Origin of the sequence: Streptococcus sp. 20925_1_44, assembly GCF_041432435.1 — a bacterium.
Classification (GTDB): Bacteria; Bacillota; Bacilli; order Lactobacillales; family Streptococcaceae; genus Streptococcus; species Streptococcus infantis.
In genome coordinates, this window is the sequence record NZ_JAPVZQ010000003.1 from 173,015 (window position 1) to 229,286 (window position 56,272).

A 56,272-nucleotide genomic window follows, 5' to 3' on the forward strand; every position below is an offset into this window, starting at 1 on the left:
TTTGCTTAAGGCTGATGAAACCTTTGGTATCCGCTTGACAAGTTACCATAATCTGTATTTCTTGCTCAATCTGATGAAGCAGGTTCGCCAGGCTATCATGGATGATAATCTCCTGGAATTTCGTGAACATTTTGTTGAAAAATATGGTTATAACAAGTCAGGGCGAAATTTCTAAATTTAGCTTGAGATCCACTAAAAATCCTAAGTTTTATCTTAGGATTTTTCTGTTTTTTTTGATAAAATAAAGGTACTATGAATGAAAGTTAGATGGCTTTTTTGCCAATCTAATGAATGGAGAATAGACTCGTATGCGTATTAAATGGTTTTCCTTGATTAGGATTACAGGTTTGCTTTTGGTACTCTTGTATCATTTCTTTCAAACGACTTTTCCAGGAGGTTTCTTCGGGGTTGACGTCTTCTTTACCTTCTCAGGTTTTCTGATCACATCACTTTTATTAGAAGAATTTGGACAAAAAGGGAAGATTGATATCTTAGGATTTTTTAGAAGACGTTTCTATCGAATTTTTCCACCAGTTGTTTTAATGATTCTTGTCATCATGCCATTCACCTTCTTGGTTCGCCAAGATTATGTGGCAGGAATTGGTGGGCAGATTGCTGGTGTTCTAGGATTTATGACTAACTTCTATGAAATGCTGACAGGAGGAAGTTATGAATCTCAGTTTATCCCTCACCTCTTTGTTCACAACTGGAGCTTAGCTGTTGAAGTTCATTATTATATCTTGTGGGGCTTGGCAGTCTGGTTCCTATCTAAGCGAGCGAAATCAAGCGGACAACTACGAGGAACAATCTTTCTACTTTCATCAGCGGCCTTTATCGTCAGTTTCCTTTCGATGTTTATTGGTAGCTTTATCGTTAGCTCCTACTCAACACTCTACTTCTCAACTTTGACTCATGTCTTTCCATTCTTCTTAGGAAGTGTACTTGCGACCTTGGTAGGTGTTCGCCATGTAACGCCTCTTCTCAAACGTTTGAATAGAAGCTTGGATTTGAAGCAGACTTTGCTAGCCTTTGGAGCTGGGCTCGGAATCTTGCTCTTACTGACCTTCTTTGTGAAATTTACGTATCTCTTTGCCTATTTACTCGGCTTCTTGTTTGCAAGTTTAGCAGCGCTTCTGATGATTGTTGCGGCACGCGTTTTGCATGAGAAAACTCCGACGATCAAAGAGCCAAAGATTATCAGCTTTTTAGCGGATACCAGCTATGCTGTCTATCTTTTCCACTGGCCGTTCTATATTATTTTCTCACAGTTAATGGGAAATATTCCGGCAGTGATTTTAACCACCATCTTCTCTTATATCTTCGCAACCCTTTCTTTCTATGTTATCGAACCTTTAGTAGCAGGAAAATCTACTGATCTCTTGCAAAAGGCAAAAGAAATTCCGCACATTAAACCAATTTTTGCTGGTAGTGCAGGAGTGCTTAGTTTGATTACTTTAATCGTGATACTGATAGCCCCTCAAGTCGGTGCATTTGAAACGGATTTGATGGTTAATGGTCTCAATCAGGCGCAAACCAATATGAACCGAACAAAAACCATGGCAGATCAAGCAGAAGCCAGTCGCTATAATATAGCTGACGGTGTATCCATCATTGGAGATTCGGTAACCTTGCGTGCTTCAGAGGGACTTAAAGAAGTCTTGCCAGATGCGCAGATTGATGGTCAGGTCAGTCGAACTACCAAACAGGCAAATGAATTAATGCTGAATTACAGTCAGAATAAAGCCTTGCCTAAAATTGTAGTCATTGCGACTGGCGTTAATAATCCTGAAAATTATAAAGCTGATCTGGATTTGCTGATAACAAATCTTCCAAAAGGACATCAACTTGTTTTAGTTACTCCATACGAGGGAGATACAACGCAGGAAACGCAACCTTATGTTGAGCAGTATGCAAGCTATGCGCGTGAATTGGCACAAAAGTATCCATATATAGCACTAGCAGATTGGAACCAAGTCGCCAAAGATCATCCAGATATTTGGAAGGGAACAGACCAGGTTCACTTCGGTAGTGATACGACTAAGCAGGATGAAGGAGCAAAACTTTACGCAGAAACCATTAATGCTGCCGTTAAAGCTCTCGCAGACAAACCTGTCAAATCAAAATAATCACTAAAAAGTAGAGATTTTATCTCTACTTTTTAGCTTTAAACAGGATTGGGAAAAACTTGCCAAATTGTCAGAATTATGAGAAAATAGGAACAATCAAAAAATGGAGGGAATGCAATGAGAGAAGACATCAAGATTAATGACCGTGCTCTAGCATTGGAAGATCAAATCATTGAAGTACTCGAAAAAATTTATGATACAGATGTAGAGTTAGATGTATACAATCTTGGATTGATTTATGAGATTCATTTAGATGAGGCTGGCCTTTGTACAGTTGTTATGACCTTCACTGATACTGCCTGTGACTGTGCAGAAAGTCTGCCAATCGAGATTGTGGCAGGTTTAAAACAAATTACTGGGATTGAGGATGTCAAGGTTGAGGTTACCTGGTCTCCAGCATGGAAGATTACACGCATCAGTCGTTATGGGCGTATAGCTCTAGGGTTACCTCCACGATAATGATTTATTTTGAAAATACAAAAAAGCAAGCCAGTTGAGGCTTGCTTTTGATTTGCTTATTTTTTACCAGATTGTTCCATATTCCAGAAATCTGTAACGGCACCACGTGATGCAGAAGATACGGTATGGGCATATTTACCGAGGACACCACGGCTATAAAGTGGTGGCAAGGTTGTTTCTGCCTTGCGTTTTTCAAGTTCTTCATCGGAAACGGCCATGGAAATTTCTTTGGTATCTTGGTCGACAGTGACGATATCGCCTGTACGGAGATAGGCAATTGGTCCACCATCCTGAGCTTCAGGAGCGATATGTCCAACAACCAGACCATAAGTACCACCAGAGAAGCGTCCGTCTGTCAAGAGGGCAACTTTGTCTCCTTGGCCTTTACCAACGATCATTGATGAAAGTGATAGCATCTCAGGCATACCAGGACCACCCTTAGGACCAACGAAACGAACAACGACAACATCGCCATCAACGATTTCATCTGACAAGACAGCTTGGATAGCATCTTCTTCTGAGTCAAAGACCTTAGCTGGACCAACGTGACGACGAACCTTAACACCTGACACCTTGGCAACGGCACCGTCAGGAGCAAGATTACCGTTCAAGATAATAAGCGGACCGTCCGCACGTTTAGGATTTTCAAGTGGCATGATGACTTTTTGACCTGGAGTAAGATCTGCAAAGTCAGCTAAGTTTTCAGCGACAGTCTTACCAGTACATGTGATGCGGTCTCCGTGAAGGAATCCATTTGCCAACAAGTACTTCATAACTGCAGGTACACCACCAACCTCGTAAAGATCTTGGAAGACATATTGACCAGAAGGTTTCAAGTCAGCTAAGTGAGGCACACGTTCTTGGATTGTATTGAAGTCCTCAAGTGACAAGTCAACGTTAGCTGCGTGGGCAATGGCGAGCAAGTGAAGAGTAGCATTTGTAGAACCACCTAGAGCCATTGTCACTGTAATGGCATCTTCAAAGGCTTCACGAGTCAAGATATCTGAAGGTTTGATACCAAGTTCAAGCATTTTGACAACTGCACGACCGGCTGTTTCGATGTCTTCTTTCTTCTCAGCAGATTCAGCTGGGTGAGAAGAAGAACCTGGCAAACTCAACCCCAAAACTTCGATAGCAGTAGCCATAGTATTGGCAGTATACATACCACCACAACCACCAGGGCCAGGGCAGGCATTACATTCCAGACGTTTCACGTCCTCGGCTGTCATATCACCGTGGTTCCACTTACCGATTCCTTCAAATACAGAAACCAAGTCGATGTCTTTGCCATCCAGTTTTCCAGGGGCGATAGTACCACCGTAAGCGAAAATAGCTGGGATATCCATGTTGGCAATGGCAATCATGGAACCAGGCATGTTCTTGTCACAACCCCCGATAGCTACAAATGCATCGACGTTGTGACCACCCATAGCTGCTTCGATAGAGTCCGCAATGATATCACGAGACGTTAGGGAGAAGCGCATACCCGGCGTTCCCATGGCAATACCGTCGGCTACGGTAATGGTCCCAAACTGCACAGGCCAAGCACCAGCAGATTTAACACCTTCTTTAGCCAATTTTCCAAAGTCATGCAAGTGAATATTACACGGTGTGTTTTCTGCCCAAGTCGAAATGACCCCAACAATCGGTGTTTCAAAGTCCTTATCTGTCATACCAGTCGCACGAAGCATGGCACGGTTAGGTGATTTTACCATGCTGTCATAGATGCTGCTGCGGTGACGTTTATCTAATTCTGTCATTTGTTCCCTCCCATTTCAGTTTGTTCCATTATAGCACAATTTTCACATGAATAACAGAAGAAAATTTTTAAATTTTCAGACAATTCAGCAGTGTACGATAAAAAAATACAACTTTTTTTGTCAAGTAACTTTACTTTACAAAAAAGTTTTGATATACTATTAAAGTTGATGAAAATCAAACCTAATTGAATTTATATCTTAAAAGGAGAAAAACGAAATGGCAGTACCTGCACGTCGCACATCAAAAGCGAAGAAAAACAAACGTCGTACGCACTACAAAGTAACAGCTCCATCTGTAAACTTTGACGAAACTACTGGAGATTACTCACGTTCTCACCGTGTATCACTTAAAGGATACTACAAAGGACGTAAGATCGCTAAAGCTGCATCAGCTGAATAATAGAAGGGAGATACCATGCGCGTAAATATTACACTTGAACACAAAGAATCTGGTGAACGCTTGTACCTTACTTCTAAAAACAAACGTAACACTCCAGACCGTCTTCAATTGAAGAAATACTCACCAAAACTTCGCAAACACGTTGTGTTTACAGAAGTGAAGTAAGCATTCAATACGAATCAATATATAAGAAAAACGCTGATTTCAAGCGTTTTTTCTTTTTTCAATTTCAATACATTTCACTATATTTCAGTCCAAACTCTACTTTTTTAGATAAATATATCATCTGGATATTGAAGTTAAGCCCTGCTATCATTTCGATGGCAGGGCTTTTTAATGTTTAGTACACTACCTTCTTATCTATATTTTGATGGAGCTGAAGTTGACATCTACAAAGTTTAATGTTAAAATACATTCAAAAATATATTTGAATGAGGTGTTTTATGGTTCAAAATGTTGTTACTTCAATAATCCTGTATTCTGGGACAGCCGTAGACTTACTTATTATCCTAATGTTATTTTTTGCCAAAAGAAAAAGCAGAAAAGACATCATTAACATCTATTTAGGACAATTTCTAGGCTCTGTTAGTCTAATATTGCTAAGTTTACTTTTTGCATTTGTCTTAAATTATATTCCTAGTAAAGAGATTTTAGGTTTGCTCGGTTTGATTCCAATTTTCCTAGGACTCAAAGTTTTGCTTTTAGGAGATTCTGATGGAGAAGCTATTGCAAAAGATGGTTTGCGCAAAGATGATAAAAACCTGATTTTTCTAGTCGCTATGATTACTTTTGCAAGTTGTGGTGCTGACAATATTGGTGTTTTTGTCCCATATTTTATTACCTTAAATTTAGCGAATTTGATAGTGGCTTTACTTACTTTTCTAGTCATGATTTATCTCCTGGTTTTTTCTGCCCAAAAATTGGCACAAGTCCCTTCTGTTGGAGAAACTTTGGAAAAATATAGCAGATGGTTTATTGCCGTTGTTTATTTAGGATTGGGGATGTATATCCTGATTGAAAACAACAGCTTTGACATGCTAAGGACTTTATTAAGCTAGGAGAAAAAATTATGAAAAAAGATAGTATCTGCCAAGTGAATGTTATAAATCAACAAAATGTTACAACCGCAACGAACTACCTTGAAAAGGAAAAAGTCCAAAAATCACTTCGCATTTTATCAAAGTTTACCGATAGTAAACAGATAAATATCATCTTTTATCTCCTTGCTGTTGAAGAACTCTGTGTCTGTGATATAGCCTTTTTACTAGATCTCAGTATGGCATCTGCATCCCATCATCTTCGTAAACTAGCCAATCAAAACATCTTGGATACTAGAAGAGAGGGGAAAATTATATATTATTTTATAAAAGATGAGGAAATCAAAGACTTTTTTAATCAACTAGGATAACAACTATTTTTACTACTCTACCATTCACTCTACCTTTTATTATGTAGCATTCTAAAAACATTGATGTACCAACGTTTCTAACAGCTAAAATAGAAATTATTTAATCTTTTTATAGAAGTGAAGTAAGCATTCAATACGAATCAATACATAAGAAAAACGCTTATTTTAAGCGTTTTTTCTTTTTTCCAATTTCAATGTATTGCAAAAAAATCAACCGAATGACTACATTTTTTGTGAAATAAAATAGATGTTCGGATATATAGAAAAGGCTCTAGTCACAATGACTAGAGCGTTTTTGTATTGTTTTAAAATTTATTTAAGCATATATTCGTGAGCATATAATTTGAGTGCGCTCTCATATTTTGATATACTATACTTAACCCAGATATATTGGGGCTATGAAAGGAGGCGCATATTATGTTGTGGTCCATTATTGTAGGAGGCTTTATCGGCCTTGCAGCAGGAGCAATCACTAAAAAAGGTGGCTCAATGGGAGTAATTGCTAATATTTTTGCCGGTTTAATCGGTTCATCAGTAGGTCAATCACTCCTTGGTACTTGGGGACCTTCACTAGCTGGTATGGCTATCATTCCATCTATTGTTGGTGCAGTGATTGTAGTTTCTGTGGTATCGTTCTTTTTGGGTAAAAAAGGTTAATTTTTTACTCGAAAGCAGACTATAGCTTTTAATTTATAATGACGGGTAAAGCTATGGTTTGTTGCACTAATTGAAAGGATTTTATATGTCAAAATCAAAGAAAATATTATTGTTTATTTTCTGTATTTTAATCTTGACAATTTTCCTTCCTATTTTGATAGATTACCACCAGGTTAGTGATTTAGGGATTCAATTGACTAGCTGGCGACAGACATCATTTGAATATTATCTCGCTAGATATGTATTTTGGGGGCTTCTAGGCCTGTCTATCTTAGTTTTATTATGGATGTTAGTAATCCTGTTTTATCCTAGACAATATCTGGAAATAAAACTTGGAACTAAAGACGATAAATTAAAACTAAAAAATTCAGCTATTGAAGGGTTTGTTCGATGTTTATTGGATGAACACAAGATGGTCAAAAATCCCAAAATTCAGGTACATACTCGGAAAAAGAAATGTTTCGTTTATGTAGAAGGTACAGCTGTTCTTTCAGATAACATTGCTAACAAATTTGAAGTAGTTCAAAACGAAATCACTCAAGGATTGAAAGAATTCTTTGGTATTGATCGAGAGGTTAAACTGGAAGTTTCAGTGAAAGAATATGACCCTCAAAAAGCAGCTAAGAAAATTGTTAGTCGTGTAAAGTAAGGAAGTAAAAAATGGAATGGTTTAAAAAATATCAATACCCAATTCTATGTGGTGTAGTAGGTATTATTCTAGCCTGCTTCATCCTATCCTTCGGTTTCTTTAAAACATTGTTTGTTTTAATCTGTGGAGCCTTAGGAATTTGGTTGGGATACTATGTACAGAAGAATTATTTAAATAAATAAAGGAGTTTCATATGTCAAACGTAGAAAAAAATGTAAATGTAAATACTGAAAAAAAAGATGTTGTTGTTTCTAAAGATGTTCGCGGAGAATTAACTTACGAAGATAAAGTTATTCAAAAAATCATCGGTCTTTCACTAGATAGAGTCCCAGGACTATTACATGTGGATGGTGGGTTCTTCTCAAATCTTACAGAAAAACTTGTTAACACTAACGATGTAACACACGGTGTTAACGTTGAAGTTGGTAAAGAACAAGTAGCAGTTGACTTGAACGTTATCGTAGAGTACAGAAAAAACGTTCCAACTCTATACAAGGAAATCAAAGACGTTATCGTATCAGAAGTTGCGAAAATGACTGATCTAGAAGTAGTTGAAGTTAACGTTAATGTTGTTGACATCAAAACTAAAGAACAATATGAAGCAGACTCAGTTAGCCTTCAAGATCGTGTAACTGACGTGGCAGAATCAACAGGTGAGTTCGCGTCAGAACAATTGTCTAGAGTGAAATCTGGTATCGGTTCAGGTGTCGCAGCAGCACAAGAAAAGCTTGGTGAAGGCGCTGAATTCGTTCAAGAAAAAGTTGGCCAAGGCGTTGACAATGTTAAAGATGCTGCAGCCAAAGCAGAACCACGTGTTCAATAATTACTAATTTAGAAAAAATAAAAGGAGGACATACTTATGTCTACAGAAGAAAAATTCAACCAAGCAGCAGGAGCTGTTAAAGAAGGCGTTGGTAAATTGGTAGGTGACAAAGGACTTGAAAGCGAAGGAGCTGCTGAAAAAGTTGCTTCTAAAGTGAAAGAAGTTGCTGAAGATGCAAAAGACGCAATTGAAGGCGCTGTTGAAGGTGTTAAAAACATCTTTAAAAAAGACGATGCTAAATAATAAAATTTAGGTAATCTTACTATTTTCCTTGAAAACACTCCCTAACTGGGGGTGTTTTTGTTATTCGTTTTTATCAATGCACGTTTTATAGAGAAAAAAAGAATACAGGACAAACAAATTCCTGTATTCTTAAAATAACTTAGAGCAGCATTAACAAAACAGCGACTAATATGATTATAGTGCAAATTATTTTTCCGATTTTTTCATGTTGCTTGAACAATTTTTCAGAGAAAAGAGTCAATATAAGCGCAACACACATCAACACAGTGCTTAAAGTTTGAGTAGTCATGGTACATACTCCTTTCGTTATTTTGTTGAACCAGTAAATAAGTTGAATAGTAATTATCTAATTTTCAAACATATCCATCTGCCCTGGTAAAGCCTTTGTTCTTTGATTATTAATCGGTATCTCTTTCTATCTTTATTATAGCACAAACATCATTGTTAAACCAATAAATGTAATTTTTTATAGTTTGGTGTTTGTACACTTTTAATAAGGATGGCCCCTACTCCAAGCTTACTTCTAAAAAAGTAATGAGTTAAATTCTCTTGCCTTTTTTACTGCTCCTATTTTTGAGAGCGCTTGAAATATGTTATAATAAAACTAGATTAATGTATAGGAGGCAAACCGTGGGAAATTTCATTGAGCTAGTCTTTCATCGTTTCTTTTTGGGGATGATTGCGACGGCTTATTTTTGGTTATTGACACTAGCAGGAGGAGTGGTCTTTGGTATAGCACCCGCTAGTGCAACTCTCATGAGTTTATTTGCTGAAAACGGCTATTCTTACCGTGCTTATCGTTTCAAGGAAGCATGGGCTTTATTTAAGAGCAATTTTGTCAAAAGTAATCTCAGTTTCTACACTTTTATAGGGATTGACTTGATCTTGATTTATGGCTTGTATCTGATGATTCAGTTGCCAAACCAGACCATTATCCACTTGGCAGCAACATTTTTAAATATCTTTTTAGTAGCCTTGGTATTTTTGGCCTACACAGTATCTTTAAAGTTACAGGTTTACTTTGAATTGTCCTATAAAAACACCTTAAAGCTTGCCTTTATCGGAATTTTTATGAGTTTATCGGCAGTGGCCAAAGTTCTCCTTGGTAGCGTCTTGTTAGCCATTATTGGCTTCTATATGCCAGCCCTCATCGCTTTTGTAGGTATTGGGATGTGGCATTTCTTTATTAGTGATTTATTGGAGCCTGTTTATGAAAGTATTCATGAAAAATTGGCAACCAAATAAGACCAAACAATTCCGCCTCCACTCACTCTTAAGAATCTATAGTCTGGTGATGATTATCATCATTTCCTGCTTTGCTCTCTTGATTTCTTATGCAGACTGGGATATGCGTGAAAGGGAAGCCAATCGTGTCGGCCAGCGTGTTCTCGCTCGAACAGTTGATGAGGTTGAATACTATTATCGAGAGTCAACCCGTCTAGCCCAGAGTTTAGTGGATAATCAAGCTAGGATTGAAGGGATTTACAAATATTTTAGCCTTAGTACGCCGGATTATTTTTACTGGCAGTTAGAACGCAAGGCGTCACCCTATGTTTCCGTTTCTATTTATGAAAATATCGATGATATATACGTGCGAAACGATTTTGTAACAGGTATTTCGATTGTTCTACAGGATTCAACAGATGTATTTGTTTCCAAAAGAGGAAACAGAGGTGGACAGAAAATTCCAGCTGAGAGCTTTAAACCGGATGCTAATAGTTTCGCTGTTCCAGTGTCTGATCCCATCTCGGATCAGGCTCTTGGAGTCATTTATATTTCCGTAGAACCAGAAGTCCTCTATAAAGCGATTGACAATACTAGGGGAACAATTCCTGTTGCAGTAACGGTCATTGCACCATATGAAACAGATATGTTCTATATTGGAGCGAAGGGAACGAATGAGTCTTGGTTGGTAGGAACAACTGCCCATGGTTATCAAGTTCGAGTAGCTGTACCAAAGGATTATGTTTGGAGTGGGACTTTAGCGAGTTCGGCACTTATTTTAGGTTTGAGCGCCCTCTTTATCATCATTTTATATATGACCTTAAGAAGGACTTTTTCTGACTATCAAAGTCAGGTTGTGGACTTGGTGGACTCTATCCAAGCTATTACTAAGGGAGAGCAGACCAAGAGAATCGACACAGATAAAAAGGACCAGGAATTGCTACTAATTGCTGAGTCGACAAATGATATGTTGGATCGACTAGAAAGTAATATTCACGATATTTATCAACTGGAACTCAATCAAAAAGATGCCAACATGCGAGCCTTACAAGCTCAAATTAATCCGCATTTCATGTACAATACTCTGGAATTTTTGCGGATGTACGCGGTGATGGAAAATCAAAATGAACTAGCAGATATCATCTATGAGTTCAGTAGCCTCCTACGCAATAATATCTCTGACGAGCGAGAAACGACCCTCAAACAAGAAGTGGAGTTTTGTCGGAAGTACAGTTATCTCTGTATGGTTCGCTATCCAAAATCCATTGCCTATGGATTTAAGATTGACCCTGAATTGGAAGAAATGCGTATTCCAAAGTTCACCCTCCAACCGTTAGTGGAAAATTATTTTGCCCACGGAGTTGATCACAGAAGAACAGATAATGTTATCAGTATCAAGGCTTTGAAAAAAGATGGCTATGTCGAAATCTTAGTAACCGATAATGGCCGTGGGATGTCTGCTGAAAAACTAGCAGAAATTCAAGCTAAACTGGCTCAAAGAACCTTTGAACACACAGCAGATTATAAGGGGCAACGACAGTCTATTGGGATTGTTAATATCCACGAACGCTTTGTGCTCTACTTTGGAGACCGCTATAACATCAGCGTAGAATCAGCTGAACAAAAAGGTGTTCAATATAGAATCACCATTCAGGATGAAGAGAAAGGATAAACATGTATAAAGTACTATTAGTTGACGATGAGTACATGATTACAGAAGGACTTAAGCGTTTGATCCCTTTTGAAAAATGGGATATGGAAGTCGTTGCAACAGCCAATCATGCTGACGACGCTTTGGACTATGTTCGAGAACATCCCGTAGATATCGTCATTTCTGATGTCAACATGCCTGGCAAGACAGGACTTGAAATGATTGGGGAAATGAAGGAACTCTTGCCAGAGGCTTACTATATCCTTCTTTCTGGCTATCAAGAATTTGACTATGTCAAGAAAGCCATGAACCTCAATGTTGTAGACTATCTTGTCAAACCAGTTGATAAGGTTGAACTGGAGCATTTACTTGAGAAAATCCTTGGTCAACTTTCTGAGAAAGTGCATGAGCCAGAAATGTTAAGTCAAAAGTTAGACGACGAAGCATTTAAAGCACACCTGTCTCAAAAAGAAAACTGGTGGATTGGACTCTCCCAAGAGAAACAAGGGGATTTTGTCATTCCTTACTATGTTTTAGGTCAGGACTGGCAGATTGTGATTGCAGCTCAGAAATTCGATGGTTTACTCGTTATGCCTTTTGAGTCACCTTATCAGGCAAACTTTGAAAAATGGAAATTTGACGTTGAAAAAGCACTCTTCTATGGAACTGTAAACCTCGATCAATCTGAAAGTCTCTTTTCTTATTATGAACCCATCTATCGAGTTATTATTCAGGGCAATCTTCAACAGATTATCGAGGAGTTGAACCTACTTGAGAAGATTGTGTTAGAAAATACACCGAGGGTGTCCATTACCAAGCAACTCTTTACTCAGTTTGTGATGGACGTCTTCCATCTCTTTGAGCATTTGAAAGCAGATGATATGACAGATATTGTCAAAAGAATTCATGCCATTACAAACTTTGAAGATTTAGTGGCTTATACCAAGGAAACCTTGACGTCCTTCTTTGGTCAATATCGTATGAATGAAAATGTCGTCAGTGTACTTGAAGTTATTGGTAGAGACTATAAAAAAGAACTTTCTCTCAAGGATATCAGCAAGGATCTCTTTATCAATCCTGTGTATTTAGGTCAGTTAATCAAGAAGGAAACCAATTCAACCTTTGCTGAGCTTCTCAATAAGCAACGGATTAAAGCAGCCCAGCAACTTTTGCTATCAACCAATGATAGTATTGAGGATATTTGCTATACGGTTGGTTATAGTAATGTAGGGTATTTCTACAAGGTCTTTCGAAAACTATGTGGAAAGTCTCCGAAAGCCTACCGCAAGCAGGTGGAAGTAAACTTGTAGGATTTGTTTTACTTGTTAAAATATGCTATAATAAATTCAAAAATATGAGGAGGTTACTTTTATGAAAAAGAAACCAATCTATCTATGGGTTTTATTGGTCTTATCAGCGATTAATTCAGCCTTGGCAATAGTTGGAATATTCACTCCAGTACCTAGTAAGGACGCCCTTCGTGCTAGCCAAGAAAATGTTGGGACACTTAGTGCTCAACAAATAGAAGATGCTGTTAACTATGCCCACCAAGTGTCAGAGTCATCTCACTCTATTTTTAACACGATACTCATTATTCTATCTGCTATCCTAGTTGTAGTAGCCTTTGTTTTCTTAATTCGTAAGAACCTGCAGTTGGCAAACTACACTTATGTTGGATATGCCTTGCTAGCTATTGTTGGACTAGTCCATGACAATATGAATCTACAAGATGCTATGCAATTGATTAAAGATGACACCCTACGTTTAGGAATGGAAGTCATGTCAAAAGTAACCACTATCATATTCATCGTCATCAATGTTATCTTTTTGGGAATCGTCTTCTATAAAATATGGCGTCAGCAAAAAGAATTAACAGAATCTCAAGAGGAAGAACTCGCCTAAGAGTTGACAAAGGATAACTATCAAGATACAATCTTGGTAGTTATTTTTTTGGATTCGAGAAAGAGGGAGGAAAAGATGAAAAAAATTTCCTTAGTTTATATCAGTCTAAGCGGCAACACGGAGAGTTTCGTAACACGTTTGAAAGCTTATTTGTTAGAGCAATATGCGAATATTGATGTGGAAAAAATTCATATTAAAGACTTGGTCAAGGAAGGTGAAGACTTCTTTGAGATGACCAACCCATATGTGGCTTTTCTACCGACTTACCTAGAAGGTGGCAATGGGGTTGACAATGGAGATGTGGAAATCTTAACCACTCCAGTAGGAGACTTTATCGCATATGGTGATAATGCTAGTAAGTGTTTTGGTGTCGTAGGATCGGGTAACCGTAATTTCAATAACCAATACTGTTTGACCGCCAAGCAATATAGTCAACGTTTTGGTTTCCCTGTTTTAGCTGACTTTGAGATGCGTGGTATGTTGGGAGACATCAAGAAGGTTGCTGGGATTATTGCAGAGCTTTATGAACTTGAATCCTTGTAAGGGGTTAGAGTTGCTGGGCTAAATTTTTATCTCCTGGATCATAGAATTATTTCAAAAGAGAACAGTTCAAATGAGTAAATTACAGAGATCATTTTTAAAGTATATAAAACGCAAACCAAGCTTCAAGGATATTATGCTATGCAGTGCCTTGCTACTATTAGCGATTGCTCTGCTACTGTTCTCTGAGAAAATTTTTGATGAAAATTTAGCACCAGTTGGAACCATGGTATCCTTAGGGATTGTTATCCTGGTAGGAATCTTAGTTGTCAGAAATAAATAAAAAGACTCGAGAAATGTCATCTCGAGTCTTTTTGTTAGTTGCGAATTTCGTCAACGATTTCTTTTGAAATGGGAATCCCTAAACGGTAGCCTTTGTTGATGTAGTCAATGACATCATTGATATTTTCTATCGTTTGGATTTTTTCTTTGATAGTTGCACGAAAAGCTGGATCTTTCAATAGTTGGTCCTGAAGCAGTCTTTGAAGTTTCTCTTTTTCATATTTGTTGACAAGAAAGAGAAAAAGAAGACTGATAACAACTAGAATATAAGCATACTGGCTCATAAAAATTCTCCCTAGGTAATAAAGAAGTAAGTGGTTAGAGAAAAACGAATATCCTTCGCCTTTTGAGTGATAGTATTGTAAGCGCCTGGCTACTTGTTATTAATTAGTAAGACGTTTAGGCAAATCGCCTCATTTACGACGTCGTGGCCCCTAAATCGATTATATTTAGGGAGTATGACTAGTGAAGCAGTTAGCTAGTCCGCATAAAAGCGACTAGCGTCTAACAATTAGGAATTTTAGTTACAGTCACTTGAAGATTACGACGTCTTTCGGTAGAAATCGATAATATTTCTATCGAAAGACTAGTGAGGCGCCTAGCCAAAGTCCGAATAGGATTTGGCGTTAGTTACTTAGATTGCTTTGCAATCAAGTAACTTTGGCGAGTTACATCTTCTCTGGCGCCTCTACACCCAACAGACGAAGCGCTTCTTTGAGGACAACCGCGGTTGCATAGCTAAGGGCTAGACGACTATCACGTTCTGGACTTTCATCTAAGATACGAGTGTGGGCATAGTATTTGTTAAAGGCTTGCGCTAAGCTGATTGCAAATTTAGCGATGATAGAAGGTTCGTAATTATCAGCTGCACGTTTAATAATACGTGGGAAGTCTTGGATTAGCTTGATGATTTCCCAGCTTTCAGCCTCGTTCAAGCTATAGTTGGCATCTGCTTCAGGTTTGAAATCGGCTTTACGCAAGATTGATTGGATACGAGCGTAGGCATATTGAACATAAGGGCCAGTCTCCCCTTCGAAGGATACCATAGCTTCAAGGTCAAAGTCATATCCATTTGTACGGTCAGTTTTAAGGTCATAGAATTTAATGGCACCAACCCCAACAGCATGAGCGACCTGCCCTTTGTTTTCAAGTTCTGGATTTTTGGCTTCGATCTGCGCTTTAGCACGGCTGATGGCTTCTGCAACAGTTGGTTCTAGCAAGATAACATTCCCTTTACGAGTAGAAAGTTTTTTCCCTTCTTTTGTAACCAAGCCAAACGGAACATGGACAATATCTTGGCTCCAATCGTAACCCATCTCTTGTAAGACAGCCTTGAGTTGCTTAAAGTGAGCTGATTGCTCTTGACCAACGACATAGATAGATTTGGCAAATTGGTATTCGTTTTTACGGTAGAGGGCCGCAGCCAAGTCACGTGTGATGTATAGAGTTGCGCCGTCAGATTTCTTGATAAGAGCTGGGTGTTCAATTCCATATTTTTCGAGATTAACAACTTGAGCCCCTTCTGATTCGACTAATAGTCCTTTTTCAGAAAGGATGTCTACAACTGCATCCATTTTATCATTGTAGAAAGCTTCTCCGTTATAGCTGTCGAATTCAACTTGTAACTCATTGTAGAGACGGTTAAATTCTACCAAGCTTTCATCGCGGAACCATTGCCAAAGAGCGAGAGCTTCCTCATCGCCGTTTTCAAGCTTGCGGAACCATTCGCGTGCTTCTTCATCCAAACTTGGGTCGTTCTCAGCTTCAGCATTGATGCGGACATAGAGTTTGAGAAGTTCATCAATTGGATGAGCTTTGACAGCTTCTTCGTTACCCCATTTCTTGTAGGCAACAATCAACATCCCAAACTGTTTGCCCCAGTCTCCCAAGTGGTTGACTTTGACAGTTTGATACCCAATTTTTTGGAAGATATGTGACAAGCTGTCTCCGATAACTGTTGAACGAAGGTGACCGATTGAAAATGGTTTAGCGATATTAGGGCTAGACATGTCAATAACGACATTTTCTTGATTGCCAATCTCTTGGTCAGCGTAGTGCTCTTTTTCAGTGATAACGTTTTGTAGAACTTGACCAGAAATGGCAGCCTTATCAAGGAAGAAGTTTACGTAAGGACCTGTTGCTACAACCTTTTCAAAAGCTTGGCTATTGATCTTTTCAGCGATGTCAGCAGCAATCATTTGAGGAGCTTTACGTTCAACCTTTGCCAATGAGAAGGCAGGGAAGGCGATATCTCCCATATCTGAGTTTTTAGGTGTTTCTAGTAAATTTAAAATAGCCTCTTGGTCCAGGCTATCGATGACGCCAGCTAATTCACTAGCAATCAATTCTTTTGTATTCATTTAAGGCTCCTTTAGGGCTTTTCTACTATTTTATCATAATTTACAACATTTTTTTTGAAAGAAGAGATATTTTTTGAAATATCCAGTTTTTTTGATATAATGTTCTTACTAAAAAAATGTAAAATGTTATAAATATGCACTTGAAAGGATCTTATGAGAAAAAGAGAACGTCATCAGCTCATCAAGCGAATGATTACAGAAGAAAAATTAGGAACTCAAAAGGAAATTCAAGATCGTTTGGAAGCCTGTGATGTCTTTGTGACACAAACGACCTTATCTCGTGATTTGCGAGAGCTTGGCTTAACCAAAGTTAAGAAAAACGATGTTGTTTACTATGTGCTAGCAAATGAGACAGAGAAGATTGATCTGGTCGAATTCCTTTCACATCACTTAGAGGGTGTTGCGAGAGCCGAATTCACCTTGGTTCTCCACACTAAACTTGGAGAAGCATCCGTTTTAGCCAATGTAGTAGATTCAAATAAAGATGGGTGGATCTTAGGTACTGTTGCCGGAGCGAATACCTTGTTGGTTATCTGTAAAGATCAACATGCAGCTAAAGTCATGGCAGAACGCTTGCTAGAGTTAATGGAAGATAGATAAGGTCTTGAGAGCTTCTCTCAGGACTGTTTTTACAAGGAGAGAGTAAATGACTACTGAAAAATTATCACCTGGTATGCAACAGTATGTGGATATCAAAAAACAATATCCAGATGCTTTTTTGCTTTTTCGTATGGGTGATTTTTATGAGTTGTTTTATGAAGATGCAGTCAATGCTGCACAGATACTAGAAATCTCACTAACCAGTCGCAATAAAAATGCTGAAAATCCGATTCCCATGGCTGGAGTTCCTTATCATTCTGCCCAACAGTACATCGATGTCCTCGTTGAGCGTGGCTACAAGGTTGCCATCGCCGAGCAGATGGAAGATCCTAAGCAGGCTGTTGGTGTTGTTAAGCGCGAGGTTGTTCAGGTCATTACACCAGGAACAGTGGTTGATAGTAGTAAGCCAGATAGTCACAATAACTTTTTAGTGGCTATTGATCGTGAAGGTTCCCAGTATGGACTAGCCTATATGGACCTAGTGACAGGTGATTTCTATGTAACGGGATTATCAGATTTCTCTCTAGTCTGTGGTGAAATCCGTAACCTAAAGGCCAGAGAAGTGGTGATTGGTTACAACTTGTCTGAAGCAGAAGAACAGATTCTCAGTTGTCAAATGAATCTAGTGCTTTCCTATGAACAAGAAACATATGAAGACGTTCATCTGTTGGATTCAAGATTGGCAACTGTTGAAGGAGCAGCTAGTGGGAAACTTCTTCAGTATGTTCATCGGACGCAGATGCGAGAGTTGAATCACTTAAAACCTGTTATTCGTTATGAAATCAAAGATTTCTTGCAGATGGATTTTGCGACCAAGGCTAGTCTTGATTTGGTTGAAAATGCTCGCTCAGGTAAGAAACAAGGCAGTCTGTTCTGGTTGCTAGATGAAACTAAAACTGCTATGGGTATGCGTCTTCTACGTTCTTGGATTCAACGCCCTTTGATTGATAAGGACCGTATCCTTGAACGTCAGGAGGTTGTGCAAGTCTTTCTGGATTATTTCTTTGAGCGCAGTGATTTAACAGAAAGCCTTAAGGGAGTCTACGATATCGAACGTCTGGCTAGCCGAGTATCTTTTGGGAAAAGTAATCCTAAAGACCTCTTGCAATTAGCGACTACCTTGGGAAGTGTTCCGCGAATTCGCGCCATTTTAGAAGGAATGGAGCAACCAGCTCTAGCTTATCTGATTGAACAACTAGATGCTATCCCAGAGTTGGAAAATCTCATTAGTGCAGCCATTGCTCCTGAGGCACCTCACGTGATTACCGAAGGTGGTATTATCCGAACAGGCTTTGATGATACCTTGGATAAATACCGTCGTGTGCTGAGAGAAGGGACCAGCTGGATTGCTGAGATTGAAGCCAAGGAAAGAGAAAACTCTGGCATCAATACTCTCAAGATTGACTACAATAAAAAAGATGGCTACTATTTCCATGTAACCAACTCGCAGCTAGGTAACGTACCAGCTCACTTTTTCCGCAAGGCTACGCTGAAAAACTCTGAGCGATTTGGGACAGAGGAATTGGCGCGTATCGAGGGAGAAATGTTAGAGGCGCGTGAGAAATCAGCAAACCTAGAGTACGAAATCTTTATGCGTATTCGTGAGGAGGTTGGCAAGTATATCCAACGCCTACAGGCTCTGGCTCAAGGAATCGCTACTGTCGATGTCTTGCAAGGCTTGGCAGTAGTTGCAGAAAAACAACATCTCATTCGACCAGAGTTTGGACAAGAGTCGCGGATTGATATCCAGAATGGTCGTCACGCAGTTGTTGAAAAGGTCATGGGAGCTCAGACCTATATTCCCAATAGTATCCAGATGGATGAAGATACTAGCATTCAACTAATTACAGGTCCGAACATGAGCGGGAAGTCAACCTACATGCGTCAACTAGCCATTACGGCGGTTATGGCTCAGATGGGTTCTTATGTCCCTGCAGAAAGTGCTCGTTTGCCAATTTTTGATTCAATTTTTACCCGTATCGGGGCGGCAGATGACTTGGTTTCAGGTCAATCTACCTTTATGGTAGAGATGATGGAAGCTAACAATGCCATTAGTCATGCGACAAAGGATTCATTGATTCTTTTTGATGAGCTTGGTCGAGGAACCGCAACTTATGATGGTATGGCTCTAGCTCAGTCTATTATCGAGTACATCCATGAGCATATTGGTGCCAAGACTCTTTTTGCCACGCACTACCATGAATTAACCAGTCTGGAAGCTAGTCTTGAACATCTAGTAAATGTACACGTGGCTACGCTTGAGCAAAATGGTCAGGTCACTTTCCTTCATAAGATTGAACCAGGTCCAGCAGACAAATCGTACGGTATTCACGTTGCTAAGATTGCAGGATTGCCAGCAGACTTGCTAAAAAGAGCGGATGCGATTCTAACTCAACTAGAGAGCCAAGGCCAGGAAAATCCAATTTCTATCAATCAAAGGAATGTTGTCAATGAGCAAATGTCTCTCTTTGATGAAAAAGAAGAAAATCCTATCCTAGCAGAGTTGGCCCAAGTAGATGTGTACAATATGACACCGATGCAAGCCATGAATCTCTTATTAGAGCTAAAACAAAAATTATAAGCAAAAACCCACTCCGTTTTGTGAGTGGGTTTTTAGGTCTTATTTTTTCTGAGCTAATAGTTGGTTGATGTGGGCAACCTTCTTTGATTCTCTTTTGTAGAGAATCGTCCAGATGATGAGGTAGACGATGGCAAACTCTGGGATGAGTTGAAGGATGAAAGTCCAGTGAAGAGGGAACCAGCCTGCTAGGATTGCTAGAGGTACAAAACCTAGCAACATAAGGAAGAAATGAGTGACAGTCGCACGAAGAAGGCTCCAATCTTGAGCGAATAGACGGCTACCAAAACTAAAGAGGATTCCAATCGCTGCCCAGATAAGTGTACAGTAGAGCAAAACTAGAGCACCGTGAACCTGATGACTAGTCATGAGTTGACCAATCAAAGAGTTGGGGCTGAGAGGTTCGTAGCTACTTGGTGAGTAGATAAAAGAAAAGATAATAGATAGGATGAGGCCGATGAGGATACCGGTTGTGGCATCGTGAAATACTTGTTTTTTCATAGTTCTAATTTCTCCTTAATAGTTTTGAGGTAACGGCGAGATGAGTAGGTAAAACTTTCGTTTTTAAGATAAATTTCAATCAAGCCGTTAGAGGTTAGTTTTAGATGACTAATTGCATCAATGTTGACAATTTCCGATTGGGAAATTTGGATAAAGGAAGCAGGTAGAATTTCACTTGCTTGGTAGAGACGAATGTCAAGTGCATAGGTTTGGCTATCCGTTTCGGCCAGAACCTTACGATTTTCAATGTATACACGCTGAATCTTGCTAATCTGAATCAAGTAGACCTGGTCTTGGTATTTTCCTTTAAGAGTTTCTTTTTGTTCAAGATTTTGTACAAAGTCCTGAACCTTTTGAATTTTTGAAGACAAGGCAGGTGCTTCTATGATGATTTGCTCTTCGGTGTATTGCTGATCAATATCAAGTCTGAGTTTCATAATTTCTCCTTTATAAAGTTGTAATAGAGATCTCTTACTTACAAATCTATTAAACACCATTTTGTCGACAAATACAAGAAGGTCTGTCTATGTGGTCGGTTGAAGAGTCTATCTGGTAGGTGACCGTTTTCAAAGAGATTTTAGAGCAAAGAAGTCAAAAAATAAGAAGAAATATATTGACAAAAATAGAAAAAACGTGGTACAATGTTAGACGGTACTTTTTACTTTTGGTCTCTCAAGAGTGTACAGGGACGTGCTGACAAATGTTGCAAAAGTACACACAGATGATAGCTGTCACCAAGTGTATCATCACCAAAAATAAAAAAACACAGGAGAATGTAGATGCCTACAATTAACCAATTGGTTCGCAAACCGCGTAAATCAAAAGTAGAAAAATCTAAATCACCAGCTTTGAACGTTGGTTACAACAGTCATAAAAAAGTTCAAACAAACGTTTCTTCACCACAAAAACGTGGTGTAGCAACTCGTGTTGGAACTATGACACCTAAAAAACCTAACTCTGCCCTTCGTAAATTTGCTCGTGTACGTTTGAGCAACCTTATCGAAGTTACTGCTTACATCCCAGGTATCGGACACAACTTGCAAGAGCACAGCGTGGTGCTTCTTCGTGGTGGACGTGTAAAAGACCTTCCAGGGGTACGTTACCATATCGTCCGTGGTGCACTTGATACTGCAGGTGTTAACGATCGTAAACAAGGCCGTTCTAAATACGGTACTAAACGTCCAAAAGCATAAGGAAAGGGGATAAAGAGAAATGAGTCGTAAAAATAGAGCTCCAAAACGTGAAGTATTGCCAGATCCGCTTTACAATTCACAATTAGTTACTCGTCTTATCAACCGCGTTATGCTTGATGGTAAACGTGGTACAGCTGCTTCAATCGTTTACGGTGCTTTTGAGCAAATCAAAGAAGCTACTGGTAACGATGCACTTGAAGTATTTGAAACAGCTATGGAAAACATCATGCCTGTACTTGAAGTACGTGCACGTCGTGTTGGTGGATCTAACTACCAAGTCCCAGTTGAAGTTCGTCCAGAACGTCGTACAACACTTGGACTTCGTTGGTTGGTAACAATCGCTCGCCTTCGTGGTGAACACACAATGCAAGACCGTCTTGCAAAAGAAATCTTGGATGCTGCTAACAACACTGGTGCAGCAGTTAAGAAACGTGAAGACACTCACCGTATGGCTGAAGCTAACCGTGCCTTCGCACACTTCCGTTGGTAATAAAATGATACCAAGAGCGGCAAAGGCCCAAGGCAAAAATAGGAAACTGATGCAGTGTTCCGTGAACACAAAGCAGTTTATCTTTTTTGCACCGGGCCTCGCTCGGGTTCAAATCAGTTAACTTGAGCTTTTAGCCCGGGTTCAATTGATCTCAAATCGGCTAATTAACTTTAGCCCGAGTACAATTCAACTTCCCATCTCACAAGTTGAAACCAACTAAACAAGATAAACATTGAGAACGGGTGGGTCCTGCCTATCCGTTTTTATTGAAATCGTGTTATAATAGAATAGAAATAAAAAATATAGGAGAAACAAACCTCATGGCACGCGAATTTTCACTTGAAAAAACTCGTAATATCGGTATCATGGCCCACGTCGATGCTGGTAAAACAACTACAACTGAGCGTATTCTTTACTACACTGGTAAAATCCACAAAATCGGTGAAACTCACGAAGGTGCGTCTCAAATGGACTGGATGGAGCAAGAGCAAGAACGTGGTATCACTATCACATCTGCTGCTACAACAGCTCAATGGAACAACCACCGCGTAAACATCATCGACACACCAGGACACGTGGACTTCACAATCGAAGTACAACGTTCTCTTCGTGTATTGGACGGTGCGGTTACAGTTCTTGACTCACAATCAGGTGTTGAGCCTCAAACTGAAACAGTTTGGCGTCAAGCAACTGAGTACGGAGTTCCACGTATCGTATTTGCCAACAAAATGGACAAAATCGGTGCTGACTTCCTTTACTCAGTAAGCACACTTCACGATCGTCTTCAAGCAAATGCACACCCAATTCAATTGCCAATCGGTGCTGAAGATGACTTCCGCGGAATCATCGACTTGATCAAGATGAAAGCTGAAATCTATACTAACGACCTTGGTACAGATATCCTTGAAGAAGATATTCCAGCTGAATACCTTGACCAAGCTCAAGAATACCGTGAAAAATTGATCGAAGCAGTTGCTGAAACTGACGAAGAATTGATGATGAAATACCTCGAAGGTGAAGAAATCACTAACGAAGAATTGAAAGCTGGTATCCGTAAAGCGACTATCAACGTTGAATTCTACCCAGTACTTTGTGGTTCTGCCTTCAAGAACAAGGGTGTTCAATTGATGCTTGATGCGGTTATCGACTACCTTCCAAGCCCACTTGATATCCCTGCAATCAAAGGTATCAACCCAGATACTGAAGAAGAAGAAACTCGTCCTGCATCTGATGAAGAGCCATTTGCAGCTCTTGCCTTCAAGATCATGACTGACCCATTCGTAGGTCGTTTGACATTCTTCCGTGTTTACTCAGGTGTTCTTCAATCAGGTTCATACGTATTGAACACTTCTAAAGGTAAACGTGAACGTATCGGACGTATCCTTCAAATGCACGCTAACAGCCGTCAAGAAATCGACACTGTTTACTCAGGTGATATCGCTGCTGCCGTTGGTTTGAAAGACACTACAACTGGTGACTCATTGACAGATGAAAAAGCTAAGATCATCCTTGAGTCAATCAACGTTCCAGAACCAGTTATCCAATTGATGGTTGAACCAAAATCTAAAGCAGACCAAGACAAGATGGGTATCGCCCTTCAAAAATTGGCTGAAGAAGATCCAACATTCCGCGTTGAAACTAACGTTGAAACTGGTGAAACAGTTATCTCTGGTATGGGTGAGCTTCACCTTGACGTCCTTGTTGACCGTATGCGTCGTGAGTTCAAAGTTGAAGCGAACGTAGGTGCTCCTCAAGTATCTTACCGTGAAACATTCCGCGCTTCTACTCAAGCACGTGGATTCTTCAAACGTCAGTCTGGTGGTAAAGGTCAATTCGGTGATGTATGGATTGAATTTACTCCAAACGAAGAAGGTAAAGGATTCGAATTCGAAAACGCAATCGTCGGTGGTGTGGTTCCTCGTGAATTTATCCCAGCGGTTGAAAAAGGTTTGGTAGAATCTATGGCTAACGGTGTTCTTGCTGGTTACCCAATGGTTGACGTTAAAGCTAAGCTTTACGATGGTTCATACCACGATGTCGACTCATCTGAAACTGCCTTCAAGATCGCTGCATCTCTTGCACTTAAAGAAGCTGCTAAGACTGCACAACCAGCTATCCTTGAGCCAATGATGCTTGTAACAATCACTGTTCCAGAAGAAAACCTTGGTGATGTTATGGGTCACGTAACTGCTCGTCGTGGACGTGTAGATGGTATGGAAGCTCACGGTAACAGTCAAATCGTTCGTGCTTACGTTCCACTTGCTGAAATGTTTGGTTACGCAACAGTTCTTCGTTCTGCATCACAAGGACGTGGTACATTCATGATGGTATTCGACCACTACGAAGATGTACCTAAGTCAGTACAAGAAGAAATCATTAAGAAAAACAAAGGTGAAGAATAATTCACCGTCACTTTAAAAGAAGTCACTTTGTGGCTTCTTTTTCTGTTTGGTAGAAATAGCTAAAATTGCCTCAAATATGGTAAAATATAAGGAGTATATTGTGAGGAAAATGGATGTCAACCACTTTTGAAATTTTAATGAATCAGTTGGGAATTCCCGCTGAGATAAGAAATCATGAGGCCTTCTCCCAGGCTGAAATTGAACAAGTTATTGTACACAAGCAAAGTAACATTTGGGAGTTTCGTTTTGTCTTTGAGAATATTCTGCCCTTTGAACTCTTTTTAGCATTGAAGAAGGGATTGAAAGAAGAATTTTCAAAAACAGGAAATCAAGCGACTTTCGAGATTAAAACGAAAAATCAAGATTTTTCAAGAGAGCTTTTACAGGCCTACTATCGGGAGGCTTTTTCAGCTGGCCCTTGTTCTAGTCAAGGCTTTCGAACCATGTATCAGGATTTTCAGGTTCGATTTGAAAATGATCAGTTGATTATTGAGGCCTCTGAAGCAGCAGATACAGAGCATTTCAGAAAAAACCATTTGCCAAATCTTAGCAAACAACTTGAGCTCTTTGGTTTTCCTAAGTTTAAATGCCATTTAGAGAAAAATGAAGATTTGACAAAGGAAGAGCAGGAAGCTTTCCATTCTGAAAATCAAATGATTGTTCAGGCTGCCAATGATGAGACCCTTCGAGCTATGGAACAGTTAGAACAGATGGCACCGCCTCCTCCAGTTGAGGACAAGTCTGTCTTTGATTTCCAAGCCAAGAAGGCAGCTGCTAAGCCTAAACTCGATAAGGCAGAGGTAACTCCAATGATTGAGGTCAATACCGAAGAAAATCGACTGGTTTTTGAAGGGGTTGTCTTTGATGTGGAGCATAAAGTGACTAGAACGGGTCGTGTCTTGATTAATTTTAAGATGACGGACTATACGTCTAGTTTCTCCATGCAAAAATGGGTCCGAAACGAAGAAGAAGCTCAGAAGTTTGATATCATTAAGAAAAATTCTTGGCTTCGTGTTCGTGGAAATGTCGAGGTCAATAATTTCACACGAGACTTGACCATGAATGTGCAAGATGTACAGGAAGTTGTCCACTATGAACGGAAGGACTTGATGCCAGAAGGTGAGCGTCGCGTTGAGTTTCATGCCCATACCAACATGTCGACTATGGATGCTCTTCCTGAGGTTGAGGAAATCGTTGGAACAGCAGCAAAATGGGGCCACAAAGCAGTGGCAATCACAGACCACGGCAATGTTCAGTCTTTCCCTCATGGTTATAAGGCCGCCAAGAAAGCTGGTATTCAGCTCATTTATGGGATGGAAGCCAATATCGTAGAAGACCGTGTTCCTATCGTCTACAACGAAGTGGAGATGGATCTTTCTGAAGCTACCTATGTAGTCTTTGACGTGGAAACGACTGGTCTATCTGCTATCTATAATGATTTGATTCAGGTAGCGGCTTCCAAGATGTATAAGGGCAATATCATTGCTGAATTTGATGAATTTATCAATCCAGGGCATCCCTTGTCAGCCTTTACTACGGAATTAACAGGGATTACGGATGATCATGTAAAAAATGCCAAACCCTTGGTTCAAGTTCTGAAAGAATTCCAAGAATTCTGTAAGGATACCGTTCTTGTAGCCCATAATGCAAGCTTTGACGTTGGTTTTATGAATGCCAACTATGAGCGTCACGGTCTTCCAAAAATTACTCAACCTGTCATCGATACGCTAGAGTTCGCTAGAAATCTCTATCCAGAGTACAAACGCCATGGTTTGGGCCCCTTGACCAAACGTTTTGGTGTAGCTTTAGAACACCACCATATGGCCAACTATGATGCGGAAGCAACTGGCCGTCTGCTCTTTATCTTTATCAAAGAAGTTGCAGAAAAGCATGGTGTGACGGACTTAGCACGATTAAATCTTGATTTAATCAGTCCGGATTCTTATAAGAAAGCTCGTGTCAAGCATGCGACAATCTATGTGAAAAATCAAGTGGGCTTGAAAAATATTTTTAAGCTGGTTTCTCTCTCAAATACCCAGTATTTTGAAGGAGTTCCACGGATTCCACGTACGGTACTAGATGCCCATCGAGAAGGTTTGATCTTAGGTTCAGCCTGTACGGAAGGGGAAGTCTTTGATGCAGTCGTATCACAAGGTGTAGATGCGGCAGTCGAAGTAGCCAAATACTATGACTTTATCGAGGTTATGCCTCCGGCTATCTATGCACCTCTGATTGCCAAAGAGCAGGTCAAGGATATGGAGGAGCTTCAGACCATTATCAAGAGCTTGATTGAGGTCGGAGACCGTCTCGGTAAGCCAGTTCTTGCGACAGGAAATGTCCACTATATCGAATCTGAGGATGAAATTTATCGGGAAATCATCGTGCGAAGTCTCGGTCAGGGTGCCATGATTAACCGAACGATCGGTCATGGAGAAGCTGCTCAACCAGCTCCGCTACCAAAGGCACATTTTAGAACAACCAATGAAATGTTGGATGAGTTTGCCTTTCTAGGGGAAGACTTGGCTCGCAAGATTGTCATTGAAAATACCAATGCCTTGGCAGAGATCTTTGAGCCTGTTGAGGTCGTTAAAGGTGATTTGTATACACCTTTCATTGACAAGGCTGAGGAAACGGTCGCCGAGTTAACCTATAAAAAAGCTTTTGAAATCTATGGAAATCCACTCCCTGATATCGTTGATTTACGGATTGAAAAGGAACTAACCTCTATCTTGGGGAATGGGTTCGCCGTGATTTATCTGGCTTCGCAAATGCTAGTGCAGCGCTCCAATGAACGAGGCTATTTGGTCGGTTCCCGTGGGTCTGTTGGATCCAGTTTCGTTGCGACCATGATTGGAATTACCGAGGTCAATCCTCTCTCTCCTCACTATGTCTGTGGTCAGTGTCAGTACAGTGAATTTATCACGGATGGTTCCTACGGTTCAGGCTTTGATATGCCAGATAAAGACTGTCCAAACTGTGGCCACAAGCTCAGCAAGAATGGACAGGATATTCCTTTCGAGACCTTCCTTGGTTTTGATGGGGATAAGGTACCTGATATCGATTTGAACTTCTCTGGTGAGGATCAACCAAGCGCCCACTTGGATGTTCGTGATATCTTTGGTGAGGAATATGCCTTCCGTGCAGGGACGGTTGGTACGGTGGCTGCCAAGACAGCCTATGGATTTGTCAAGGGTTACGAGCGTGACTATGGCAAATTCTACCGAGAAGCCGAAGTTGAGCGCCTAGCCCAAGGAGCTGCTGGTGTTAAACGTACGACCGGTCAGCACCCAGGAGGAATCGTTGTTATCCCTAATTATATGGATGTCTATGACTTCACTCCAGTACAGTATCCTGCAGATGATGTCACTGCTGAATGGCAGACCACTCACTTTAACTTCCACGATATCGATGAGAACGTCCTCAAACTCGATGTCCTGGGTCATGATGATCCGACCATGATTCGGAAACTTCAGGACTTATCAGGCATTGATCCAAATGATATTCCGATGGATGATCCTGATGTCATGGCTCTCTTTTCGGGCACAGATATCCTTGGAGTGACACCTGAACAAATCGGTACCTCAACTGGTATGCTTGGTATTCCAGAGTTTGGAACTAACTTTGTTCGAGGGATGGTTGATGAAACTCATCCGACGACCTTTGCGGAGTTGCTTCAGCTTTCTGGTTTGTCTCACGGGACAGACGTTTGGTTAGGAAATGCTCAGGACTTGATTAAGGCAGAGATTGCGGACCTTTCAACCGTTATCGGATGTCGGGATGACATCATGGTTTACCTCATGCACGCTGGTCTAGATCCAAAGATGGCCTTTACCATCATGGAGCGAGTGCGTAAGGGCTTGTGGCTTAAAATCTCAGAAGAAGAGCGCAATGGTTATATCGAAGCCATGAAGGCCAATAATGTGCCTGAGTGGTATATCGAATCTTGTGGAAAAATCAAGTACATGTTCCCTAAAGCCCATGCGGCAGCCTACGTTATGATGGCCCTTCGTGTGGCCTACTTCAAGGTTCACCACCCGATTTATTATTATTGTGCTTACTTCTCCATCCGTGCTAAGGCCTTTGATATTAAGACCATGGGTGCAGGCTTGGATGCTATCAAACGTAAGATGCAAGAAATTGCTGAAAAGCGTAAGAACAATGAAGCTTCCAACGTAGAAATTGACCTCTACACAACACTTGAAATCGTCAATGAGATGTGGGAACGTGGCTTCAAATTTGGGAAATTGGACCTCTATCGCAGTGATGCGACTGAATTTATCATCGATGGAGATACTCTCATCCCACCGTTTGTCGCTATGGATGGACTGGGAGAGAACGTTGCCAAGCAATTGGTTCGTGCCCGTCAAGAGGGAGAATTCCTCTCTAAAACAGAACTCCGCAAGCGTGGAGGACTCTCATCAACCTTGGTTGAAAAAATGGATGAAATGGGCATTCTCGGCAATATGCCAGAGGATAATCAGTTGAGCTTGTTTGATGATTTGTTTTAATAAGGCAGATTATTCTAAATTTTACAGAGATGTTTGATAATTAAAAAATAACAGGACAGTAAACAATCCTGTTATTTTTTAATTATAAGCATAAATATACAATGGTTATAGATTATTAATCCTCTAAGGTTATCTCATCTTCTATTAAAGACTCTATCAGTTTCTGCTTGTAATGAGTGAGAGAAAGTATTTTTTGGCCTACCCAAGATTTTTTAAATAAGTCCAATAATTCTTTATTTTCAATGAGGTCTTCTGGTTCGATAGTTTTTCCAATTAAATAGTTATCTTTGCAAAATGATATTAGGGGATTATTATCTATTGTAGTACGGTATGGTGTGTAGTAAATACTATTGTCAAAAAAATAATTAATAAAATTCTCGAGGTTATCTTTGGGGTGTACGAATCCTAAACTAAAAGACGTGTTGTTAAAATCAGAATTAACAATAATTTTTACTGGAAAATTGAGAATGTAATATTCAAATAAGTCTTCTTCATCAGATTTAGATTCTTCAAATTTATCTAATAAAGGAATTAAAATATTATTATTAAAGCGTTGGGTACTCATGTCTTCTAACATAGAGAATACCGAATCTGCACTAGTTCTAAATTTTCCTGATTCTATTAGATGAAAGCTGTAGTCTCGCATCTTATAGTCTGTTTGTATATTTAGAAAATAAGAAACAAAATATTCTTGGAAGGAACGGTGAGAAAACTTGTATCTGTTTCCTTCTTTGTATAGTACACATAGGCAATTTTCTAAATCGTGGATAAAGTTGCCTATATTAAGCTTGCATTGAATTCGAAGAGGAAATTTTTTAAAAATTTCTACAATCTCTGGGAATGTAAACTCTGTTTTTGCCTTTTGGTATGTTAGAAAACAGAAGATTGCAAAATATTCTTTAAAAGTATCTGAACTCAAATTAGATAGCAGTTCTCGTCGATAACTTTTTGTGGCATCGTGCTTAGAGAGCATGGTATCGAAAGCTTGGTAGTAGAAAAGGTGTAATTTTTGCGGAATTTCTGCATAGTCATTATAAGTGGAGAGCATAATATTTAGTAGCAGAGGATTTGAAGCAAAGGATTCATGTCTATCATATAAACTGTCCTGTAAGTCACAGATAAATCTATCTTTGAGTTCCTCATCTGGATATTCAATTTTAGCAATAAGACTAATAGCTTGTTCCTTAGTAAAAGGAACCGCTTTTAAAACTGTGAATCGTTGAAATTCAATGAATTCGGATTCGCTATAAGGTCTTGAAGAAAGGATGTAATAGTTTTCAGGATATTTGTCACAAAAATCATTTAACTTTTTGAAAAATTCTTTTTGGTTTTCGGTGTACAATTCATCATAGCCATCCAATAGGAATAAAAAGCATCCAGATTGAAGTGCATAATCTAAATAGTCTTCTTGAAATTTATTGTGAAATTGATTTAGTTTTTTTAACAGTAATTTCTCAAGGTCTAAATGACCCTCTTCGTTAAAATCTTTTAATTCGATAAAAATAGGAATATAGTCGTTTAATTTCAATTCACTTAGAAATAGGTGTTTCATAAGAGTAGATTTACCAATTCCACCAGAACCTTCAATGATTAAAAATTTTGAGAGATCAGTTAGTACTTGTGTTGTAGTGGGCATGATGATATCTGAACCTTTTTTTAAAAAAGGAACTTCAAAAAAGCTGTACAATTTTTTTGGTTCTATGCCGTAGATAATCGTTTTGGTTTTACTATATTTTTCATAAGAATTTGTCAAATACGCTTGGAATGGAATTTCTAGATAAATTTTTACTTCATTATAGGTAATTTTTAGTTTATTAGCTATTTTTGAAATTAGAGGTGAGAGATACTCATCAAAAATGGCATTCATAAATTTACTTGCTAAGTCATTGTTAAAGTTTTCGTCCATTATCTTTTTGCTCCTGTGTATTTTTTAGTGTATATCTAAGAATATCACCTCATCTTTTTTATGTCAATATAATTATAACAAGAACGTCAATATAGTTCTATATTGCATTTTCAATTCTTGGATATGTAATTAAAAACAAGCTTTAATGAGCTTGTTTTTTAAAATGCTAATATATGTGATATACTAGTAAGGGAAGAATTTTGAGTAAGACAAATATGCTCAAAGATTTGAAATAAAAATAGAAAAGAGAAACAAGATGGTTTTACCAAATTTTAAAGAAAATCTAGAAAAATACGCTAAGCTTTTGGTTGCAAACGGAGTGAACGTGCAACCTGGTCACACCTTGGCTCTCTCTATCGATGTGGAGCAACGTGAGTTGGCTCACTTAATCGTCAAAGAAGCCTATGCACTTGGAGCGCACGAAGTTATCGTTCAATGGGCAGATGATTTTATAAACCGTGAGAAATTCCTTCACGCGCCGATGGAGCGTTTGGACAATGTGCCAGAATACAAGATCGCTGAGATGAACTACCTTCTTGAAAACAAAGCAAGTCGTCTCGGTGTCCGTTCTTCTGATCCAGGTGCCTTGAACGGAGTGGATGCAGAAAAGCTCTCAGCTTCTGCTAAAGCAATGGGAATTGCCATGAAACCAATGCGTATCGCAACTCAATCTAACAAGGTTAGCTGGACTGTAGCAGCCGCGGCTGGACTTGAGTGGGCTAAGAAGGTCTTTCCAAATGCTGCAAGCGACGAAGAAGCAGTCGATCTCCTTTGGGACCAAATCTTCAAAACTTGCCGTATCTACGAAGAAGATCCAGTTAAGGCTTGGGAAAAACATGCTGCTATCCTCAAGAGCAAGGCAGAAATGCTCAACAAAGAACAATTCTCAGCTCTTCACTACACTGCTCCTGGAACAGACTTGACACTTGGCTTGCCTAAGAACCACGTTTGGGAATCTGCCGGAGCAATCAATGCTCAAGGCGAAGGTTTCTTGCCAAATATGCCAACAGAAGAGGTCTTTACAGCCCCTGATTTCCGTCGCGCAGATGGTTATGTAACGTCTACAAAACCTCTTAGCTACAATGGAAATATTATCGAAGGCATCAAAGTGACCTTTGAAAATGGTCAAATCGTTGATATCACAGCTGAAAAGGGTGATCAAGTAATGAAGGACCTTGTCTTTAAGAATGCTGGTGCGCGTGCCTTGGGTGAATGTGCCTTGGTACCAGATCCAAGCCCAATTTCACAGTCAGGTATTACCTTCTTTAACACCCTTTTTGACGAAAATGCTTCAAATCACTTGGCTATCGGTGCCGCTTACGCAACTAGCGTTGTTGGTGGAGCTGAGATGAGCGAAGAAGAGCTGGAAGCTGCAGGACTTAACCGTTCAGATGTTCACGTTGACTTTATGATTGGTTCCAACCAAATGGATATCGATGGTATCCGTGAGGATGGAACACGTGTACCACTCTTCCGCAATGGAGATTGGGCAAATTAAGGAGAAACTATGCTTGGAAGTATGTTTGTTGGTCTTTTGATCGGACTATTAGCAGGAGCTATCACCAATCGTGGAGAACGGATGGGATGCTTCGGGAAAATGTTCCTGGGTTGGATTGGTGCTTTCCTGGGTCAAATGCTTTTTGGAACTTGGGGGCCTATCTTAGCTGATACGGCTATTATCCCATCAGTTTTAGGAGCCATGATTTTATTAGCCATCTTTTGGAAAAAAGACAGCTAGTTTTAACTTGCTAGAAGAGATAAAGAGGTTGGAAATCTTCCAACCTCTTTTTTATGAGCTGCAAAAAGACTGATATGCGACTAGCTTGGCTTTCAGTTACTGGTTCTTTTTATATTGCCTCAAGTATGGTACAATAAAAACATGAGAATTCAACAATTACACTATATTATCAAAATTGTAGAGACTGGTTCGATGAATGAGGCTGCCAAGCAACTTTTCATTACACAACCGAGTCTATCAAATGCCGTTCGTGACCTAGAAAATGAGATGGGAATTGAGATTTTTATCCGAAATCCTAAGGGAATTACCCTTACACGTGATGGGATGGAGTTTCTATCCTATGCCCGTCAGGTTGTTGAGCAAACGCAACTTCTAGAAGAACGTTATAAGAATCCAATCGCTCATCGCGAGCTTTTTAGTGTGTCTTCGCAGCACTATGCCTTCGTAGTCAATGCTTTTGTTTCCTTGCTCAAGAAAAGCGATATGGAAAAGTACGAGCTTTTTTTGCGTGAAACCAGAACTTGGGAGATTATCGATGATGTCAAGAACTTCCGAAGTGAAGTGGGAGTTCTCTTTTTAAATAGCTATAACCGGGACGTTCTTTCAAAGATGTTAGACGACAACCATCTAGTTGCCCACCATCTCTTTACAGCCCAACCCCATATCTTTGTCAGCAAGACCAACCCTCTTGCTAAGAGAGACAAGGTGCGATTGGTAGATCTAGAAGACTTCCCATACTTGAGCTATGACCAAGGTACCCATAATTCCTTCTATTTCTCAGAGGAGATTTTGTCTCAGGAACACCACAAGAAATCCATCGTTGTTAGTGACCGTGCGACTTTGTTCAATCTCTTGATTGGTTTGGACGGCTATACCATCGCAACTGGTATCCTTAATAGTAACCTCAATGGAGACAATATCGTTTCGATTCCACTTGATATTGATGATCCTATTGAACTGGTTTATATCCAGCATGAGAAAACTAGCTTGTCTAAGATGGGTGAACGCTTCATCGAGTACCTACTTGAAGAAGTTCGCTTTGATAAGTAATTTGAATAAATGAGAAGAGAAAAGAAGAATGACGACATTAAATACAAATGATTTTGATTTTCACTTGCCGGAGGAATTGATTGCTCAGACTCCTTTGGAAAAGCGCGATGCCTCTAAACTCTTGATGGTCAATCGCCAAACTGGAGAATTTCAAGATCGCCACTTTCACTCTATTATTGAGATGCTAGAGCCAGGTGATGCCCTGGTGATGAATGATACCCGTGTCTTGCCAGCTCGACTTCATGGTCAAAAAGAAGAAACAGGGGGCCACGTTGAACTCTTACTCTTGAAAAATACAGCAGGAGACGAATGGGAAGTGTTGGCAAAACCAGCCAAACGTCTCAAGGTTGGTGCCCGAGTTGTTTTTGGAGATGGCCGACTAAGCGCGGTTGTGACTGAGGAATTGACCCATGGTGGCCGTATTGTCCGTTTTGAGTATGAAGGAATTTTCCTAGAAGTACTTGAAAGTCTTGGAGAAATGCCGCTACCTCCTTATATTCACGAAAAATTGGATGACCGCGAACGTTACCAGACAGTCTATGCCAAGGAGAGTGGCTCAGCCGCTGCCCCAACTGCAGGTTTGCATTTTACCAAAGAATTACTAGAAGAAATCCAGCAAAAAGGCGTTCATCTAGTCTACCTGACCTTGCACGTTGGACTTGGGACCTTTAGACCTGTTTCAGTAGATAATCTGGATGAGCACGAGATGCACTCAGAGTTTTATCAATTGTCTGAGGAAGCTGCAGCGACCTTGCGTCAGGTCAAAGAAAATGGTGGCCGTGTCATTGCTGTGGGGACTACCTCTATCCGTACGCTAGAGACTATTGGAAGCAAGTTTGACGGCCAAATCCAGGCCGATTCTGGCTGGACTAATATCTTTATCAAGCCAGGCTATGACTGGAAGGTGGTAGATGCTTTTTCTACTAATTTCCATTTGCCGAAGTCTACCTTGGTCATGCTTGTCTCAGCTTTTGCAGGCCGTGAATTGGTCCTCAAAGCCTACCAGCATGCTATCGATGAAAAATACCGTTTCTTTAGCTTTGGCGATGCCATGTTTATCTACTAAAAAACGAGCAAATCAAAACTAGAAATAAAAGGGCTAATTCCTACTTGGATTAGCCTTTTTTCGACATATGATAGCTGTTGAATTAAAAGCAAATAAATGATACACTGAAGACTACGATACAGCCGTCAAACATATGCAAAATCTGACGAGCTACTTTTATCTGTGTCTATTCAAAGGAGATTTTTATGAAAAACAAAACATTGCGCTATACGAGCCTATCAGTCCTGACCTTGTTGGCTGCCTTGACCTTGGTTGCCTGTGGTGGAAAGACTGACAAGAATACGTCATCTTCAAACCAAAAGGAGACAACAAGCAAGGTGACTACAGAGTCCGCAAGTAAAACTGAAGCAGGCCAAAAAGAGGAGCAGAAGTCAGAATCAAATAGTGCGACAGAAGCTACAACTACTCAAGCAGAACAAAAGGAAGATAAGAAAAAATCACAAGAGGCTTACGCTAAATTTGTAGGAACTTGGGAAAACTACGCGGGAATCACTGCAACAGTCACAGCAGATGGAATTGTGACAATCCAAAGTTCAAATGGAACCTTTAAATACGAGATGGGTCAAGTAGAGGAAAAAGATGGCTATTACTTAACAGGTATTCATCTTGTCGGTGGTGGACAAGGAGCACGACTGATCTTTACCCCAGCTGGAGTCCAAAACGAAGTGACAGGTACAGATGGCAGTCAAGATGTCTTGTCTATCGGTCAATCTGTAAGCGATAAAGATAACCAGTTTTACCGCAACTAAGAACATCAATCAGAAGTATGGGTGGAGAAATGTCCTTGCTTTCTAACCAATTTTAAAAGGAATATAAAATGAGAATGACTTTTGTTGTTTTCTTTATCATCTTTATGTTACTAATCTTTGTTTTTGTAGCAGGGATTATTTATTGGGCTATTAGCCACGCCAATAAAAATAACAATGAATATCTAGCCTTTGCAACTGCGCACGGCTATCAATTTGACCAAGCTCAAGGTAGAGACAACTATAGAGATTACTCAGGCAGAACGATATCTAATACGCTCACTATAACTCCTACACAAAGTCCATATGTAGAAAAATATGCTAATTTCAGCCATTATCCTTTTGGGTGTGGACATGAGAGGAAAGTTGCCTATGTCATCTCTGGTAACTACAATGGGGAACAATTCCGGGCCTTCACTTATCATTTTAGAGGCAATGCAATCGAGGGTACAGGAACAGGTGGTGTCTTTAATGTTGTTATGGTTGAATGCCCAAATACACCAAAAGGTCAGCTTTCAGAGCAAGTTTTCTACGAAAATGGATTTCTTTGTGAATACCAACATGGAAATTTAAATGTGGAAACCATTCATGATCGAGTGAACCAACTAGGAAATATTGCTCAAGGTTTATAATTCTTTCATTTTTTATCTCTCTTTGGGAAAAAATCTATCAATTGTGCCATAAATTTGGAGGAGTCAATGGAGAAAAAATCTCTTTTTCAGGGAAGTTTTAAGAAAATCAGTTGGTTAGAGGAGAAAGACAAGCATGCTTTTTAGGAAAGTGATTTATATAGGGGAGAGCGAAGGTCAGGCTATTTATGTCCATGTCGATGAGCCACGAAATCCTCTAGCAGCTCCTAAAAGTAAATTTTTAGATACTGAGGCATCCCGTGGAAATCGAAAACACATTGTCTGGTTGATTTGTGGCCTTTTAGCATTCAGTAGCATCATGCAGTTTTTTCCGGCAACACGCTTTTTTACGGGTGTCTATAGCTGTGGAACTCTGATTTATTTTCTGCTAATTTGGTTGCTGGAAGCCATTTTACTATTGGTGATCGTGGAGCGAGCACTCTATAAAAATGTTGCCTTAGCGCAACCTACCGGCAAGGAAAACTTCAGAAGAGCCGTCAATAGCAATCCCTTTTGGAATAATCTTTCAGATAAGAAGGTTACCCTTGGCAAGAAGCTAATTGCTTGGGTTTTCACAGTCTTTATGTCAGTAATCGGCTTAGCTGGTCCGATTTCTATCCTCTCCATGCTTGTTTTGAAGATGATGGGAACACCAATCGGCAGTGAGCTATTTCCTTTAAGCCTGATGGGGATTTTGCCGGCTGTCGCAGCGTTATTGCTGTGGCAAAATAATATGATTCGATGGCTGAAGGCAGTTGAAAGGTACAGAAATAGTCGAGTTAAGAAGGAAATATAACAAAGGAAATAGAAAGAGGTCAATATGTTTTTTCTCGGACGACGTCTGGAATACAAAGAATATCTGGGAATTAGCGACCGCGAATGGTACAGCAAACGCTATTATAAGAAGTTAATCAAAAACGGTCAGCTAGAAGAGGAGTAGTGGGATATGAACCGTCAGTCAGAAGCATTAAATAAGGAATATTTTCAAGCGCTGGGTTCCACGCGAGCCTCTGTTAGAATGTTGAGTTTGGCCTGGGCTGGTTTGTTTGTATTGAGTATCGACCTGACTCATGTATACTTTTTTATCAAGGAGCAGTTCACAGTAGATCCCTTTTCTAATGTCCCTTTTCTTTTTCTATGTTTCCTTCTATTGCTCATGCTGGTCTGTCAGATTATGTCATTCAGCAAGACATTCATCTATAAACATCAACTCTTTAGTACTGCGATGCTCTTTGTACTAATCAATGGGATTCATCTTTCATTGGTTTTAATGGATTATATCCTCACTATTTTAACGAATGAGGTTCTAAAAAATTCGCTGATCTACTCGCTGATTTATTGGTTAAGTTCCATTGGTTTATTCATGGGGTTAATTGTTTATAATGCCAGTTGGTTAAAAAAGCAACTAAGAAAAGGATTTTCAGAAAAACGAACAACTGCTAACTATATAGCCTTTTCAAGTGTTTACAGTAAACCATCCCTTTGGATTATTATAGGAGTTACTTTGTTAGGCGGAGGATTGGCTAGTTTATCCGGTTATTATTTGCAAACATTTGGGATTGTGAGCAATATAGTGTTTATTTCAGCTTTTTCAAGATTAATCGTCGAAGTTGGTTATCTACTTTATCTAAGAAGTAAGGATAAGACCTATTGGGAAGAAGTACCTAAGGAAGGCCAGAGTCAGTTATTTTTGAAATCTATAGATCTAAGAAAGGCAAAGCACCGCTTGACTACAGAAGTTGTCTTATTTTTGACTCTAGCAGTATGTTTGAAGATACTTAAGATAAATGTTGAAAATAGCCCGATTTGGCTTATATGGACAATAAGAACTTTTGGTTATTCAATTCTTTTGGATACCACTATTAGTTTTATTTATTATCAGATTAAAAAGAAGAGATAGAGAAAGAAGAATCAGAAAGCCTTCTTTGTCTATTTAGAAAGAGGTGGTAAGAGTAATGTTAGATAAAATGAAACAGTTTAAGTGGTTGATAATAGTATCTTTTATCTTATTAGTCATTCCTTTGTATCTCACTTTTAAAAATTCTCAAGAATCTAGTACTCTAAAAACAGCTTTTGAAAAACAGGATAGAGTCGAAGTTCTTCATTATTTAATGGCCTCGGAAAAGTATGCATCTCAAATACGTGAAGCGGGGTACATCATTCCATCTGATGGTGCTATTCGTCTAGATGGAGTTATTTATCCGCTTGAAATAGAAGGAGAAGTACATTTGAAAATCAGCCCTCCTCAGAAAGATGCAAAAGATTTTCAGTTATTTTTCATTACACAAGTTAATGAAAAACAAACATATGTGGCTTTCGTGTTAGATAAAGACCTTAATTTAATTTATTCTAACTATTCTCAGGATAACGACAGTGGAAAAAGAGAAGGAGTCTCTATCTCGCAATCCGAAGAAGCTCGTCTGTTGAAAACTGTTCGAGGAGAGATTGATGGCTTCATGGAAAATATGTATCGGATCTTATATGCCTAAGTATAGATATAGGTACTGCTAAAAGTAAGCTCTTAAATACAGATGTTGCGCGTGGAAATCGAAAACACATTGTCTGGTTGATCCGATGGCTGAAGGCAGTTGAACGGTACAGAAATAGTCGAGTTAAGAAGTAAATATAACAAAGGAAATAGAAAGAGGTCAAGATGTTTTTTCTTAGACGCCGTCGTGTATTTATCGGCGAATGTGATGGACAAGCGGTCTATTATGACCAAAAGACGAGAGAGGCTTTAGCTGCTCCCAAGAGTATCCTACTCAATACTGAAGGGGCTCGTATGACCAACGCCTATATTCCTGAATTGGTGATTTTCTTCATGGCAGGTGGAACGGGTGGCTTTGGCTTCCTTGCGGCTATGAGTATCGGGGTCTATAACTGGACCAGTTTGATCTTTATCCTGTTATTTTGGTTGGCTGAGTTTTTGTTTATGGTTGCTTTACTCGAACGAGCTCTCTATAAAAATGTACGCAAGGCCCAGCCAACGACAGAAAAAGTCTTTTACTATGCGGCTTCTCATAACCTGATGGTGGGAGAAGAAAACTTTGATCCGGCCAAGCTGTCGACTAAAATCTACCGAATCGTTCGCTTTCTAATAATTGCCGCTAATATCTATTTGTTATATATTTTTTATAATTACACTCAAAAGTTTGGTCAGGAGATTGAACTAGGTTATGAATTTTGGGTAGCTGGATTAGTAATCTTTGCGCTCGTGTTAGTGTACAACCAAAACAATCCAATCCGATTAGTGAAAATTATGAAACTATACAGCCAAGGAAAAGTGCTCTTTAAGAAAGAACAGGATGAAAGCGGAGCGTAGCAAGTGCTAAATCGCTAATAACACAAAAAGCCCTACATCATGGCTTTTTTTACTTGCTAATATAAGAAATCAATTCCGTAGTTTTCTTTTAGATAGGTCGCCAACTCGGCTTTTTCTTCCTCTCTAAATCGACAGAGGCTAAGGGCGAGTCGCAATATCAGAACACTTGTATCGATGATGACGTTTGACTTAGAGATATCTTCTAGCTGGGTCACCTCTCTCAGGTCAAAATCTAAATAGCAAGCCTTGCTGTTGACATGGTCAGGGTCGCTGACATCCACTTCAACATAAGATGCTCGCAACAATTCTTCTTTTGGGATGAAAATTTCCTTGGAAAAGAAGAGCCCAGGATAGACATAAATACCTTCCAAGGTGAACTCAAAGGAGAGTCTGCGACTAGAAAGTCTTTTGATGCCTGCAATCGTTGCATAGATAGCAGTGAAAAAGAGGATGGTTGGTACCACAGTGAGAAGACTGAGCTGAGAAAAGTCGATCAATCCATGCGCGAGAAAAAAGAAAAATTGAAAGAATATACCTACCGCAAAAACTAGATAGCCGACACCGACAAATTTTGAATAATAGATTTTCATAGAAACCTCCAGATATAGAATTGAACTCTCCAACGCTTTTTCAGTAGAAGTCGTAAAGATCATGCAGAGTTAAAATTTTAGGTATTCCCATCATATCCTATGGAGCGAAGTTCTGTCAACCTTTTAGCAAGATGTGGCTCTTAGCTATCTTATGACCTAGCAAGTTGGTTTATGGTATACTAGGATAATAAAATTCCAAAATTTGAAGACTTGTTTTCATAAATAGAAAGAGGTCAATATGTTTTTTCTCGGACGCCGTCGTGTCTTTATCGGCGAATGCAATGGTCAGGCTGTTTATTATGACCAAAAGACAGGAGAGGCTTTAGCTGCTCCAAAGAGTAAGTTGCTCAATACTGAAAAAGCTGGTGAAACGAATTCTTTTATTCCTGAATTGGTAATTCTCTTACTAGCAGGTGGACCTGCAATTTCGGGCTTCTTTTCCCTCAAGTTTATTGGTGTCTATAACTGGTTCAGTCTAGCCTGTATTCTTCTATTTTGGTTGATGCAGTTTTCCTTGTTGGTTGCTATACTTGAACGAGCACTTTATAAAAATGTTCGAAAGGCCCAGCCAACGACAGAGAAAGTCTTTTTCTTTGCAGCATCTCATAATTTGTTTGTAAAAAACCAGTTTGATCCTAGACAACTGTCTGCTTTACCTTATCGATTTGCCCGCTTTGTAGTAAATATAGTGTCTATCTATTACTTTTTGTATTTCTTGATTCTTCCTCTAAAATTTGGCCAACCGATTGGTGATGAAGGCTATGGTTTGTGGTTTGCTGGCTTGTTATTCTTTTCAGTATTTCTTTTGTATAACCAAAACAATCCAGTTCGCTTTGTGAAGATTATGAGATTATACAGCCAAGGAAAAGTACGATTTAAGGAAGAAGTGGAACATTGAGAAACTATCTTGGGATTCTGCTAAATATCTAGAGAAAATCTTTTAGAAAAACAAAAAAGCCTTGTAAATCAAGGCTTTTTCCTGTTGTTTAGATGCCCCCTGCAGGCTCTTTGAAAGAAACTTAGAAAAATCTAAAATGAAATTATTTCAAAATGGGGTAAAAGCAAAATTTCCCTCCCTACTTTCTCAATTATTCCTAATTTTAGTTCCAAAAAGCTTCAATTCATAATCTAATTATAATATGGGTAATGGGTACTATCTTATTACATTCAGATTTTTGTTCTCTTCAAAGAGTTATGTAGGCTTTATGGTTTTAAATAAGTAAAAAGTTGAACTATAGGGAATATTGTGTCATAATAGGTAATAGATGAATAATTAATAGATTGGAAATAATGCTTTCTTACCTTAACAAGTTGAATTGGTTATACATTTTTTCGTCGCAATTGTGTCTATCTCTCGAGTTTAGCTAGTTTTTATAAGCTCTGGTTTCTAATCAATATAACAAATTTTAGAAGTGCATAAGACAAGATGGTGACATTACTACAGTCATTTCTAGTCACCATATGTTGCTGGCACAGGCTGTTTGTAGTGTTGGCTATTTACTAGTCAGTTTAATCGGAGTGTTTAATTTTTATTGTTGAAAGGTTTTTATATGGCGAAAATTCTATCTTTAGGTCTGACAGGTAAGAAATTACTTGCTCAGGGGTTCTTGTTTGTTCTGCTAGGTCTCATCTTGATGGTCACGGGGACTTGGTTGCCAGTAACAGTTATTCGCCTGGTTCTGTTTTTAGCTTGGATAGCAACGGTCGTAGATTTGCTATTAAGAGTTTTCAAAAAAAGCCAGTCAACGGATACCTTGGGAGTTGCACTGGTTAAATTGTTAGTGCTGGGATATTTGCTAGGTTCTAATCTTGCGACTGATATACCGATTTATGTTCTGGCTCTTGTGATTGGAGTTTATCAGATTTTTCATGCTAGTATCAACCTTGTCACCTATGTTCTCTACCGTAAAAATAATATTCGACCTCGTTTTCGTCTCTTACTAGATGGTATTCTACTAGTTTTTCTTGGTGGAGCTAGTCTTTTGTCCTCTACGGGAAATTCTGTCTTTCAACTCTTTGTTTTAGGGGCTTATTTTTTCCTTTATGGTCTGTCCAATATCCGTGACGGTTTCTTATTTGAAGGGGAAATTGGGAAAAACCATCTCAAACGTCGCATTAGAATTAGCTTACCTATTGTCCTAGCCGCTCTCATCCCTGCAAGAACTTTAGCAAAAATTAACAAATTTATGCTGGAAAATGCTGATGAGGAAGAAGATATCCATCTTGGAATAGTGAAGTCTGGTAAGACAGCGGAGCTTGAAATTTTTGTTCATACAGCTGAGACCTCTCTGTTTTCGGCAATTGGTCATGTGGATATCTGCTATCAAGGCCGTGTTATTTCTTATGGCAACTATGATCCGTCTTCTGAGACCTTATTTGGCATGGTAGGAGATGGTGTCTTATATTTCTGTGATCGTGACAAGTACATTGACCTATGTAAACGTGAGAGTCAAAAAACGCTTTTTGGTTATGGGATAGATTTGACGCCTGAAATGGAAAAAGCAGTTCAGAAAAAGTTGGCTGAATTGAAACAACTGACGATTCCATGGGAGCCAAGTGCAGATAAAATCATGACAGGTGATGGTAAGGAAGACTACACCTACGCTTATAAAATCAGACATGAGACAGATGGGGAACTTTATAAATTTATCAAATCTAAGTTTAAATCCTACTTTGTCTTATCTACAAACTGTGTGCTCTTGGCTGATACCATAGTCGGTCAGGCTGGCACCGATATCCTCTCACCCAAAGGATTTATCGCTCCAGGAACTTACCAAGCCTACCTTAATCGAGAGTTTGAAAAACCAAATAGTATAGTCGTATCTAAACATGTTTATTAAGGAGAATTTATGAACTTAGTAAAAAAATACACCCCGTTAATACTTTTTATAGGGCTGGTTGCTCTTGTAATTCTGAATGCATCGAGCTTTATATCAGGAGCAATCTCTCTCTTTGATGTAATATCAACCTTGATTTATGGTGCTGTTATTGCTTTTGTGCTTAATGTTCCTATGAAAAAAATTGAACAGTACTTAGTTAAATTGAAGGTAAAGGCAGAGTTGCGTCGTCCGATTGCCATGGTACTTGTTTTCCTAGCTCTTATCTTAATCGTGATTGCTCTTTTGGTTTTGGTGCTGCCAACCCTAGCCCAGACTATTAGTCAGCTGGGAACAGTCCTTTCAACAGTCCTTACTCAACTTGGGAAATTGCTAGGCAGCTCGGAATTTGTAACCAAAGACATGTTGTCAACTATCGTATCAGGCATACAGGGACAATCTAGTTCTATTAGCCAAGCTTTGATAGGTTTTTTATCAGGTCTGACTAGTAATATCGGCAATATTTTTTCAAGTTTGATGAATGCCTTTTTGATTATAGTCTTCACCTTTTTATTTTTATCCAGTAAGGAACATTTGGCAGCGATGACGAGTCGACTTCTAAAAGTTTTTCTTCCAGAGAAGGTGGTGATAAAGTTGACTTACATTGGACAAGTAGCACTAGAGACTTATGACCAATTTTTGATGAGTCAGCTGATTGAAGCAGTTATCATAGGAGTTATGATAGCGGTTGGTTACAGCGTGTTTGGGATACCCTATGGAGTAATGACAGGTATCTTTGCAGGAGTGCTATCGTTCATTCCTTATGTAGGGCCTATGATTGCTTGTGTTGTGGGAGCGATTTTTATCTTCACAGTGAGTCCTACTCAAGCCTTACTTTCTCTTCTTCTATATCAAGTTATACAGCTGATTGAAGGAAACCTTATTTATCCTAGAGTTGTAGGTCAGTCTATTGGTTTGCCAGCTATTTTCACGCTTGCGGCTGCTAGTATTGGAGGCAATCTCTTTGGCTTACTTGGGATGATATTCTTTACACCGATATTTGCTGTTATCTATCGATTGGTTAAGGAATTTGTCGTTGCAAAGGAAAATCAGGTAGATTGAGAAAGACTGAATTTAATAAGATATACTAAGAAGAGAGTGAAAGATTCTCTTCTCTTTTATTTCTAAATGACTTGCTCTTGTTCTGTTGCGAAAATTTATGAATTCATAATAGCCCATTTTAATCTCTATGCGGATTGGCCATGTAATATGGGCACAAATTAGTATAGTTTAGTTAATTATAGACTAGCTCTGTACTGTAAAAAACAGTTGGTCTTATCAAATATTGCTAGCAATTGATTGAGAATAAATGATAAGTTTGATAAGGTTGGAAAACCTTTATAATGATTTGCTACAAAAAGTTATTTGACATCAAAAAAGCCTTATAAATCAAGGCTTTTTCCTGTTGATTTAGATGCCCCCTACATGGATTTGTAAGAACTTTTCATATTGAAAATAAACAAAAATGTTGAAATATAGCTGATTTTAGGGAAATACTTTTAGGTATTTTCAATGTCAGGATTTAAAAATGGGGCAAAAGCGGGGCAAAAACGAATGACTCGTATTTTGTTTGAAAACCTATAATACCTAATGATTATGCTATTCTAGATATATAGTTTTGTTATAAATAAATGTCAGTGCGAGATCAAATTGGAGAATAAAATGGAAAAACAAATTTCTACGTAGAATGGAATGCGAAAAAGTGATAATTAAAGAGACGAAAAAGCTGAGAATATGATTTCCCAGCTTTTTTGAATGCGATAGAAATAGCAACTAGACTATTTACGAAAGGCCTCAATAATGTAGGTGAAGCCAGTAACTAAAAATGAAAAGGCAATGACATAAACGACAAAGACACCTGTAGCCACTGGATTGAACAGAATCACTAGACCTAGTAAAAATTCAAGCAAGGCTACCCACATGATATTGCTACCAATAATAGGGAAAATCAATCTTAGACGATTGCCTTTAAAGAAAGCAATAATGGCTTCTACAATTAACCAAATTCCTACAATGGTCGGAATGACGACCGGCAGGGTCACAAAGCCATAAGCAACGAGGTAAAGAGCTAAGAGAAGACTAACAAATCCTTGGAAAAGATAAACAGGTGAGCGAAGCTCTTTTGGTGCAGAGAAATAGCCTAAAATAGCTGCTATAGAAGAAACCAGTAAACCAAATGAAATCCACCAGCTGTAAGCAACAAGATTAGCTACTGGGTTTGTAAATAGGAAAAGTCCTAAAAGGACAAAAACAACTCCTGCAAGGAATAGCAGTAAACGATTAGAAAATTTCATTTCAATACCCCCTATATAGTATAGTTTCTAATAAAACTATTGTACTTATTTTTATAGAAAATGTCAATAAAATAAATAAACAATTTGGAAGTTTCAGTCTGACTTACAAAAAGAAAAGGAGTTTTCACTCCTTTTCACAGATTGAAGACAAAGTCCTTATAAAAGTGTCTTCTAAAGATTTTAACTTCAATCTGAAGCGAGGTTATCCTCGCTTTTTCTATTTATCAAACAATTCCTTATTTTCAATTAAGAGTTCTAGTGGAGATTTATCTCTTGCTTCAATAAAACCAGGTTCATATTGGTTATGAAGTGTTCTTTTCTGAGAAGTTGGATCAATATACAACTCATCTCCATCTTCTGTGTATAGTTGGTTGCCTCTTGTTAAGTAAAGTAAATCCTCTAAGTACTGTCCATCAGTATGTAGGAAATGCTCGATGTATTTGACAGCTTTTAAGATTTCACTTACTTTATCAGAGTATTCATTAGATTCAAGAACACTCTTTTCTAACTCAATCTCTTTACTCGTTCCAAAGAGTTGGGTTGGAGTTGCATTAAAATATTCCGCTATCTTATCCAAATTTGCAAAGGTAGGATAGCTTTTTTGTTTTTCATAATCAGAGATGTCTGGAAAGATTGCTCATAAAAAAAATGTGGGGCAAATGATGGGGCAAATCAGTTATAGACAAGCAAAAAAGCCTTATAAATCAAGGCTTTTTCCTGTTGATTTAGATGCCCCCTACAGGGCTCGAACCTGTGACCCATAGATTAAGAGTCTACTGCTCTACCAACTGAGCTAAGGAGGCAAATAAAAAGCTGTATTGGTGCCGAAACTTCACGGTTTGTATTGAACCCGCGCAATTAAGCAGGTGGGCAACTCGCTCTAACTGAAGCTGTTTCCGTGTGAGACGGCCTACATGCTGTTAGAAGACTTTTGTTTCCCTAATAATACAAAAAATAGTCGGTCAACACTTAAATGTGAAGTCGTACACCACAGCGTTTCTATGATTATATGATACCACTTTTTCAAAAAAAATCAAGGGAAAATTAAAAATTTTGAAAAGGATTTCATAAGTTTCGTAATTTATCAATGGTTTCCTTGCGTTGAGCCAGGGCACGTTCGTATTTTCCACTATCTTCTGGTGAGAAGTAGCTATGGTTGCGAATTTTTTCTGGCAAGTACTCTTGTTTGACCCAGTGACCTGGGTAGTTATGTGGATAGAGGTAGTTTTGGGCATTGCCTAATTCCTTGCTACCACTATAGTGGCCATCTCGCAGGTGACGTGGGATTGGTAGGTGACCTGAGGTTTTAAGGTCAGACAGAGCCTTGTCCATAGCTACATAGGCTGAGTTGGATTTTGGAGAAAGGGCCAAATCAATCACAACATTGGCAATGAGGATGCGGGCTTCGGGGAAACCGATCCTCTGTGCTGCATCCAGAGCAGTCACGGTATGAATCTGGGCTTCGGGATTGGCCAAACCGATATCTTCATAAGCAATCACAGTCAAACGACGAGCTAGGCTAGGAAGGTCACCGGCCTCTATCAAGCGAGCAGCATAGTGGAGACTAGCGTCCACATCTGATCCGCGAATAGACTTTTGAAGGGCAGATAGAACATCATAGTGCCCGTCTCCATCCTTGTCCATAGTAATGTAACTCCGTTGCAGACTATTTTCCATGATGTCAAGCGTGATATGACGTATACCTTTGTCATTAGCTGGAGTGGAGAGAACTGCCAAATCCAGCGAGTTAAAGGCAGAACGGAGATCACCGTTGGTAGATGTTGCGATAAAATCAAGGGCATCATCATCTAACTCAACAGGGAAATCAAAGCCTCGTTCAGGGTCAGTCAGGGCGATTTGAATGGCCTCTTTGACATCTTGGTTAGACAAGGGTTCCAACTCAAAAATCTGAACACGGCTACGAATGGCTGGCGTGACAGAAAAGAAAGGATTTTCAGTTGTCGCCCCGATCATGATGACTAGACCGCTTTCTAAGAGAGGAAGGAGGAAGTCTTGTTTAGTCTTGTCAAGGCGATGAATCTCGTCTAGTAGCAGTACAAGGGCACCTGAGAATTTAGCTTCCTCAGCGATTTCTTGGAGACGTTTTTTACTATCAACAGTGGCATTGAAGGTCCGAAAAGCATACTTGGTCGTTCCAGCGATGGCTGAGGCAATACTGGTCTTACCAATTCCTGGAGGTCCGTAGAGTATCATAGAGGATAGGCGATTGGCTTCCACCATACGGCGGATGATTTTACCTGGGCCAACCAGATGCTCCTGACCGATGACCTGGTCGATGGTTTTGGGGCGCATACGAAGCGCGAGATTGTCTGGCATAGCAGTCCTTTCTAACATAGATTTTCTGATACTAATGTGGTAATATGGTAGTATCTATTTTAGCATATTTCCGAGTATTCGGGGCGATTTAAGAGTCGTATAGAAAGAGGACAAAATGGCAACATACGGATTTTTAGATGTTTTACAAGAAGAGTTGGATAAGAACTTTCCTTTTGATTATGAGATTAGTTGGGACAAGCGTAATCATGCGGTTGAAGTGAGTTTTCTATTAGAGGCACAAAATGCTGCAGGGGTGGAGATGCTAGATGAAGACGGAGAGGTTTCGTCAGATGATATCCTTTTTGAAGAAGCGGTACTTTTTTACAACCCTGCCAAGTCAACAGTTAATGCAGAAGACTATCTTACAGTCATCCCTTACCTGCCTAAGAAAGGTTTTTCTCGTGAATTTTTAGCTTATTTTGCACTATTCCTTAAAGATACTGCCGAGGTTGGACTAGATGCCCTCATGGACTTTTTGGAAGACCCAGAAGCAGAAGAATTCGTCATGGAATGGAACCAAGAAGTCTTTGAAGAAGGGAAAGTCGGTTTGGAAGAAGGAGAATTTTACCCTTATCCGAGATACTAGAAAATATTCTAAGTGGACATTTTTAAATAATGAATTCAAGGAGAAGGGGGAGACTATGCTAGAAAAAGTCAAACAGTTTTTCAGGAGAAGGTCAGCTAAAACTGAGCCGTCAGTTGATATTCTTCCCCGCAATCGCTTTGCGGATCTAGATTTCGAGAGAGTATTGAAGTCAGGAACTCGTCGCCTTGTTAATGAGGAAGGACGCTATGCTGAGGATGGGAAAATCACAGAACTTGAATTTCCTGAAGATTTTGCGGAATTTGAATTTCTAGTTGGTTTTAAGACGGAAGAGGAAGAGCAGTTTCAGCAACTATTAGCTCGTTTAAATAGTATTGACAATGCCATTCAGTCTTGTTTGGAAAGTGAGATGCAACAAGCCATCCCTCAGTTTGCCAAGGATTTGGGCTATACTCAGAAGAGGTGGGAGAAAACTTTTTACTTCCATCCTTGGGTATTAAGTTTTGAGGAAAATCCGCCTAATCTTCGCTATGTTGCAGATTATGTAAATGATGAGTTTACCGTTTATTTTGCTAAAAAACATGGTAGATGGCAGGCATACTGGGATGCAGATTGCCAAAAGGTAATCGAAGAAAGCTAGCTTGTATTTTCCTAGAGAGTAATTGTCATCATAGAAAAGAGTAAATATCATGGAATTATTGGATAGCAGAATGGATTTCCAAGGTTGCAAGATTGCCTTGATTTGTGGGGATAAGGTCTTGACTATCTTACGTGATGACAAGGACGATATCCCTTGTCCCAACATGTGGGAGTTGCCAGGTGGTGGTCGTGAAGGAAACGAAAGTCCTTTCGAGTGCGCAGCGCGTGAAGTTTATGAGGAACTGGGAATTCATTTAGATGAAGACTGTCTGCTTTGGAGCAAGATTTATCCTAGCGTAATCTTTAAAGACAAGCAATCGGTCTTTATGGTTGGTCAGCTAAGACAAGAACAATTTGACAATATCATCTTCGGAGATGAAGGGCAAGCCTATCAACTGATGAGCATTGAGGAATTTCTCAATTCTAAACAAGCAGTGCCTCAGCTACAGGGGAGATTGAGGGATTATTTGGAGGAGAGTTTATGATAAGCCTTGAACGAGCAGGAGCAGAGGATTTAGAGGACGTCATTGCGATTCAAAGAGCTAGCTTTAAGGCTGTTTATGACAAATACCAAGATGAATACGATCCTTATCTGGAGGACCGTGAACGAATTAAGTGGAAACTAGTCGAGCGTCCCAATAGCTATTACTACTTTGTGAAAGAAAACGAAGATAAAATCGGATTTCTTCGAATTCAGACCAATGACGAGTTAATGAAAGCTTGGTTAGGAACGGCAGCGATTTTGCCCCAGTATCAAGGGAAAGGGTATGGATCTAATGGTTTAAGCTTGCTGGAAAAAGAATTCCCAACCATTAAACAGTGGGATTTGTGTACGGTATTACAGGATGCGGGCATGGTTGCTTTTTATGAGAAAAATGGCTACCGTCAAATCCATATCGAGCCTGAAAAAGAAGGCATGGATATGGTCTACATGAAAAAATTGATAGAGAAATAGAAAGGATGGTTCAGTTACATTTCTAAACTGAACCCGCCCTAAACACGCTGCCAAAAAGATAAACTTCTCTTAGACACAAACGTCTTCAGAGAGTTTCCTATTTTGACTTTGTGTTTTTACGGGCTTGGTATCTTAATGATGGAAACATGGCAAGAGTTAAAAGTTACAGTCAAGCGTGAGGGGGAGGAGCTGGTCTCTAATCTCTTAATCGAGTTAGGTGCCCAAGGGGTAGCAATTGAAGATAGCATGGACTATGTTGGAAATGTGGACCGTTTCGGTGAAATTTTCCCTGAGGTCGAGCAACAAGAAGAAATTGTGGTCACAGCCTACTATCCGGAAACGGTTGATGTGGTAGCGGTTGAAGCGGATTTGCAGGCTCGTTTAGCAGAATTGACAGACTTTATGGATCTAGGAGAGGTCAAGATGGGGACGACTGCCTTGGCTGAGGAAGACTGGGCAGACAACTGGAAGAAATACTATGAACCAGCTCGCATTACCCATGACCTGACCATCGTACCATCATGGACGGACTATGAGGCGACGGCGGGAGAAAAGATTATCAAGCTAGATCCAGGGATGGCCTTTGGAACAGGAACCCACCCTACGACCAAGATGAGTCTTTTTGCCTTGGAGCAGGTCCTTCGTGGTGGAGAAACAGTGCTAGATGTAGGGACTGGTTCAGGGGTTCTTTCTATTGCAAGCTCACTCCTAGGTGCCAAGGAGATTTTCGCCTATGACCTAGATGATGTAGCGGTTCGAGTCGCTCAGGAAAATATTGAGCTCAATCCTGGCATGGAAAACATCCATGTAGCAGCAGGAGATTTGCTTAAGGGTGTTGAGATTGAGGCAGATGTCATCGTGGCTAATATCTTGGCAGATATCCTCATTCATCTGACAGAGGATGCTTATCACTTGGTCAAGGATGAAGGTTATCTCATCATGAGTGGTATTATCAAGGACAAGTGGAACATGGTGCGTGAGTCAGCAGAAGCAGCTGGATTTTTCCTTGAAACCCACATGATCCAAGGGGAATGGAATGCCTGCGTCTTCAAGAAGACCAAGGATATTTCTGGTGTGATTGGAGGCTAGCATGCAGCAGTATTTTGTCAAGGGGAGTGCAATCTCTCCTGTCACTATCGAGGACAAGGAAACCAGCAAGCACATGTTTCAGGTCATGCGTTTGAAAGAAGAGGACCAGGTTACCTTAGTTTTTGATGATGGTATTAAGCGCTTGGCGCGCGTGATAAATGTAGAGGCGCGTCAGTTGGAGCTGATTGAAGAATTGGCTGACAATGTAGAATTGCCAATTCAAGTGACCATCGCATCAGGCTTTCCCAAAGGAGATAAGCTAGAGTTTATCACTCAAAAGGTGACGGAACTGGGTGCTAGCCAGATATGGGCCTTTCCCGCAGACTGGTCAGTCGCCAAGTGGGACGGCAAGAAATTGGGTAAAAAGGTCGAGAAACTAGAAAAAATCGCCCTTGGTGCTGCCGAGCAAAGCAAGCGGAATCTAGTCCCAAGTATTACCCTTTTTGAGAAAAAGGCAGACTTTCTAGCCCAACTGGATCAGTTTGATTCTATTGTGGTGGCTTATGAAGAGTCAGCTAAAGAAGGAGAATCAGCTGCACTTATACAAGCAGTTGCTGAGCTTGAAAAGGGAGCCAAACTGCTCTTTATCTTTGGTCCAGAAGGAGGTCTCTCACCTGCAGAAATTGAATCTTTTGAAGCTAAAGGAGCAGTTCTAGCAGGACTTGGGCCTCGCATCCTACGAGCCGAAACAGCGCCGCTTTACGCCTTGTCTGCCATAAGTGTTTTGCTTGAATTGAAAAAATAAGAGACTATGAAAAAATCACCTAGAAAAGGTGATTTTTTATGCGCTTGAAAGGGTGCGTGAAAGAGTAAATAAGCGAATCCATAATGGCAATGGGAATATTTAATTTTTTGATGATTTCGCAGAAAAAATGGATATCCAAACTGTTCCTAATCTTGTGTTCTATTAAAACAGGGAAAATCATACTATATAGAGCAGGAGAGTATTTCTAGTCTTGAAGAAAGATTATTTTCACTAATAAAAAAATGACTCTGGAAATTGGAGTCGTATAGATGATAAAAGAGGTTAGATTTAATCCAACCTCTTATTTTTTATCTTAATGGAATTGCATACCACCATCGACGATAATGGTTTGACCTGTAATGTAGTTTGAATCTGGTCCAGCAAGGAAGCTAACAGCTGCAGCGACATCTTCTGGCTCAGATAGGCGTTTCAATGTAATATCTTTTGCGAATGTTTGCATACCCCATTCGTCGTCTTTTCCTGCATTTTTCCCAACTTCGTGAGCGATATCATACATCATTGGTGTTTTAACGATACCTGGAGCATAAGCGTTAACAGTGATGCCTGAGTCAGCTAAATCACGCGCCAATGTTTGAGTAATACCACGAACAGCGAATTTTGTACCACCATAAACAGTCAAGTTTGGATTTCCAACAACACCTGCTTGAGAAGTAGCGTTGATGATTTTACCACCGTGACCAAGTGCTTTGAATTGAGCTTGAGCAGCTTGTGCTCCCCAGATTACCCCACCGACGTTAATAGCAAAGGTACGATTGAACTGTTCTTCTGTAATCGTATCTAGAGGTGTAGTCGGAGCGACTCCAGCGTTGTTTACCACAACGTTCAAGTCTCCGAAATGGTCTACAACTTTTTGGAAAGCTGCAGCAACCTCTGCTTGTTTAGACACATCAGCCACAACAGCTAAAGCATTCTCTGCTGACAATTCAGCAACTGCTTTTTCAGCTGTTTCAGCATTGTAGTCTAATACCCCAACCTTAAAACCATCTTGGACCAAGCGTTTTGCGATTGCAAAACCGATTCCTTGACCTGCACCTGTAACAATAGCTACTTTAGACATATGATTCCTCCTTTGGTATCCGTGATACCATTTCAACGTTCATAAAAGAACAGCAAAGGGTTATAAGTGAGTTGTGATAGACTTCTAAAAGAAGTCCTATCGCTTTTTAGTATATACCTTTGTGAAATTAGTGTCAAACAAAGACTGGTTTTTGGAAAAATGAATATTTTTCAAGATCAAAATAATCGAAAACTTTCCTGTGTGAGATTTAGAGTTAGAAAAATAAAACTATCGCGTAAAGGGGAAAGCGCACGATATTTTCCAAGCACATTTCTTGAAACCCTTTCCTCCTTCTGATAGACTAATACATAGTTTGAAAAAAGGAGACTTAATATGAAAAAATTTGTTGCTGAATTGATCGGTACTTTTATGCTTGTGTTCATCGGAACAGGAGCTGTTGTTTTTGGAAATGGTGTTGAAGGTCTTGGACACCTTGGAATTGCTCTTGCCTTTGGTTTGGCAATCGTAGTTGCAGCTTTCTCAATCGGAACTGTTTCAGGTGCTCACTTGAACCCAGCTGTTTCTATCGCTATGTTTGTTAACAAACGTTTGTCATCTTCAGAACTTGTAAACTACATCCTTGGTCAAGTAGTCGGTGCTTTCCTTGCATCAGGATCTGTGTTCTTCCTCTTGGCAAATTCAGGTATGTCAACTGCAAGTCTTGGTGAAAATGCCTTGGCAAACGGTGTAACTGTCTTTGGTGGTTTCTTGTTTGAAACAATCGCAACATTCTTGTTTGTTTTGGTGATCATGACTGTAACTTCAGCAAGCAAAGGAAATGGCGCAATCGCTGGTTTGGTGATCGGTTTGTCATTGACAGCTTTGATTCTAGCTGGCTTGAACATCACTGGACTTTCAGTAAACCCAGCTCGTAGCTTGGCTCCTGCTGTATTGGTAGGTGGCGCAGCTCTTCAACAAGTTTGGATTTTCATCCTTGCACCAATCGTTGGTGGAGTTCTTGCAGCCCTTGTTGCTAAAAACTTCCTTGGAACTGAAGAATAATTGAAACTTAAAAAGCCTTGCTTCTCATCTTGAGGAACAGGGCTTTTTCGTATGATACTCTTCGAAAATCTCTTCAAACCACGTCAGCTCTATCTGCAACTTCAAAACAGCGTTTTGAGCTGACTTCGTCAGTCTTATCTATAACCTTAAAGCAGTGCTTTGAGTAACCTTCGGCTAGCTTCCTGGTATGCTCTTTGATTTTCATTGAGTATGAGTTTAACGGTTGTCAATTTTCTCTGGATAGAGGTCATGTTGGAAGAGGCGTTGTTCTGCCAAGCCTTCATACTTAGTTCCTGGCTTACCGTAGTTGTAGTAAGGGTCGATTGAAATGCCACCGCGAGGTGTAAATTTTCCCCAGACTTCTAAATAGCGAGGGTCTAGCAAGTTGACCAAGTCTTTCCCGATAGTGTTGATACAGTTTTCATGGAAATCTCCATGGTTTCGGTAGCTAAAGAGGTAGAGTTTGAGGGATTTTGACTCGACACAGAGCTTGTCAGGAATGTAGGAAATATAAATAGTTGCAAAGTCTGGTTGAGCAGTGATGGGACAAAGTGAGGTAAATTCAGGACAGTTGAACTTGATGAAATAGTCATTTTCCACATGACGATTGTCAAAGGATTCGAGGACTTCTGGTTGATATTCGAAAATGTAGTTGGTTTCTTTGTTGCCGAGGAGGCTGAGGTTTTTCATTTCTTCTTGTTGTGACATGATTTTTTCTTTCTAATCTTAAACACCACGTTGGTTGTCGTAGAGGAGGGTATGGAGTTGAGGAAGGACGCGGACATTGCCCCAGCTATCGTCGGCAGCGACACGTTCCCAGAGTTCTTTGAGGCGATCCAGTTGGTCTTGGACAATATTGCCTGTAGCCTTGGGCTCAGGATTTCCCGCCGATAAGAAGAGGACATCTGGTTGGTAGCGTTCTTGAATACCTTTGGCAAAAGCTAGATCTGCATCATCAAAGACAGGGATTTTAAAGGTTACTTTGTCTGGGTCTAGTTGGGAAACGATAAAGTCCAAGGTCTCAAAGTTGACTTCCATCTTGGAGGAAGGAGGCTTAGGACTCAGAGTGACTTGGTCAATATCTTTTAACCAATTTTGCCAGCGAGATCCCTGGGTTTCAACGGCAAGAGTGACACCACGTTCCTTGAGTTTGGTTACTAGCTCAGCCATGTTGGCTGCTAGGATAGCAGGATTTCCCCCAGATAGGGTGACATAGTCGTAGCTTCCTAGTTTATCTAATTCAGCGATTACTTCATCAGCTGTCATGCGAGTTGGTTTTTCAGAACCATCCCAAGTAAAGGCGGAGTCGCACCAGTCGCAGTGGTAGTCGCAACCAGCAGTGCGGACAAACATGGTTTTCTGGCCAATAGCTCGACCTTCACCTTGAAAGGTAGGCCCAAAAATTTCTAGAACTGGTAGTTTGAGGACACGTTCCTTAGTCATCTAACCACTCCCGTCTAAACTCTGCAAAGGCAGTCGGAGTTTCATAGAGGCGAACATATTCCAAACGGAGACCGCGCTCGTCTGGCAACTCTTGGCTCATGGTTTGGAAAATCCAGTAAACCATATTTTCAGCAGTCGTATTCATGTAGGGCAGGGTTTCATTGAGATAGCGATGATCCAAGTGGGGCTCTAAGTAGTCCTTGTAGATAGCTTTGATGTCTCCGAAATCGTGGGTCATACCTCTATCATCTAAAAATCCACTGACAGCGATTTGTAGATGATAGGTGTGACCGTGTAGGGATTTGCATTTTCCTTCATAGTGAAAGAGGTGGTGGGCAGCATCGAAGGTAAATTCTTTTGAGACTAAGGTTCTGTGAGGATTGTAGACAAGAGATTCCCCAGTTTCTTGTTTGATTTCTTTGGGGGCAAAAAACATCAGGCCTCTCCTTTCTGAGAGAGATAAACCTCTAAACCATGTTGGCGTAGATGGCAGGCAGGACAAGCTCCACAACCAGTACCGATAATCCCATTGTAGCAGGTCAAGGTCTTCTCACGAACATAGTCAAAGGCACCAAGTTGGTCAGCTAATTCCCAAGTTTCAGCCTTGTCTAGCCACATGAGAGGCGTTTGGATCACAAAGTCGTAATCCATAGCAAGGTTGAGCGTGACATTGAGTGATTTAACAAAGACATCCCGACAGTCAGGATAACCAGAGAAGTCTGTTTCGCACACTCCTGTCACGATATCCGTAATTCCACGCTGCTTGGCAAGGACTGCCGCAAAAGACAGAAAGAGATGATTGCGACCGTCAACGAAGGTATTAGGAATCTCTCCTTCTTTTTTCTCAATTTCTAAATCTGAAGTCAAGGCATTTTCAGTAATTTGTCCTAGCAGAGACATATCTAGGATATGATGACGAATTCCTTGTTCCTCAGCGATTTCTTTGGCCACTTGAATTTCTAAATGGTGGCGTTGACCGTAGGCAAAGGTAACGGCTTCGACCCTTTCATAGTGTTGCTTGGCCCAGAAAAGGCAGGTTGTTGAATCTTGACCGCCACTAAAGACGACCAAGGCTGATTGACGTTTCATAGTACTCCTTCCAAAATGGGAAATGTTCAGAGCACGCAAAAAGCTCCCCAGAGGGAGCTAAAAAATACCAAGTAAAGGTTTTTTTTAGCGATGGCATGTCCCAAACATCGTAATATTCTAGTTACAGTCTAGCATATTTTTTGAAAAATGGCAAAGGGCAAGAAAAAAGAGACCAAATGAATGCATTTGGTCTCTTTTTTGATTAGCTTAATTCAGCAACGATGGCTTTGATTTGTTCTGCAGTGTGGACACCAGCCACTTGTTTAACAACTTGTCCATCTTTCTTGAAGAGAAGAGTAGGGATAGACATGATACCAAATGCACGAGCTGTGTTTGGATTTTCATCAACGTCCATTTTAACAATCTTCAAGACATCTT

General features: G+C 39.8%; 60 protein-coding genes, 1 tRNA gene and 2 pseudogenes (2 of these 63 cut by a window edge). 45 read left to right on the forward strand and 18 right to left on the reverse strand.

Annotation, left to right across the window (positions count from 1 at the left end):
- The 3 genes from tgt to O3643_RS05170 all read left to right on the forward strand — a co-directional run.
- Nucleotides 1-175: the 3' portion of a tRNA guanosine(34) transglycosylase Tgt gene (tgt, locus tag O3643_RS05160; protein WP_004250663.1), read on the forward strand. 968 nt of this gene lie to the left of the window's left edge; the window shows 175 of its 1,143 coding nt (coding positions 969-1,143); the start codon falls outside the window, past its left edge; the stop codon is at nucleotides 173-175.
- Nucleotides 176-308: 133 nt separating this feature from the next.
- The gene (locus tag O3643_RS05165) at nucleotides 309-2,126 is read left to right on the forward strand and encodes an acyltransferase family protein (RefSeq protein WP_371500320.1); all 1,818 of its coding nucleotides are present in this window, start codon (nucleotides 309-311) and stop codon (nucleotides 2,124-2,126) included.
- Between the two features lie 117 nt (nucleotides 2,127-2,243).
- Nucleotides 2,244-2,585 (forward strand): metal-sulfur cluster assembly factor, encoded by a 342-nt coding sequence (locus O3643_RS05170; protein ID WP_371500322.1) that lies wholly within the window; start codon nucleotides 2,244-2,246, stop codon nucleotides 2,583-2,585.
- A 56-nt stretch (nucleotides 2,586-2,641) separates the two neighbouring features.
- On the opposite strand, the gene ilvD is transcribed toward O3643_RS05170, so the two are convergent.
- The gene (ilvD, locus tag O3643_RS05175; RefSeq protein WP_371500324.1) at nucleotides 2,642-4,345 is read right to left on the reverse strand and encodes a dihydroxy-acid dehydratase; all 1,704 of its coding nucleotides are present in this window, start codon (nucleotides 4,343-4,345) and stop codon (nucleotides 2,642-2,644) included.
- A 217-nt stretch (nucleotides 4,346-4,562) separates the two neighbouring features.
- Here ilvD and rpmF point away from each other — a divergent pair, with 217 nt between their 5' ends.
- Together rpmF and rpmG are read left to right on the forward strand one after the other, a co-directional pair.
- Complete coding sequence (gene rpmF / locus O3643_RS05180) at nucleotides 4,563-4,745, forward strand: 50S ribosomal protein L32 (protein ID WP_000290417.1); 183 nt, start codon at nucleotides 4,563-4,565, stop codon at nucleotides 4,743-4,745.
- A 15-nt stretch (nucleotides 4,746-4,760) separates the two neighbouring features.
- Complete coding sequence (gene rpmG, locus O3643_RS05185; protein WP_001265622.1) at nucleotides 4,761-4,910, forward strand: 50S ribosomal protein L33; 150 nt, start codon at nucleotides 4,761-4,763, stop codon at nucleotides 4,908-4,910.
- Nucleotides 4,911-4,987: 77 nt separating this feature from the next.
- Here the strand turns inward: rpmG and O3643_RS05190 are convergent.
- Nucleotides 4,988-5,160, reverse strand: a pseudogene (locus O3643_RS05190) (FanG protein).
- 28 nt (nucleotides 5,161-5,188) lie between these two features.
- On the opposite strand from O3643_RS05190, the gene O3643_RS05195 reads away from it, so the two are divergent.
- The 13 genes from O3643_RS05195 to O3643_RS05255 all read left to right on the forward strand — a co-directional run bounded on the left by O3643_RS05195 (nucleotide 5,189) and on the right by O3643_RS05255 (nucleotide 14,125).
- Nucleotides 5,189-5,803: a CadD family cadmium resistance transporter gene (locus O3643_RS05195; protein ID WP_371500326.1), complete on the forward strand. Its 615-nt coding sequence runs from the start codon at nucleotides 5,189-5,191 to the stop codon at nucleotides 5,801-5,803.
- A gap of 11 nt (nucleotides 5,804-5,814) precedes the next feature.
- Complete coding sequence (gene cadX / locus O3643_RS05200; RefSeq protein WP_371500328.1) at nucleotides 5,815-6,153, forward strand: Cd(II)/Zn(II)-sensing metalloregulatory transcriptional regulator CadX; 339 nt, start codon at nucleotides 5,815-5,817, stop codon at nucleotides 6,151-6,153.
- A gap of 417 nt (nucleotides 6,154-6,570) precedes the next feature.
- Entirely contained in the window at nucleotides 6,571-6,810 is a 240-nt protein-coding gene (locus O3643_RS05205; RefSeq protein WP_006149342.1) for a GlsB/YeaQ/YmgE family stress response membrane protein, read from the forward strand.
- An 85-nt stretch (nucleotides 6,811-6,895) separates the two neighbouring features.
- On the forward strand, nucleotides 6,896-7,459 hold the full coding sequence (gene amaP, locus O3643_RS05210) for an alkaline shock response membrane anchor protein AmaP (protein ID WP_024053918.1): 564 nt from the start codon (nucleotides 6,896-6,898) through the stop codon (nucleotides 7,457-7,459).
- An 11-nt stretch (nucleotides 7,460-7,470) separates the two neighbouring features.
- A complete protein-coding gene (locus O3643_RS05215; RefSeq protein ID WP_004250679.1) occupies nucleotides 7,471-7,641 on the forward strand; it encodes a DUF2273 domain-containing protein in 171 nt (56 codons plus the stop codon).
- Nucleotides 7,642-7,652: 11 nt separating this feature from the next.
- Nucleotides 7,653-8,282, forward strand: a complete 630-nt coding sequence (locus O3643_RS05220) for an Asp23/Gls24 family envelope stress response protein (RefSeq protein ID WP_371500331.1) — start codon at nucleotides 7,653-7,655, stop codon at nucleotides 8,280-8,282.
- Nucleotides 8,283-8,318: 36 nt separating this feature from the next.
- Complete coding sequence (locus tag O3643_RS05225; RefSeq protein WP_004250682.1) at nucleotides 8,319-8,525, forward strand: CsbD family protein; 207 nt, start codon at nucleotides 8,319-8,321, stop codon at nucleotides 8,523-8,525.
- Between the two features lie 612 nt (nucleotides 8,526-9,137).
- Nucleotides 9,138-9,770: a YesL family protein gene (locus O3643_RS05230; protein ID WP_371500334.1), complete on the forward strand. Its 633-nt coding sequence runs from the start codon at nucleotides 9,138-9,140 to the stop codon at nucleotides 9,768-9,770.
- On the forward strand, nucleotides 9,748-11,421 hold the full coding sequence (locus O3643_RS05235; protein ID WP_371500414.1) for a sensor histidine kinase: 1,674 nt from the start codon (nucleotides 9,748-9,750) through the stop codon (nucleotides 11,419-11,421). The genes O3643_RS05230 and O3643_RS05235 overlap by 23 nt, the downstream gene beginning before the upstream one ends.
- A gap of 2 nt (nucleotides 11,422-11,423) precedes the next feature.
- Entirely contained in the window at nucleotides 11,424-12,710 is a 1,287-nt protein-coding gene (locus O3643_RS05240) for a response regulator (RefSeq protein WP_371500336.1), read from the forward strand.
- Between the two features lie 61 nt (nucleotides 12,711-12,771).
- Nucleotides 12,772-13,302 carry a hypothetical protein gene (locus O3643_RS05245; RefSeq protein ID WP_024053657.1) on the forward strand — a complete coding sequence of 177 codons (531 nt, stop codon included), beginning with the start codon at nucleotides 12,772-12,774 and terminating at the stop codon, nucleotides 13,300-13,302.
- A gap of 75 nt (nucleotides 13,303-13,377) precedes the next feature.
- Nucleotides 13,378-13,845 carry a class Ib ribonucleoside-diphosphate reductase assembly flavoprotein NrdI gene (gene nrdI, locus O3643_RS05250; RefSeq protein ID WP_070678690.1) on the forward strand — a complete coding sequence of 156 codons (468 nt, stop codon included), beginning with the start codon at nucleotides 13,378-13,380 and terminating at the stop codon, nucleotides 13,843-13,845.
- 70 nt (nucleotides 13,846-13,915) lie between these two features.
- Complete coding sequence (locus O3643_RS05255) at nucleotides 13,916-14,125, forward strand: hypothetical protein (protein ID WP_371500339.1); 210 nt, start codon at nucleotides 13,916-13,918, stop codon at nucleotides 14,123-14,125.
- Nucleotides 14,126-14,159: 34 nt separating this feature from the next.
- On the opposite strand, the gene O3643_RS05260 is transcribed toward O3643_RS05255, so the two are convergent.
- Complete coding sequence (locus tag O3643_RS05260) at nucleotides 14,160-14,408, reverse strand: MarR family transcriptional regulator (RefSeq protein WP_368910566.1); 249 nt, start codon at nucleotides 14,406-14,408, stop codon at nucleotides 14,160-14,162.
- Between the two features lie 384 nt (nucleotides 14,409-14,792).
- The gene (gene argS, locus O3643_RS05265; RefSeq protein WP_371500342.1) at nucleotides 14,793-16,484 is read right to left on the reverse strand and encodes an arginine--tRNA ligase; all 1,692 of its coding nucleotides are present in this window, start codon (nucleotides 16,482-16,484) and stop codon (nucleotides 14,793-14,795) included.
- A gap of 153 nt (nucleotides 16,485-16,637) precedes the next feature.
- Between argS and argR the strand changes: the two genes are divergently transcribed.
- Both argR and mutS read left to right on the forward strand, forming a co-directional pair.
- Nucleotides 16,638-17,084: an arginine repressor gene (gene argR / locus O3643_RS05270; protein ID WP_371500344.1), complete on the forward strand. Its 447-nt coding sequence runs from the start codon at nucleotides 16,638-16,640 to the stop codon at nucleotides 17,082-17,084.
- Between the two features lie 46 nt (nucleotides 17,085-17,130).
- Nucleotides 17,131-19,665, forward strand: a complete 2,535-nt coding sequence (mutS, locus tag O3643_RS05275; protein ID WP_371500346.1) for a DNA mismatch repair protein MutS — start codon at nucleotides 17,131-17,133, stop codon at nucleotides 19,663-19,665.
- Nucleotides 19,666-19,704: 39 nt separating this feature from the next.
- On the opposite strand, the gene O3643_RS05280 is transcribed toward mutS, so the two are convergent.
- Nucleotides 19,705-20,163, reverse strand: a complete 459-nt coding sequence (locus tag O3643_RS05280; protein ID WP_314944299.1) for a DUF3021 domain-containing protein — start codon at nucleotides 20,161-20,163, stop codon at nucleotides 19,705-19,707.
- The gene (locus O3643_RS05285) at nucleotides 20,160-20,600 is read right to left on the reverse strand and encodes a LytTR family DNA-binding domain-containing protein (protein WP_070678704.1); all 441 of its coding nucleotides are present in this window, start codon (nucleotides 20,598-20,600) and stop codon (nucleotides 20,160-20,162) included. Before O3643_RS05285 ends, O3643_RS05280 begins: the two co-directional genes overlap by 4 nt.
- A gap of 342 nt (nucleotides 20,601-20,942) precedes the next feature.
- On the opposite strand from O3643_RS05285, the gene rpsL reads away from it, so the two are divergent.
- From rpsL to O3643_RS05305, 4 genes are all read left to right on the forward strand, one after another.
- On the forward strand, nucleotides 20,943-21,356 hold the full coding sequence (rpsL, locus tag O3643_RS05290) for a 30S ribosomal protein S12 (RefSeq protein ID WP_001142332.1): 414 nt from the start codon (nucleotides 20,943-20,945) through the stop codon (nucleotides 21,354-21,356).
- Nucleotides 21,357-21,375: 19 nt separating this feature from the next.
- The gene (gene rpsG, locus O3643_RS05295; RefSeq protein WP_004250722.1) at nucleotides 21,376-21,846 is read left to right on the forward strand and encodes a 30S ribosomal protein S7; all 471 of its coding nucleotides are present in this window, start codon (nucleotides 21,376-21,378) and stop codon (nucleotides 21,844-21,846) included.
- Between the two features lie 320 nt (nucleotides 21,847-22,166).
- Complete coding sequence (fusA, locus tag O3643_RS05300; RefSeq protein ID WP_070678707.1) at nucleotides 22,167-24,248, forward strand: elongation factor G; 2,082 nt, start codon at nucleotides 22,167-22,169, stop codon at nucleotides 24,246-24,248.
- A 113-nt stretch (nucleotides 24,249-24,361) separates the two neighbouring features.
- Nucleotides 24,362-28,756 (forward strand): PolC-type DNA polymerase III, encoded by a 4,395-nt coding sequence (locus O3643_RS05305; protein ID WP_371500350.1) that lies wholly within the window; start codon nucleotides 24,362-24,364, stop codon nucleotides 28,754-28,756.
- Nucleotides 28,757-28,871: 115 nt separating this feature from the next.
- Here the strand turns inward: O3643_RS05305 and O3643_RS05310 are convergent, their stop codons facing one another.
- A complete protein-coding gene (locus O3643_RS05310; RefSeq protein WP_371500352.1) occupies nucleotides 28,872-30,662 on the reverse strand; it encodes an NACHT domain-containing NTPase in 1,791 nt (596 codons plus the stop codon).
- Between the two features lie 256 nt (nucleotides 30,663-30,918).
- On the opposite strand from O3643_RS05310, the gene O3643_RS05315 reads away from it, so the two are divergent.
- The 11 genes and pseudogenes from O3643_RS05315 to O3643_RS05365 all read left to right on the forward strand — a co-directional run bounded on the left by O3643_RS05315 (nucleotide 30,919) and on the right by O3643_RS05365 (nucleotide 39,213).
- Nucleotides 30,919-32,160 carry an aminopeptidase gene (locus O3643_RS05315; RefSeq protein WP_371500354.1) on the forward strand — a complete coding sequence of 414 codons (1,242 nt, stop codon included), beginning with the start codon at nucleotides 30,919-30,921 and terminating at the stop codon, nucleotides 32,158-32,160.
- A gap of 9 nt (nucleotides 32,161-32,169) precedes the next feature.
- Nucleotides 32,170-32,400: a GlsB/YeaQ/YmgE family stress response membrane protein gene (locus tag O3643_RS05320; protein WP_004250730.1), complete on the forward strand. Its 231-nt coding sequence runs from the start codon at nucleotides 32,170-32,172 to the stop codon at nucleotides 32,398-32,400.
- A 141-nt stretch (nucleotides 32,401-32,541) separates the two neighbouring features.
- Nucleotides 32,542-33,450: a LysR family transcriptional regulator gene (locus O3643_RS05325; RefSeq protein WP_036756668.1), complete on the forward strand. Its 909-nt coding sequence runs from the start codon at nucleotides 32,542-32,544 to the stop codon at nucleotides 33,448-33,450.
- Nucleotides 33,451-33,478: 28 nt separating this feature from the next.
- Nucleotides 33,479-34,516, forward strand: coding sequence for a tRNA preQ1(34) S-adenosylmethionine ribosyltransferase-isomerase QueA (queA, locus tag O3643_RS05330; RefSeq protein ID WP_281137502.1), 1,038 nt, complete (start codon nucleotides 33,479-33,481; stop codon nucleotides 34,514-34,516).
- Nucleotides 34,517-34,701: 185 nt separating this feature from the next.
- Complete coding sequence (locus tag O3643_RS05335; RefSeq protein ID WP_371500358.1) at nucleotides 34,702-35,265, forward strand: ABC transporter substrate-binding protein; 564 nt, start codon at nucleotides 34,702-34,704, stop codon at nucleotides 35,263-35,265.
- Nucleotides 35,266-35,339: 74 nt separating this feature from the next.
- Nucleotides 35,340-35,894, forward strand: a complete 555-nt coding sequence (locus O3643_RS05340) for a hypothetical protein (protein WP_371500360.1) — start codon at nucleotides 35,340-35,342, stop codon at nucleotides 35,892-35,894.
- A gap of 133 nt (nucleotides 35,895-36,027) precedes the next feature.
- Nucleotides 36,028-36,687 carry a hypothetical protein gene (locus O3643_RS05345; RefSeq protein ID WP_371500362.1) on the forward strand — a complete coding sequence of 220 codons (660 nt, stop codon included), beginning with the start codon at nucleotides 36,028-36,030 and terminating at the stop codon, nucleotides 36,685-36,687.
- A 48-nt stretch (nucleotides 36,688-36,735) separates the two neighbouring features.
- Nucleotides 36,736-36,831: pseudogene (locus O3643_RS05350) on the forward strand (beta-carotene 15,15'-monooxygenase); the annotation flags it as partial.
- A gap of 6 nt (nucleotides 36,832-36,837) precedes the next feature.
- Nucleotides 36,838-37,791: a hypothetical protein gene (locus O3643_RS05355; protein WP_371500364.1), complete on the forward strand. Its 954-nt coding sequence runs from the start codon at nucleotides 36,838-36,840 to the stop codon at nucleotides 37,789-37,791.
- Nucleotides 37,792-37,846: 55 nt separating this feature from the next.
- Nucleotides 37,847-38,380 carry a thiol-disulfide isomerase gene (locus O3643_RS05360; protein ID WP_261101291.1) on the forward strand — a complete coding sequence of 178 codons (534 nt, stop codon included), beginning with the start codon at nucleotides 37,847-37,849 and terminating at the stop codon, nucleotides 38,378-38,380.
- A gap of 164 nt (nucleotides 38,381-38,544) precedes the next feature.
- Nucleotides 38,545-39,213: a hypothetical protein gene (locus tag O3643_RS05365; protein WP_261101292.1), complete on the forward strand. Its 669-nt coding sequence runs from the start codon at nucleotides 38,545-38,547 to the stop codon at nucleotides 39,211-39,213.
- A gap of 56 nt (nucleotides 39,214-39,269) precedes the next feature.
- On the opposite strand, the gene O3643_RS05370 is transcribed toward O3643_RS05365, so the two are convergent.
- Nucleotides 39,270-39,803: a hypothetical protein gene (locus tag O3643_RS05370; RefSeq protein WP_371500367.1), complete on the reverse strand. Its 534-nt coding sequence runs from the start codon at nucleotides 39,801-39,803 to the stop codon at nucleotides 39,270-39,272.
- Between the two features lie 238 nt (nucleotides 39,804-40,041).
- On the opposite strand from O3643_RS05370, the gene O3643_RS05375 reads away from it, so the two are divergent.
- The 3 genes from O3643_RS05375 (at nucleotide 40,042) to O3643_RS05385 (ending at nucleotide 43,741) form a co-directional block, all read left to right on the forward strand.
- Nucleotides 40,042-40,701, forward strand: coding sequence for a hypothetical protein (locus O3643_RS05375; RefSeq protein WP_006150873.1), 660 nt, complete (start codon nucleotides 40,042-40,044; stop codon nucleotides 40,699-40,701).
- A gap of 652 nt (nucleotides 40,702-41,353) precedes the next feature.
- Entirely contained in the window at nucleotides 41,354-42,643 is a 1,290-nt protein-coding gene (locus tag O3643_RS05380) for a DUF308 domain-containing protein (protein ID WP_371500369.1), read from the forward strand.
- A gap of 9 nt (nucleotides 42,644-42,652) precedes the next feature.
- Nucleotides 42,653-43,741: an AI-2E family transporter gene (locus O3643_RS05385; protein ID WP_049551477.1), complete on the forward strand. Its 1,089-nt coding sequence runs from the start codon at nucleotides 42,653-42,655 to the stop codon at nucleotides 43,739-43,741.
- A 716-nt stretch (nucleotides 43,742-44,457) separates the two neighbouring features.
- Here the strand turns inward: O3643_RS05385 and O3643_RS05390 are convergent.
- The 4 genes from O3643_RS05390 to O3643_RS05405 form a co-directional block, all read right to left on the reverse strand.
- Nucleotides 44,458-44,973: an HdeD family acid-resistance protein gene (locus O3643_RS05390; protein ID WP_003004261.1), complete on the reverse strand. Its 516-nt coding sequence runs from the start codon at nucleotides 44,971-44,973 to the stop codon at nucleotides 44,458-44,460.
- A gap of 217 nt (nucleotides 44,974-45,190) precedes the next feature.
- Nucleotides 45,191-45,607, reverse strand: a complete 417-nt coding sequence (locus O3643_RS05395) for a helix-turn-helix domain-containing protein (RefSeq protein ID WP_260467130.1) — start codon at nucleotides 45,605-45,607, stop codon at nucleotides 45,191-45,193.
- Nucleotides 45,608-45,703: 96 nt separating this feature from the next.
- Nucleotides 45,704-45,776: transfer RNA gene (locus O3643_RS05400), tRNA-Lys, on the reverse strand.
- Nucleotides 45,777-46,038: 262 nt separating this feature from the next.
- Complete coding sequence (locus O3643_RS05405; RefSeq protein WP_371500416.1) at nucleotides 46,039-47,310, reverse strand: replication-associated recombination protein A; 1,272 nt, start codon at nucleotides 47,308-47,310, stop codon at nucleotides 46,039-46,041.
- 115 nt (nucleotides 47,311-47,425) lie between these two features.
- Between O3643_RS05405 and O3643_RS05410 the strand changes: the two genes are divergently transcribed.
- The 6 genes from O3643_RS05410 to O3643_RS05435 all read left to right on the forward strand — a co-directional run bounded on the left by O3643_RS05410 (nucleotide 47,426) and on the right by O3643_RS05435 (nucleotide 51,282).
- On the forward strand, nucleotides 47,426-47,896 hold the full coding sequence (locus O3643_RS05410) for a DUF3013 family protein (RefSeq protein ID WP_016466255.1): 471 nt from the start codon (nucleotides 47,426-47,428) through the stop codon (nucleotides 47,894-47,896).
- A gap of 55 nt (nucleotides 47,897-47,951) precedes the next feature.
- Nucleotides 47,952-48,494: a hypothetical protein gene (locus O3643_RS05415; protein ID WP_371500372.1), complete on the forward strand. Its 543-nt coding sequence runs from the start codon at nucleotides 47,952-47,954 to the stop codon at nucleotides 48,492-48,494.
- Between the two features lie 49 nt (nucleotides 48,495-48,543).
- On the forward strand, nucleotides 48,544-48,978 hold the full coding sequence (locus O3643_RS05420; RefSeq protein WP_371500374.1) for an NUDIX hydrolase: 435 nt from the start codon (nucleotides 48,544-48,546) through the stop codon (nucleotides 48,976-48,978).
- Entirely contained in the window at nucleotides 48,975-49,448 is a 474-nt protein-coding gene (locus O3643_RS05425) for a GNAT family N-acetyltransferase (protein ID WP_371500376.1), read from the forward strand. The genes O3643_RS05420 and O3643_RS05425 overlap by 4 nt, the downstream gene beginning before the upstream one ends.
- A gap of 138 nt (nucleotides 49,449-49,586) precedes the next feature.
- Complete coding sequence (prmA, locus tag O3643_RS05430; protein WP_371500418.1) at nucleotides 49,587-50,537, forward strand: 50S ribosomal protein L11 methyltransferase; 951 nt, start codon at nucleotides 49,587-49,589, stop codon at nucleotides 50,535-50,537.
- Nucleotide 50,538: 1 nt separating this feature from the next.
- Nucleotides 50,539-51,282, forward strand: a complete 744-nt coding sequence (locus O3643_RS05435) for a 16S rRNA (uracil(1498)-N(3))-methyltransferase (protein ID WP_036758373.1) — start codon at nucleotides 50,539-50,541, stop codon at nucleotides 51,280-51,282.
- Nucleotides 51,283-51,595: 313 nt separating this feature from the next.
- On the opposite strand, the gene O3643_RS05440 is transcribed toward O3643_RS05435, so the two are convergent.
- On the reverse strand, nucleotides 51,596-52,360 hold the full coding sequence (locus tag O3643_RS05440; protein WP_004250763.1) for a (S)-acetoin forming diacetyl reductase: 765 nt from the start codon (nucleotides 52,358-52,360) through the stop codon (nucleotides 51,596-51,598).
- Nucleotides 52,361-52,693: 333 nt separating this feature from the next.
- Here O3643_RS05440 and O3643_RS05445 point away from each other — a divergent pair, with 333 nt between their 5' ends.
- Nucleotides 52,694-53,362, forward strand: coding sequence for an MIP/aquaporin family protein (locus tag O3643_RS05445; RefSeq protein ID WP_004250764.1), 669 nt, complete (start codon nucleotides 52,694-52,696; stop codon nucleotides 53,360-53,362).
- A 216-nt stretch (nucleotides 53,363-53,578) separates the two neighbouring features.
- Here O3643_RS05445 and queF read toward each other — a convergent pair whose 3' ends face one another.
- The 5 genes from queF to trxA all read right to left on the reverse strand — a co-directional run.
- On the reverse strand, nucleotides 53,579-54,070 hold the full coding sequence (queF, locus tag O3643_RS05450) for a preQ(1) synthase (protein ID WP_000082587.1): 492 nt from the start codon (nucleotides 54,068-54,070) through the stop codon (nucleotides 53,579-53,581).
- Between the two features lie 18 nt (nucleotides 54,071-54,088).
- Complete coding sequence (gene queE / locus O3643_RS05455; protein WP_195183587.1) at nucleotides 54,089-54,805, reverse strand: 7-carboxy-7-deazaguanine synthase QueE; 717 nt, start codon at nucleotides 54,803-54,805, stop codon at nucleotides 54,089-54,091.
- Complete coding sequence (queD, locus tag O3643_RS05460) at nucleotides 54,798-55,241, reverse strand: 6-carboxytetrahydropterin synthase QueD (protein ID WP_254731174.1); 444 nt, start codon at nucleotides 55,239-55,241, stop codon at nucleotides 54,798-54,800. The genes queE and queD overlap by 8 nt, the downstream gene beginning before the upstream one ends.
- On the reverse strand, nucleotides 55,241-55,894 hold the full coding sequence (gene queC / locus O3643_RS05465; RefSeq protein WP_371500380.1) for a 7-cyano-7-deazaguanine synthase QueC: 654 nt from the start codon (nucleotides 55,892-55,894) through the stop codon (nucleotides 55,241-55,243). The genes queD and queC overlap by 1 nt, the downstream gene beginning before the upstream one ends.
- A 202-nt stretch (nucleotides 55,895-56,096) precedes the next feature.
- On the reverse strand, nucleotides 56,097-56,272 hold the 3' portion of the coding sequence (gene trxA, locus O3643_RS05470) for a thioredoxin (RefSeq protein WP_001029581.1). Its footprint extends 139 nt past the window's final position; 176 of the gene's 315 nt are visible here — the last part of the coding sequence; the start codon falls outside the window, past its right edge — the gene reads right to left on this strand; it ends in the stop codon at nucleotides 56,097-56,099.

Coding starts and splice junctions, on each gene's coding strand:
- O3643_RS05325 (WP_036756668.1), top strand. CDS start 32,542: ATGAGAATTCAACAATTACACTATATTATCAAAATTGTAGAGACTGGT.
- prmA (WP_371500418.1), top strand. CDS start 49,587: ATGGAAACATGGCAAGAGTTAAAAGTTACAGTCAAGCGTGAGGGGGAG.
- amaP (WP_024053918.1), top strand. CDS start 6,896: ATGTCAAAATCAAAGAAAATATTATTGTTTATTTTCTGTATTTTAATC.
- rpsL (WP_001142332.1), top strand. CDS start 20,943: ATGCCTACAATTAACCAATTGGTTCGCAAACCGCGTAAATCAAAAGTA.
- O3643_RS05375 (WP_006150873.1), top strand. CDS start 40,042: ATGTTTTTTCTCGGACGCCGTCGTGTCTTTATCGGCGAATGCAATGGT.
- O3643_RS05230 (WP_371500334.1), top strand. CDS start 9,138: ATGTATAGGAGGCAAACCGTGGGAAATTTCATTGAGCTAGTCTTTCAT.
- O3643_RS05355 (WP_371500364.1), top strand. CDS start 36,838: ATGAACCGTCAGTCAGAAGCATTAAATAAGGAATATTTTCAAGCGCTG.
- O3643_RS05405 (WP_371500416.1), bottom strand. CDS start 47,310: ATGCCAGACAATCTCGCGCTTCGTATGCGCCCCAAAACCATCGACCAG.
- queD (WP_254731174.1), bottom strand. CDS start 55,241: ATGTTTTTTGCCCCCAAAGAAATCAAACAAGAAACTGGGGAATCTCTT.
- O3643_RS05195 (WP_371500326.1), top strand. CDS start 5,189: ATGGTTCAAAATGTTGTTACTTCAATAATCCTGTATTCTGGGACAGCC.
- O3643_RS05305 (WP_371500350.1), top strand. CDS start 24,362: ATGTCAACCACTTTTGAAATTTTAATGAATCAGTTGGGAATTCCCGCT.
- O3643_RS05360 (WP_261101291.1), top strand. CDS start 37,847: ATGTTAGATAAAATGAAACAGTTTAAGTGGTTGATAATAGTATCTTTT.
- O3643_RS05255 (WP_371500339.1), top strand. CDS start 13,916: ATGAGTAAATTACAGAGATCATTTTTAAAGTATATAAAACGCAAACCA.
- O3643_RS05435 (WP_036758373.1), top strand. CDS start 50,539: ATGCAGCAGTATTTTGTCAAGGGGAGTGCAATCTCTCCTGTCACTATC.
- O3643_RS05415 (WP_371500372.1), top strand. CDS start 47,952: ATGCTAGAAAAAGTCAAACAGTTTTTCAGGAGAAGGTCAGCTAAAACT.
- O3643_RS05380 (WP_371500369.1), top strand. CDS start 41,354: ATGGCGAAAATTCTATCTTTAGGTCTGACAGGTAAGAAATTACTTGCT.
- O3643_RS05425 (WP_371500376.1), top strand. CDS start 48,975: ATGATAAGCCTTGAACGAGCAGGAGCAGAGGATTTAGAGGACGTCATT.
- rpmG (WP_001265622.1), top strand. CDS start 4,761: ATGCGCGTAAATATTACACTTGAACACAAAGAATCTGGTGAACGCTTG.
- O3643_RS05340 (WP_371500360.1), top strand. CDS start 35,340: ATGACTTTTGTTGTTTTCTTTATCATCTTTATGTTACTAATCTTTGTT.
- queF (WP_000082587.1), bottom strand. CDS start 54,070: ATGTCACAACAAGAAGAAATGAAAAACCTCAGCCTCCTCGGCAACAAA.
- queE (WP_195183587.1), bottom strand. CDS start 54,805: ATGACTAAGGAACGTGTCCTCAAACTACCAGTTCTAGAAATTTTTGGG.
- O3643_RS05385 (WP_049551477.1), top strand. CDS start 42,653: ATGAACTTAGTAAAAAAATACACCCCGTTAATACTTTTTATAGGGCTG.
- argS (WP_371500342.1), bottom strand. CDS start 16,484: ATGAATACAAAAGAATTGATTGCTAGTGAATTAGCTGGCGTCATCGAT.
- rpmF (WP_000290417.1), top strand. CDS start 4,563: ATGGCAGTACCTGCACGTCGCACATCAAAAGCGAAGAAAAACAAACGT.
- mutS (WP_371500346.1), top strand. CDS start 17,131: ATGACTACTGAAAAATTATCACCTGGTATGCAACAGTATGTGGATATC.
- O3643_RS05165 (WP_371500320.1), top strand. CDS start 309: ATGCGTATTAAATGGTTTTCCTTGATTAGGATTACAGGTTTGCTTTTG.
- O3643_RS05410 (WP_016466255.1), top strand. CDS start 47,426: ATGGCAACATACGGATTTTTAGATGTTTTACAAGAAGAGTTGGATAAG.
- O3643_RS05225 (WP_004250682.1), top strand. CDS start 8,319: ATGTCTACAGAAGAAAAATTCAACCAAGCAGCAGGAGCTGTTAAAGAA.
- O3643_RS05345 (WP_371500362.1), top strand. CDS start 36,028: ATGCTTTTTAGGAAAGTGATTTATATAGGGGAGAGCGAAGGTCAGGCT.
- O3643_RS05235 (WP_371500414.1), top strand. CDS start 9,748: ATGAAAAATTGGCAACCAAATAAGACCAAACAATTCCGCCTCCACTCA.
- O3643_RS05420 (WP_371500374.1), top strand. CDS start 48,544: ATGGAATTATTGGATAGCAGAATGGATTTCCAAGGTTGCAAGATTGCC.
- O3643_RS05245 (WP_024053657.1), top strand. CDS start 12,772: ATGAAAAAGAAACCAATCTATCTATGGGTTTTATTGGTCTTATCAGCG.
- O3643_RS05170 (WP_371500322.1), top strand. CDS start 2,244: ATGAGAGAAGACATCAAGATTAATGACCGTGCTCTAGCATTGGAAGAT.
- O3643_RS05315 (WP_371500354.1), top strand. CDS start 30,919: ATGGTTTTACCAAATTTTAAAGAAAATCTAGAAAAATACGCTAAGCTT.
- O3643_RS05205 (WP_006149342.1), top strand. CDS start 6,571: ATGTTGTGGTCCATTATTGTAGGAGGCTTTATCGGCCTTGCAGCAGGA.
- O3643_RS05280 (WP_314944299.1), bottom strand. CDS start 20,163: ATGAAAAAACAAGTATTTCACGATGCCACAACCGGTATCCTCATCGGC.
- O3643_RS05240 (WP_371500336.1), top strand. CDS start 11,424: ATGTATAAAGTACTATTAGTTGACGATGAGTACATGATTACAGAAGGA.
- O3643_RS05320 (WP_004250730.1), top strand. CDS start 32,170: ATGCTTGGAAGTATGTTTGTTGGTCTTTTGATCGGACTATTAGCAGGA.
- O3643_RS05285 (WP_070678704.1), bottom strand. CDS start 20,600: ATGAAACTCAGACTTGATATTGATCAGCAATACACCGAAGAGCAAATC.
- queA (WP_281137502.1), top strand. CDS start 33,479: ATGACGACATTAAATACAAATGATTTTGATTTTCACTTGCCGGAGGAA.
- argR (WP_371500344.1), top strand. CDS start 16,638: ATGAGAAAAAGAGAACGTCATCAGCTCATCAAGCGAATGATTACAGAA.
- O3643_RS05440 (WP_004250763.1), bottom strand. CDS start 52,360: ATGTCTAAAGTAGCTATTGTTACAGGTGCAGGTCAAGGAATCGGTTTT.
- O3643_RS05370 (WP_371500367.1), bottom strand. CDS start 39,803: ATGAAAATCTATTATTCAAAATTTGTCGGTGTCGGCTATCTAGTTTTT.
- O3643_RS05220 (WP_371500331.1), top strand. CDS start 7,653: ATGTCAAACGTAGAAAAAAATGTAAATGTAAATACTGAAAAAAAAGAT.
- fusA (WP_070678707.1), top strand. CDS start 22,167: ATGGCACGCGAATTTTCACTTGAAAAAACTCGTAATATCGGTATCATG.
- ilvD (WP_371500324.1), bottom strand. CDS start 4,345: ATGACAGAATTAGATAAACGTCACCGCAGCAGCATCTATGACAGCATG.
- cadX (WP_371500328.1), top strand. CDS start 5,815: ATGAAAAAAGATAGTATCTGCCAAGTGAATGTTATAAATCAACAAAAT.
- O3643_RS05445 (WP_004250764.1), top strand. CDS start 52,694: ATGAAAAAATTTGTTGCTGAATTGATCGGTACTTTTATGCTTGTGTTC.
- O3643_RS05215 (WP_004250679.1), top strand. CDS start 7,471: ATGGAATGGTTTAAAAAATATCAATACCCAATTCTATGTGGTGTAGTA.
- O3643_RS05365 (WP_261101292.1), top strand. CDS start 38,545: ATGTTTTTTCTTAGACGCCGTCGTGTATTTATCGGCGAATGTGATGGA.
- O3643_RS05260 (WP_368910566.1), bottom strand. CDS start 14,408: ATGAGCCAGTATGCTTATATTCTAGTTGTTATCAGTCTTCTTTTTCTC.
- rpsG (WP_004250722.1), top strand. CDS start 21,376: ATGAGTCGTAAAAATAGAGCTCCAAAACGTGAAGTATTGCCAGATCCG.
- queC (WP_371500380.1), bottom strand. CDS start 55,894: ATGAAACGTCAATCAGCCTTGGTCGTCTTTAGTGGCGGTCAAGATTCA.
- nrdI (WP_070678690.1), top strand. CDS start 13,378: ATGAAAAAAATTTCCTTAGTTTATATCAGTCTAAGCGGCAACACGGAG.
- O3643_RS05310 (WP_371500352.1), bottom strand. CDS start 30,662: ATGGACGAAAACTTTAACAATGACTTAGCAAGTAAATTTATGAATGCC.
- O3643_RS05335 (WP_371500358.1), top strand. CDS start 34,702: ATGAAAAACAAAACATTGCGCTATACGAGCCTATCAGTCCTGACCTTG.
- O3643_RS05390 (WP_003004261.1), bottom strand. CDS start 44,973: ATGAAATTTTCTAATCGTTTACTGCTATTCCTTGCAGGAGTTGTTTTT.